The sequence below is a fragment of the Veillonella parvula genome (genome assembly GCF_040094895.1).
GTDB classification, from domain to species: domain Bacteria; phylum Bacillota; class Negativicutes; order Veillonellales; family Veillonellaceae; genus Veillonella; species Veillonella parvula_L.
In genome coordinates, this window is record NZ_JBBNGV010000003.1 from 345,538 (window position 1) to 387,574 (window position 42,037).

The window sequence follows — 42,037 nt, forward strand, 5'->3', positions numbered from 1 at the left end:
TCTAATTCCTACACTTGAGATGACTCTATTGGCCACCTATTTCGGAATGTAATCACTTTACCCTATCGTCATAATTGAATTAAAACTATCATTAATTCCCACTTCAACTAAATTAATTTTAAAAAGTAAAAAGACCTACATCCTCGACCGTATCATGTATAAAATACATATTAAAGGTTGAGAGAATATAGGTCTCTTATAAAAATCTATGTATTATTTATAATGCTAGTTATAGCAAAAATGTAAGTCCCATTGCCACGAAGATGGCTGGCAAGAGGTTTGCAATACGTACTTTACCAGGCCAGATGAGATCGATACCAACGCAGAAAATCAGAATAGATCCAACGTAAGATAGGTTATCGATGGCACTAGGTGTCATCAACGGCGCCGCAATATGTGCCATTGCCGTAATGAGCCATTGCGTAATACCTACTGGAATAAAGGAGAATAGCGCCCCTTTTCCCATAGAGGATACCATAACCATAACGATGATGCCGTCGAGGATGCCTTTTAAAAGTAATGTCTGATAATTTCCAGTAAGGCCATCTTGAATGGAACCAAGTACACCCATAGCACCTACGGTAAACGTCAAAGATGCCGTGATAAAGGCGTGCGTAAACTTTGGATCACCCGCATTGCCAGTGCGAGCTTTCACCCAGTCACCAAACACGGTAATCCAATGATTAAGATCGATAATTTCGCCAATAACGGCGCCTACGACCATGCTAATAATCATCAACAGCGGACCCGTTGTCTGTAGAGATCCATTGACAATGACGAGCATATACTGCATGGCCCCGCTCATACCGAGGAGGAGCACGATAATACCGCTTACAATCATGAGCGTTTGCTTTAAATTTTCTTTCATAAAGCGACCAAACGCGAGGCCACATAGGCTGCCAGCTATAATGAGGCCAACATTAATGGCCGTTCCCAAACCAATCATATATTTCCCTTCTTTAATTGTGAAAGTAACACTATCAATTTACTTCAGTATAACAACTATATCGAAATAAATCAATTTATATGGTATAAAATATATAGTTGAAATTGGATTAATTAAAGTTTTTTAGGACCATACATAGAGCCTGATTCATACTGCTATAGGTCTCCCTAATACAGCATTGCTCCTCTTATAGCATTATATACAGCAAAAAGCCTCTATCCAATAAAGATAGAGGCTCTGTATAGTTTATAGCGTTGAGAGAGAACTAATGATAGACCCGCTTAGGAGAGAGAGAGTATATGTGTTTATATATAAAGCGGGCCGACATGAGATGAGTCGCTATCGCCTCATCGACTTTAGTGTACACCCAATTCCACATAACAACAAATTCAATTATGTAAACACAAGTATGCATAAAAACTATTGTTAACTAATTTATACTTATCGCCCTTACGCTTCATCGTCTACAGGTAACCGTACGATATCTGCTGTTTTATTAATCTCCTCAAAGCAAGGACAGTCTTTACCGTGATCATTGATAAGGCCACTAGCTTGTAGATGCGAATAAATTGTAACAGGACCTACAAACTTAAAGCCCCGCTGCTTTAAGTCTTTGCTTATCCGCGTAGATAAACCATTCTTTGTAGGAAAATGACCTTCTGGATGGTTTTCATAAATAATCGTTTTATGATTGGTAAACCCCCAAATATAGTTACAAAACGAACCAAATTCAGATTGAATACGTTTAAAAGCAGCAGCATTATTGATAATGGCTTCAATTTTAGGACGATGCTTAAGCATCCCCTCCGTCTGCATGATGCGTTCAATGTCGCTTTCACCATAAGCAGCCACCGCATCAATATCAAAATGATCAAAGCATGCTCGAATGATGTTTCGTTTATTCAAAATCGTAAGCCAACTGAGACCACATTGGAGACTTTCAAGACAAAGATGTTCAAATTGATGTTGGTCATCATGAATTGGTCGGCCCCACTCGTAATCGTGGTAATCCTGATATAAAGGCGTCGTCGGCCATTCACAAGTCGTCATCACACACCTCCATGAGCCCATACGAGGACGTCATACATGAGCGCTACTACGAGGCCCATTACGAGATGACCACCCACATAAAATGGCACTAGATAATAAATGAATAAAAGCAAGGAATGCAAGGCTTTACGAAGCCATACAATCGGCGTAGATGTGTCGCCACCTACTTTACTATCAAGCCAATTATGGACGGTGTAAATAGGCGTTCCTAAACGGCGAATCCAGTCTGGAACACGTACCCCAGGATTCAAACCAGGGCAATAGAAGATCACCAAGGGCAACGCCACCACATCAATGACGAGCAATAGGGTTAACATAAAAGCAAACCAATCTAATTCGCCTTCCCACGTGAAGGGTTGTGCCATGAAACGGGTACCCCACAAATAGGCTTTGTATACGATATACGGTTCTAATAGCCATAATAAGGGCTTCACTACACTCATGGGACTACCTACACCAAACAAGAAATAATAAAAACTACGCATTTGCGTAGTCATTTCATATATACAACATTCCGATTATATCGACTGAATACCAAGGATATAGCGATTTTCTAGGCTAGAAAATCACTTCATACACACCATTTTTCCAGTCCTTATATACGTCGATTTTCATACTAATATTATATCAGATTTTGTAGTTCTTGTGGGATTATATTTTATAAAAATTTTATCAATTTACACTATTTATAATACTGATTAACAAAAGAAGTCACTATATAAGCCATCCCTCTTTATTTTATCATTCTAAAATGCCCTTTATCAATTTTAATAGATAAAGGGCTGCATATATGTATTAAGACTTTCACTAATAAAAGCGGTTTAGTTGTCACTAATAATAATTTTCGTCACCTTGCTGCCATTGTGCTCAAAAAATATACCTACAATATTGTCACTGTTATAGCGTAGATATCCATAGAACCATCGATTATTAAAGTCTATAAAATCAGGACGACCATAGATATCCATCACTTTTTTCAAGGAATCGCCAACAGCAATGCCACGAGCAGTCACGGCATCACGATTGCTGACAATCATATACCACACGATAGGACGACTATCTTGCATCAAAGAATGTCCAAATTTGATGCCCCCATAAGTGAGCTCATCACGTTTCTCACTCGTCGGCTGACCTAGACTAGCTTTTACCGCATCAAAGGACGTGCCTAGTGAAACGCCGGCAATTCTCATATCTTCATCAGGCAAAGGGGCTCCAATAGCTTGCCCTGGCCGATAATGACGATATTGCTCCGCTTTGGGCCAAGTTGGTGAAAGCTTAGCATTACTCGTTTCCAACCAATCCATAGCTTTACTTAACCAACTAGCATCGGCAACTGAACTCACATTGCTAGCTAATAATAAAGCCACACCTAAACTAATTGCAATAAATTTTGTTTTCATGTTTCTCTCCTAGCCTCTCAAACTATAAATAACCTATAGACCTAATATTAACATACTCACACTGAAATCAGAACCTAACGCTACAACACCTATAAAAAAGCACTCATGTCTTATAGGAAGTAGTAGCATGTAAGTAAAACACGCTCCATGTCACTTAAAAATATAGTCATTTAGTTATATAATTATACTTAATAAAATAGCCTACGGATTACTACAATACCAATAAATACGAAAATGTAAGCGGGAGATATCACCATGACTAAACTACCACTATTAGCGTGTGCTTTCATCATGAGCACTATATTATCACCAATAGGAGCCATCGATGTTAATATTCCTGGTGCAGATTCTAAGATTTCCAAGGATGCCTACATAAATTACCAAACCGCGAACCCTGATATTGAAAAGGATGTAGCAAACTATGTGAAAACATTAAAGTTAACGGACAAGGCTAACGGTATTAATAAAAACGAAATTGAGTATACTAAAGCAGCCTCTATATATCGCGGTCCAAAATTACCATAATACGGTCATTTCCGTTCATGATCAATACAACCAAATTCGCCTTTCATTCCCCGTAGCGGGCATAAAAAGTGATTATCATACAGGACGTTACCAAAATCCAAGTCGAACCATTGAGGACTATCGAGTTTTAACCAATAATGGAAGTCTCGATTTAGAAATTGACTACGCAGATTTTAAAGATTACGACTGGCGCAACACCAAAATAGCTTATGAAAAGCTAACAGACAAAGACGTCCGTAATTTCTTGCAAGACAATGCGAAACGAAAGTCCTCCAAACAGATTTCTGATATAAAGGGTACTGTATTTTCATATCCTACTATTACCTACAGCACTTGGGATAGCATGAAAATGCCACACCTTAAAAACGGTAAAAAAACAACGCTCACCATCGACACGATTAATTTTAAATTTAAGGGCTATAACATGCATTATCCTTTATATCACGCAGGGTTTGTCTATTATGATAACAACCCCGTTCTGAACAAGGTTCCTACAGATAAATTATTAGCAAATTATGTGCTTCCCTCTGTACAAAACCTAAATGAATTAAATCAATATTCACGCATAGAAAGCTTAAACGGTGTACAATACCGTGTACCAAAAGACGCTATATACATAGGTGAGGAAAAGGGCACCGAGTACCAAGATATTAGATACTACAAAAAGGGGGACATAACATTCTTTATTTCTACTAATAATATTCCTAAAAACCCATATGCGCGTGAACTTGTTGTAAACGGTCATTACAATTTTAAAATTAATTTAGATACGTTCTGGGATATTTACTATTCCCAGCCAACATCAGATTATATTAATTATGCCGCTATATGGAATAATAATATTCCTGGATTATCCACACACATCTATACACCTCATAAGGATGATCACATCCTAACCTTTAACTCCTATGATGGGACCTATAGCTTTACCTATATCATCTTTTATCCAAGTTTTTTACATGCTGAAGAGGTTCAAAAATTACGAAATATGATTGAGTTCTTTGATTCTACCAATAATCCTAGTTTTAAAATGCAAGAACATGTTCTATTTCCAGAAGCATAGACGACCTATATCAACACCATTATAAAATAGCTTTCATAAGCATTATATTATACAAATATATGAATTAACTAACAAAAGTCGAGCAACTAAACGATAGAAGCTCGACTTTTTTAGTACTAGAAAACTAAAATATACTTAGTTAAGATACAGCATTCACGGTATCCCAAAGAATTGTATGTATGTCTTCATTTGTTATGTGGACAGACTAGCCCTCTATGGCATCAACTACTTCACCAATGTACATATAATGTGGTTCCCAACGATCATGCCCAGCTTGTGTATATACAGCAGGATTAGATGCGTAATAATCTTTTATCTTTTCTGCCAAATGAGCTTCATCGAATTGGTGTTCATATAGCTTTTTACACACAAATGTTAACTCTGCTTCTTTGAAAGTCACCCCATCGCCTGCCGCAACTGGTGTTAGGCCAGAATTTGCCACCTTATTTTCGTCGCGGCCAGAATGAGAACCTAAATAACCAAGAGCCTTGCGATAACTTTCAGGGAAAAAGCTAACTGTAAAGGTATCATATTTCGCCATAAACTCTTGAGTATAACGCGCTGGATGAATGTACACTGTCACCGTGGATATATCGCCACCATTAGGGCCCCATATATTGCCCATACTGCCCCAACTAACCGTACACGTATTAAAATCATCAAGCGTTCCAGCCGTAACAAGAGCCCAACGATTCTCAAACATGGTAAAAGCTTTATAATCTTTTGTTTCAAATGGTTTCATAAGGACCTCCAGTTTATCTCAATTTGACGATATAAATCTTTACCCCTATAATATAGGTAGATAGTCAGACGAGTAGTTGCGTCAGGCTCATCTCTAGTAACATATAAACATGTAGAAATGGCCTTTTCGTTTTATCTAATTTCCGAAGAAACGAAGGGCTATTTTGCTATTTCTAAACAAATAAGCGCCACAAGTGCTCCAAAGGATATCATGACTGATAAAATCCCAAGGATAACCATAATGATTTTATACCCACTCATAAGCACCCCTCCCTTCAAAAGCGAAGAGAGGCCCAACCTCGTCTAACTATCCTAAGTCTATTATAGAGCAAACTAATATACGATACAATAAAGACCATATTATATAAATATATGAATAAACCAATAAAAGCCGAGCTAATTCTAATGATTAAAAGCTCGGCTTTTTTTCATAGATATGGTAAGAATATAATCATTTATAAATCAAAATCTTACTGACTTTATCGCCTTTTTGTTCAAATTGTATGCCATGCATCATATCATTTCGATAGCGATATTTCCCATAAAACCATCGATTGTTAGTATCCACTAAATCAGGTCTGCCATATACATTAAGGACCTTTCGCATGGAGTCGCCTACGGCAATACCTCTATGTGTAGTAGCATCACGATTCTCAATCATCATATAAGTAACAATAGGGCCCACACCATCCATTTTAAAGTTCCCAAATGTAACACCACCATAGGTAAGTCCTCTACTAGTTTCTTTAGTAGGCTGTCCTAAACTAGCTTTTACACTATCAAAGGTATTACCTAATGAAACACCAAGGACCATCATATCCTCTTCTGGTAAGTTGGCTCCTACAATTTGTCCGCCCGCATAATGAGTATATTGCTCAGCTTTTGGCCAATCATAAGACTGCTTCGCTGCATTTGTTTCAAGGCGGTCCCAAGTTTTACTCAGCCAACTTGCATCCGATTCATAACTATAACCACTTACCAATTGCAGGCCTATAACAAGCCCTGTAATCAAATATTTTCTTTTCATAATCTCTCTCCTGAACTATTTTATGAACAACTCAAACCACTTATTTTATACATAATCTTATTGAGTTAATATTTTAATCCATTCCATATACCACGGATTAAAGATTGGATCCGCATCAAGCTTCTTTTTATGGCTATCACTTATACGCCATTGAGGTGCCTTTCGTAAACTTTCAACATTATCAAAATCTACATACTCAACCATATCGCGCAATTGTTTATGCTTATACGAAGATTTGCTTTCATCATAGTCAATGCGATAACTATAATAATATTCAGAATCCTTTGTAAAATGGCGTAAATAGGATTCCCCATTAGATTTATAGCGATCAACTAGGAAGCCTGGAAGACCATTATTCCAAACTGTTGCATACTGTGTAGGCGCCTCGAGGTCACCATATTTATTCAAAAATGCAAAAATTTGTTTTTTTGCCAAACTTTTATCGACAACATTAGGGTCTATTTGAAAGCGTAACACACGGATCTTAATGCCTGCATCTTCATAAGTACGAACCTCATATTTGTTATCTTCCAAAGCCTCGCTCACTAACTTAGCCTTTTTAGGAATACGATAACTGAAATTGTCCCAATGTTTAACATGACTATAATTATCCAGCCTAGATAGAGATTCAATAGATGGAATAATATAATTACTCATTACCACTTCAGCTATTTTATCTTGGTATGGTTCCTTCACATCACCACCTCCAAGATATGTAATACCATAGGTAGTGTTCGTGTTCTTAGGCGTAAACTCTGTATACATTACATGTGTCTTGGCTTTAAGGATTTTCCAAGATGCATTTTCTAAGCTCGGATAGCTATAGACACCTTCATTGTGCATACGTTTACTAAATTCTTTACCATGTGGTGGCCCCACCATCAAAATACTTGTAAAACCACGAACCACAAATAAAGGACCGTCACTCGATTTAGATTCAACCGTGTCTCCACGCAAGCTAATATTTGGAACAGCTAAACGGATATTATTCTTTTCATCATGAAGTAAGATGACAGTAGATTGTGAGTACTCCCCCAGCTTAACCGCTTTAGCCAATCCAGATTTCTCTTTGAAAACCTTTTCTACCGCAATACTTGGTTTCTCTACGGTCGTCTGTACTTTGGCACTAAATGCCTCTGCTTCTTGTATCGCCTTTTCATTAATATGACGATAATTTTCATACGCATTAGCAGGAATACTCGCATCCGCCCCAGGCATAGGTGGTTGCCCCTCTGGCACTTTGATTTGCACAGCGTTTACGTTCATGGTGAAAGCAGTTGCTAGCGCCATCATAATCAAACTTTTACGTAACATAGTACCCTCTCTCAATTTTTATAAAATAAATAAGCACAACCTTATTAGCATAAGTATACTATGCAAACAAAACTGTGCCTATTATTAATAATTTTATATTTTAGTATATATCAGAAATCCAATATGAGTGTTTAGGAGCTTTTAAGAGCTAATAAAGAATCAGTCCAGTAATAATCAGAACTGGAGCCAAGTAAGAGACACAAAAATAACAACAGCTAAAACAATAAGAGTGCCATACATTAATAGCCCTAGCTTTATAACAAAATCTATACTATAAAAGATAGATGCTCCCACTAAAGATCGCTCTTTTAGAGAAATGTACCAGGCTTTCACTCTATAATATATATTAGGTTTATCAAATGCGGGATAAATCTTTTCATACCATAAAATAATCCCCGGCAAAATACAAATATTCCCAAAGGTAAATATCAATACTGGAAGATAATCCCTCAATGGATATGCTTCTAATACATATCGATCGTACAGCAGATTACTAAAGCTCCAAAGAGAGAGCCCCCAAATAAGCAAAAGTATAAGTTTTAACAAGAGTCCAAAAACAAGTTTAATTATCCACCTAAGTCTATCCACTGCTTGAACCATTCTCGTATTGTTCATAACCTATCACGGCTCATCATCATAGGCCACTCCATAGGCCTTCTGATAGATTATGTTTGCTATTGTATACCGTTCCATTCCAAATTGAGGTGGTAATATCATCGCTTCTAAATGTTCTTTTTGAAGTCGTTGACGGCGTGTTTCACCTTCATTATTAAAAGCAATGCCACCGTTAACGGTCCCTATAATACCGGAATTTTCCTGTTTTGCACGCCAAATAGAGATATACGGCGTATTAGCGCCTTGTTGTAATCCGCTGTCATGAATAGTGATCAAATGACGTAAGGATCGCTCTAAGTCGTAATCATATTGCAGTTGAATGCCTTGAATGAGATTTGATGCAGGCATTAAGACGTAAATAGACGCCTCCACACGTCGATGACCATCGGGTGCATCCACAGCTTTAATGGAACTGAGGTCCAAGTATTTGCCATCTCCTCGGCCAGAATCAACAGTTGAGTTGATATGCTGATAATGCTGCGGATTTAGTAACTCAGCTTGTGATACGGCTTGACCTTGTATCGGTAATACGAGGCAGACTAGTAACCATAGTGAAAATAAATATATGCGTTTCATCGTCCACCTCACTGTACCACAATATCATCAAAATGCTGCTGATAGGCAGCCATAAACATTGCATCAGCTAAATCATACATAAGAATATTCTTTCGATGAATTGGAAGATTTCTAGTATTTTTTAAAGACGGAGTCCTTTTAAGCGCACCATCTAATGTATAAATCGCACTGTCTGTACTAGACATAAATAACCCAGACTTACTTTCACTAGCCTCAATCAAAGCCAACATAGATGGACTAGGATTCATCATATTAGATGATTTAATCAAAGTCGCCAATGAATAGTTTGCATCATAATTAACAGTAAGCTTATTTTCCATAATCTCAGCCTGATAGTGCGACGTGTGTACCACATAATAAATAGCACTTAATGTATACTGTGGTGGCGCATACTTTTGAACCTCCACAGAATAGGTATTTAAATACACATACATACCACCACCATCATTAACAATAGCACTCGATTTCTCATACTCATGCTGATGAACCAACTTAAACTGTGGTAATGTCTTCAGATCCTGAAATGTAATTGCCTCTGTAGGCATGGTGAAAGCCAGCAACACAAGAGCTAGCATCAAAATACGTTGAATCATAAAAACCTCTCTCAAAAAATGAATCTTGTCTCTCAATAAAATAAGCACAGCCTTATTAGCATAAGTATACTATGCAAATAAGGCTGTGCCTATGATTAATAATTTTATAATTTAGTATATAGGATTTACCTATATTGATATTTATAAGATTTATCTCAATTTGACGATATATATCTTTATTCATATAATATAGGTAGATAGTCAGACGAGTAGTGCCGTCAGGCTCATCTCTAAATCAGGAAAACATTAGGAAATGGCCTTTCAGTTATCTAGTTACACTAGGCAACGGAGGGCTATTTGCTTCTTGTAAGGCAAATAAGAGCTATTAAAGCTCCAAAAATCCCGTTAATAACGGGATTTTTTTATTCCCAATGTATATATATTCTCCAACAAGCAATAAAACTCCTCTTTGTATTTTCCCCAGTTTTTATGGATAATTAAACTATACTTGATATATGCACCGCAAGTAGTAAGGGTGATTTAGTATGAATCTCTAGATAGTGTAAATTTTTGGAGGTGTCATATGGATTCTCTGACTATTATTTGGGTTATTGTTTGCGCCTATTTATTACTGAATTTATTAGTCGGCGTGTATTGTCATATTCGTGTAAAAGATAGTACTGACTATCTACTCGCAGGTCGTCGTATTGGGGTTCTTATGACGGCAGGCACATTAGCAGCTACGGAAATCGGTGGTGGGAGCACCGTAGGTGTAGCAGCAAAAGCGTATGGTTCTTGGGGTTTATCTGCAGGTTGGTATGTAGTATCTGCAGGGATTGGTGTTATCCTCGTTGCTTTCATTGCACCGCTCTTACGGCGTGCCATGGCAACAACAGTACCAGAGATCATCGGCCGTCGTTTCGGCGCGTCTAGCCATCTCATTACGTCTATTCTGTCCATGCTGGCAACGATTACACTAGCAGGCGTACAGATTACGGCAACCGCAACCATTATTAGCGTTCTCACAGGGCTTTCAACAGAGCTCGCCATCCTCATCTGTGGCGCGGTACTCGTAATTTACACCATGTCCGGCGGTATGTGGAGCGTTACGATGACGGACGTTATCCATTTCTTCGTTCTCGTTGGGGGCTTCTCCCTCGCGGTGCCATTCGTATTGCACAATGTGGGCGGTTGGGAATCGGTAGTGGCGAAATTGCCACCTGAACAGCTAGGCTTCACAAAGGTTGGTTGGAAAACCATCATCGGCCTCATCATTATGTACTTCATGACCTTCTCCACCGGCCAAGAATCCGTTCAACGGTACTTTGCGGCGAAGGACGAAAAAACGGCCGTTCTCGGTTCTATCATTTGTGGGATTATCATGGCTCTATTCGCCTTTGTTCCTGCGGTTTTAGGCCTCGTAGCATTGGCTGAGTTTCCGAACATCGAAGCGAACAATGCGGTGGCAACGGTAGCGCTTAACCTCATGCCTCCTGTAATGGCAGGCTTCGTTATGGCTGCGGTCGTTTCGGCTACGCTTTCATCAGGCGCAGGCGACCTCTTAGGTGCCGCAACAGTATTTACCAAGGATATTGTGGAACATCATTTTGGTAAAAGACTCACTGATGCTCAGCTCACAAATTACAGCCGTCTGTGCGTACTATTCCTTGGCATCATCGCCATCATCATCTCCCTCGTAAGCAAAGCCATCATTCCGATGCTCGTATTTGCTTTCACAATGAGATCCGCTGGCCCATTCGCTGCATTCCTACTTGGCCTCACTTGGAAAAATGCAACAGCTGGCGCTGGCATTTGGTCCATCGTGCTCGGCTCCATCGCAGGCGTGTACTGGGAATTCGTTGGCAACCCATATGGCATCATGTCCATCATCTTCGGTTCCATCGTCAGCCTCATCGTCTTTGTGGCTGTCGTGTTCATTGAACGATCCATGGGTAAACCACCGGCTCCACCGGCTATACCTGATGATGTAAAAGAAATATAATCAGTTTGTTATAATCTGTGACTTAATAATAGACCTAAAAGTACTATAAAATTACAATTATAAAACCAAAAACTCCTATCGGTGAAAGCCAATAGGAGTTTTTCTTATTTTACAACGACATTATCAAACTGTATGCCATACACGTGTTCATCATAATTTGACGATATATAATAACCTTATTATAATATAAGAAGATAGTCAGACGAGTCGTACCGTCAGGCTCATCTCTAGTTACATAAAAACATGAAGAAATGGCCTTTCAGTTATCTAGTTACACTAGGCAACGGAGGGCTATTTGTCTTTTGTAAAGCAAATAAGGGCACTAAAGCTCCAAAAACAATAACCACATCCAGTAATGCAGCAAAGGCACGTTCTCATCAGTATATATACTATACTCTTGAGAACGTGCCTATTTATAACTAGGATCTCATAGGAGTAACACCTACTCATACCTTCTTACTATATTATAGTCACAATATCTGGTTACTTTTACAATATTAAGTATTATAAATAGTAAGCGAAACCTCGTTACCACCAAAGAATATAAATTCACCATGACCAATAGAAAATGGTAATTGATATTTATCCTTTGAAAGCTCAGATGGCATTTTATTAAATTGATAGAAGTTGTAATAATCAACCATAGAAGAATCAATCCCCAATCCAGACTTATCCAAATGAGCACCTTTACCAGTAAGTGTAATCTCTGTAACCATATTATACTCGGTCCTAATTTGAAAACCTAAGTCCGTATATTTTAATATCTCACGACCATATATTTTATCAATAAAATTTGGTATACCTAGCAAGTCAATAACCTGTTGTCGAGTCATACCCAAATACACTCCATGAACAGATTCATAATGCTCTTTTGGAAGTTTACTTGTTAGTTGATCTTTTTTATTCATGATCAAAGTCTTATGCTCATCAAACCCTAACCATTCTAAATGAATAGCCTTTCTACCTTGTTCCTCTTGAATAATAAAAACACCTAAACCTGGATACCCCCCTGCGAAATCAGTACCATCCACAATACGACACCCATTAATATAACCATTTGAAATACTTAATACCTTATTACCATTGGCATCATACCAATCACCTGCAATCTTTTGAGAGACATGAATAACACTATCCAATGATGTTTGATAAGCTTCAACACTTAACGTAAAAAATAAGCACATAATACTAAAACATATACTCACAAATAACTTCACTCTACATTTCATATTATTCTCCCACCTACTCTCAACCTCAGATTGACAATTCCTACAGATTATTATAGCTACCAATCATTTTATTGTAACAAAATCATAGAAACCTAGTATGTTTTAACTATAAGTTTATCTAATCTATAGTTTAATAATTTATTCCCATTATTTATTCATACTACACAAAGAACATTAAAATCCATCTACTAAGAAAACAGTTTTTAAATTACCATATATACTTACTTATAAAAAACATAGCAATTAAAACAAATAGATTTTGCGCTCTACCACTTCGTCAAAATCTATACTACACTCATATTTATATCACTAATATACACTACAGAAGTAGATCTAACTTCTATTTAAATTAATATTGCGATTTAAATCTTTCTATATTTAAATATATCTCCCCACCACTCCTCATAAAGGAGTAATATGTCCACTTATATTAATAGATGTTTCAAAAATACCACAGCATTGTTCTTTTACGTTACAACTATTGCAGCTAACAGGATATGCTTTTTTCCAAGCGGAGATACTGTCTCTTGCTAAAAAACGCACACGTTCTGTCAGCAAACATAAAGGTATATTATAAATAGAAGTCATCATACCTCGGCTATACAATGACAATGTTGCAGAATCAAGTATGTCCTTATAGTCAAATGGATCAATCCAAAATTCCTCACTATTTTTAGCTGCATATCCACTATATTCCATCCCCATAATAGCAACATGTCGTACGAATGGTAGGTTCCTAGATATATAATCAGCTAGTAACTTTATATTACCTATAGTTTTACTGAACAAAACAGTTCTAATCTCTACTAACTGCCTCATTCTAAATAAGTTAAAAATCCCTTTAATAGTATCAACAAATGCACCATTACTACCAACTATATAATCATGCTGCTCATAATTTGCTGCGTATAAAGGAATACAAAAAAGTAATTTAGAATGACCAATACTCGTAATTTTTTCAACTAATTTCATATTTTTAAATGCACGTCCATTAGTTAAAAAAGAGACAGGAATATCTGGATATATATCATGAACCCGATTTAATAACTCAACAACTACATCAGGAAAAACAGTAGGTTCTCCACCAGTAATGCCTATATGCTTTACATTCTCAGGTCTTAACTCAAGTATTTGTAAATTCATATCTAAAAAGTGACCAGAATTATCACAGACTTGAGGGCACATAATACAAGCACTATTACATTGATTTGTAATAAAGAGTGTTAAATCTTGCCAGCTAGTACGATATAAAATAGAAACAATCCCATCTGGCATAATAGAGACAATATCGCCTGATTCATAATTAAGGAAGTCATTTGGTGAAAGTGTTAATTTGAGCTGACCATTATTACAAATAATTAAGTCATCTTCTATATACACTTTACCTATATAGGGTTGTTCGATATTAATACCTTCAATTTTTGTACTTAACATTATCAACCTCAATAATTAATCCATGACAAAAAGACTTTATTGATTCTATCATCATTTAAACTTAGTAAATAGAAAATATAGTCTAAAGCACCTTTAGTTTTCTGGCAGAAACTACTACTTGGTCTATGCCCTTCAAGAGTCCCATTTTCAGCATAATATCGTACAGGGTCTGCGCCACAATACAATTGATATGCACAGGTTGCGCATTCAGGTAAGCACTCAACACAGGAAGCTTTAACAACCTCTTTAGCAATATCACCTTTGAAGAGCTCATTCCAAGTATTATCTTTTACATGACCTAAACAGAACCGTTTATCTCCACGTCGTGCTAACATGCGCCCTTCGTCTGAGGCATAAACATAGCCGTTATAATCATAAATAACGCCACTTATAATATTGCCACATGGAGATTGCAAATCGACAAATCCAGTACTAAAAGGTGTCAAAATACGTTCTAATAGCAATGCTGCATAATACTCAATAAAATGGTACCCTTCTATATTTTTTTGAATAATATAGTTTAAAGCATTCTTATAAGCTTTGAGAAACTCTTCCGTTGAATAGCCTAACGTATTTACATTATCTACAGCATTACCATAAGGATTTAGAGCACGAATAAAAATCCCATGAAAATCATGTTTAATATATTCATCAACAACAAGAGGTAAACTATTTAAATTAGTCTTACTAACAGTAAGCAATGGTGACGCACCATCTTGACCTAAAATAGATCTGGTTAAAGCTAATTTTTCTTCAAATACCTTGTATCCATCAATAAGGCCTCGTGGCTTACGATTAAAGTTTTGAATCTCTTGATCTCCATCAAGAGATGTAGAGATTGCAATATTATGACTTTTACAATACTCTAAGATATCTTTAGTAACCAATGTTAAATTAGTACAAATAACAAATTCCAATCGTCTCTTAGCAATCCGATTTACTATTTCTGCATACTCTACAATATCTTTAATTATAGGCCAGTTTAATAATGGTTCGCCGCCTTGAAATTCTATTTTTATAATCGGTGATGGAGATTCAAAAATCTTATTCACAATATACTTTGCAGTAGACCAGTCTAAATCTAAATCGTGCTCTTTTTCATTTGCACTACTGGCATGACAGTATCGACAATTAAAATTGCACCGTGCTGTTACAACAATCATATGTAATGATGTAAAATCATCTAAATATGCTTTTCTACTCTTTAATTGATTAGCTAATACATCAAGTTGAATCTCAAGGTCATGATCATCTGCTAAAAACTGTTTATCCTTTAACGCAAAATAAAAGTCTGATTTTCTATCAATATCGTTATCTAAAATATGATTGAAGTCATCACGATTTATAAATAAATGTTCTCCACCTTGATTAACTAAGAGCATTATCCCATTTGGTAACTCTGTAAACCCAAATGGTAAATAATGTAATTCAGGAAGTGCTGACACTAGTCTATCCCTCCTGCTTTATCAAAAGCTTTATGATAAATAATTTCCCTAAGTTTACCGAATCTATCATCTAAGTCAATTTGAACCTGTTTTTTTAATGCTTTATTACAAAAGTCGCCCAATAACTTTTCCAACTTGTCTTTATCAGCCTCTAATTTTAACTTAAACCAAACACCAACAGTATCAAAGTCTACTTCATCAACTTTAATATGGCACTGATCTATAAACATATTCGCTGCATACATAACAGCTTTAGGCTCATAAAACTCTTTCTTCAATTCAACAAAATAAATGAAATCATTTTCTTTTCTAATAAAATAATTTGCCATACTAAACACCCAAGGCTTGTTTCATTTTTAAATATATCCGACCATTTTGTGGTAATCCATGTCTAGCTTGGAAATCATATATAGCTGCAACAACATCTTGTGTACGACCACTACTAGATGAGAACTTATACCCATGTCGTTGTAGTCCAGCCCGAACAATATTAATATTAGTACTATTTAAATATGCCTCTGTTTGCCAATCCACAATACCAGATACAGGTAACCCATATTCTATTTGGAAATTCTTAATAGCTTGAACAGTATTAGGGCCCTTTTGTCCGTCTACAGTTCCAACAGAATAGCCTAAATCATTAAGTTGTTTTTGTATATCTGCAATCGGAAGAACATCTGTAGGTTGTGCAGGTGCAACATAGCCTTCATCTGAAGAGCTTGAGGAACCACTTGAATATCCGCCAGAATATCCGCCTCCACGCCCATAAGAACTAGAGTAATGAGAATAATGAGATCTATGGGAAGAATGAGATCTATGACTATAATGTGCCATCTCCACTAGATCATTAGAAAAAATACCATCAATACTATTAAATATTTGTTTTTGAGGTAAGCTGTCTTTAGACTTAAACGTAGTGCCTTTAAACTTATTTAGATTAACTGCACCAGTATGATCCAGAGTTTGTAAATCATCAGAATAAGGTGCCCAAGCTTGTGCAGCAGTAGGTAAGCCCAATTGTGCTAATACCCAAGAACTCACTGTAACAAATGTTAACCATGCTTTTTTTGATTTTTTCATAATAACCCTCACTTTTTATAACTATGAATATCAAATCAACTTAGAAGCCAATAAATAATTAGAACTATAAATATCATCATCAGACAGCCACAGCCTGTCTCTATTTTATTAGTATTAATTTCATTTTTCAGATTAGAATAATCCTTTTTCACATCATCCCAACTAAGTTCAACAGGCTGATTTGTTTCCTGCTCAACATACAAAGATAATAAATTAAAACTACACTTAGGACAGTTTACCCAAGCCTTTCTCATATTATGCCCACAATTAGGACAAACACGTGTATAAGGAATGCCTGTAGAAACTGAATTACTATCAAACTTTTGGTATGAGGTATAAGAAAGGCCGCTTCCTGGGAGTCCTATAGTATTCCGAATACCTGATCCATTTATTGTCGTATGAATTCCTCTACGCCCAATGGTGAAGCTAGTACTTTTCTTATTAAAGTTAACTTTAATTCCTGGTGCAATCTTTATGGATTGTCTAAATCTAAAAAAGCCCACATTAAAACCCTCACTACAAACAACTTCACACTTTTTTCATTATCAATTATATTATCTGATTTTTAATGTCAAAATTCAATTAATTCATTATAAATACCTTTAATAATTATTAAATATATACGGATAATCAATGAATATCTATAAGATGACATGATAACTATTAATTTTTAGATTGATAATAACAAAATAGAACCACCCCTATCAGGGGTGGTTCTTCTAAGAATATATTTAATTATTTGAGGCATATTATGTACCTCTAATTACCTTACTTCTTCCGTATTATGTTTTTCTCCCTATTTCCTCCCTCCTTTCTCTCCCCTCGTTTTATTCTACTTTCACCGTCCAACGAGTTATCTCGTTAGGTCTCTCCAGGCGATAAATAGTTCGGCCACGACTTGAGGGTTTTGGCTGAGTTTGATGCGGGCTAGCATTTTTCGCACGTAGTTGCAGTGTTCTAGCATCGCTTCGTTCAGTTTGTGTTTAACATGACGCGGGGATTGGTACACCAAGATTGGTGCAAAGTCCGCCACATGAATATAGCTCGTATCGGGTTCCGGACCTTCCGTAACGATATATTCATAAGGTATAGCCACGTTAAAGAGGCCGTACACCACGTCCTTGCCGATAGGGCGGCGACATTTAATATGAGCAAAGGTTAGATGCGGACCATAGGTCTTAGGCGCGGTATAGCTGCTACGCCGACCGTCGCTAGTCATGATGTAATTGGGCCTCAGCCCTTCCTGCATCGCAAGCTCTCGCGTAATCGTTCGCATCGGCAGATGGACCATTTCTTCGCGTCCATCCACAAAATAGCACTTCGTACTGTCCCCACCACTAGGTTGATAGGTAGGAATAAAACAAACAATATGATTCTTTGGATTCGTGTAAATCAAATCCAAATCTTCTCCCTTAGATAGCCGAGCGGCCATCAAATCTGTTGGTTTATCATCTATTGCCATGGAATCCTCTCCAATCTAATCAGGAACATTCCTTTCAACAATACAATGAACACGTGTTCTGTGAAAGCAGATTAGCATGCTTTAATCTGCTGCTGACCTTATTGTATATCAGCCTGTATAATTTGTAAATATATATACAAAACTATAGAAATTTACGTATAATTAAAGACTTTATGATCTTGTAAAAGTTAACTATACCTTGATGTGTCATTATTTTCTCATTTAAATTGAGAATTGCATATTTTATGTATATTTGTTAATCGAGATTAAAAGAAATATGCAATATATAGAATATAAATAAGAAATTAAATTATAATAACTAATGTACACGCAAGTCTTCAAAGTCCGTACTCAAATATCTACGCAGCTTTCGAATGGCTCGTTCGTGACGCCGTTGGATGGCTTGACGGCTGCAGTTCAACTCTTCACTAACCGATACCAAGCTTTGACACTCACCATAGACACGGCGCAGTAGGTCCTGTTGATTAGGAGATAGTCTGCCTAAAGCCCACACTAGACGAGCTCGTATCCTATGCTCTTCGTCGGCACTCATCACCATATCCGCCACATTCTCGCCAGATGCGAAGATATCCATACCAAAGGCGGCTTCTCCATCATCGGTGGTGCGATCTGGGATGTGAATTTCACGGCGATAACGCAATCGCTCCCGTTTCCAGTACCTCATGTAACCGTACATGATACCAGCTTTCACAAAGCCTGGGAACGGTACGGGCCCTTCCAAATCAAAGCTATAAATCGATTCTATGAGGATGGCCCAAAGATAGCTCTCTACGTCCTCGCGGAATTCGCGGTTTCCCATGCGATTCGTATAGTGCAAGATAAGCGGTCGATACCTGCGACAGAGCTCGATTTGTGCCGCATCATGACGAAGCTCATCAACGGACCACGGTTGATACCCTACCGTCTGAATCCTCATATTCGGCTTTTGACAAATGGACACGAGACTCTTGTCCGACAAGGACGATAAAACTTGATGACCACAGACGAGGGTCTGTAATTTCAATTCCTCTGGAATACTTTCCTTAAACTCATTAGTTTTCGATAGTAAAGAATGAGATGGTAATGTCTGTGTTTCTAACGTTTCTGACTGATAGTTGTCATGTTGTAAGTTTGCAGTTTTAATACATGTTTTTTGTACTAAAGGTTCTTCGTTTGTGTATAACATAAATCCCCTTTCCTGCCATGGCATAGCGCTTACGTACACAATACCGCGGAAAGAGTGTTTTGACAAATCGGCAATTCCTTAGAATTTCCCTATATTCTGTTATATTTGAGCCTTAGTTTCCATCCATAGTACACCATATCTATGCGATTCAAAGGGTAATTGCTGAAAATAGATAAGTACTAAAAATGACACCACATACGCAATGTGGTGTCATTATAAGAGGAAATATATACTATCATTGGGTAATAGTATTCAATCTTTAGGTAGTAGTATTCAATCTGAGATTGTCTGATTAAATCGCAATACACGCGGCTTGGACAAAGTCCTTTAGCTGCGGTTTTACATGATTATAATATACATCAGCGCCATAACCGCGCACGATATCGCCCCAATATTTATATACATAGCGGTACCAGAAATGGAACATACTATTCGTGAAATGGTAATCCGCGTACTTCGCGTTCCCACGGTTACTTGCCTGAATGCGGCCCACGAGTCCCATAGACATGAGATCGTTCAAACGAGATGTGAACGTGCCACTTTTAATTTGGCTTTCTTGTAAAAGCTCCACGTAATACGGTCTTTCCAAGCTAGCAAGACCCGTTAAAATGGCATTGGCGCCGGTTATATTTTTCATATCTCGATGCAAAATATACTGTGTTTCTTCAAAGAGAGCTCCCGTTACTGAGAAGAACAAATTAATAATATTCGTATCGATGCTTTCACCATTATCAAAGTATTGCACATAGGCAGGCAAACCACCTGTTACGGCAAAGACGGTGCGCAAATCATCCTTTGCATAGTGAAGGCCCAAAGATTTCATATCAACCAAGGAAAATGGTTTCACCTCAAGATATTCGGACACGAAAGGCCCAATAAGGCTGCGATCGCCAATGATGCGACCATCGAGCTGTTCCAGACCATTAGCCATCAATATGATGTTCAAACGGCTCGTATCTTTATAGGTATCTAATAAATCGCGCAAGTGAATGGGAAACTGAGGAACTGCTTCCACCAAGGATGGATAATCGTCAATCACCACAGTCTGAGTTGTTTTCACACTGCTTTCAAAAAGTCTCACAAAGGCCTGCTGCAAACTCTCTACAGGCTCGAATGTATCTTGAGCATTAGCAGGAACAAAACGTGCCTCAAGAGCTCTATTTATATCAGCCACATGGACGGATTCATTAGCCATACGCCCCGCCAAATATATCGCCTTATGACGGCGTACAAGTTGCGAAGCCACATAGGATTTACCACTGCGATGAGGACCATATACAACACATAAACTCATTTGGCCCATTGCAATTCGGGACTGGATACGCTCTATAATTTCAGCACGTCCCACAAAATTCATATACTCACCTCCAACTATTTACGGAAATTATTATATCATAATTTTAAATCATTATTAAACTTTTTTTCATATAGTTAACATAGCTTTTTATTATGTTAATTTTTTTACGCATCAAATCAGAGCTTTTATGCGATACGTGTTGCCTTACTATCATAAAAGGTCTTATGATTACTTTATTTTCATATACCTTTGATATCCACATATCCTATAAGGCATGGTTATATAAGTTATACATTATAAGATAAGCTATACATATTAAACTATAGATTTTAATCTATATAGTTTAATCCATATATTTTAAAAATGACGTGCTAACCAAAAAGTATAGCACGTCATTTGCATGTTAAGTATATTAAATTATTACTGAATTTTCTTATACTAAGTCTATTAATGGTAAATTTCTAACTTGTAAATATCTAATTCGTAAATTTCTGATTACAAAATCTAATATTCTTAAATATCTTATGGATCAATTTGCGTTTGCATTTTCATCAATAAGATGCGCTTAACCGATTCATTGAGGCGCTCGGTCGTAATCGTTCCATCCGCCACCGCTTGCGTCAGTGCACGATGGACTTCATCGATATGAATTGTATCCGCATCAACAAGAATGAGATCACTGCCCGCCAAAATAGAGGCCACAGCGTAATCCCCTATCTTTTCGTTGGATTGCAACGCACCCACATCGATACGGTCCGTCATAACGATACCCTTATAACCGAGCTCCTTGCGAAGCCAACCGTCTATAATCGGCTTAGAGGAACTCGCCAAGTGTTTGTTATCGATAGCGGGAATCTGGATGTGACTCATCACAAGCATATAGCTATTCGCCGTCGTCTGCGCAATGAGACGTTTAAAGACGGCTACATCATTATTGCTGAGATACGCTTTCGCCTCATTAGCTGATCCAAAAGATGCATCCCCTAAGGTCACCGCCGGAAAGTAGTTATAAGCGGACCACATATGATTAATTTGGTAACGCTCCACCATGGCAAGGTTTATGTGACCCGCCCACGTGGGGTCGGATGTATAGGACATATTTGGTACGCCAAGGTTAGCATTAGGCCCAATAACCAAGTTAAAGCCCATATCCCGCATTTCAATGGCAGATCGCGTGGCCAAGTTAATGATACGATCCATAGGCAATTGCCCCCACCGATTGGGCTTCGGCAACCGCAAGAAACTTTCATTCCCATGCAATATGCGATCACGATGCACCGCAATATAAGGTGTCACCATGCTAGAGGTTATCGCCGTTTGCATAATATCGCTGGTGAAAGTTTTCACTTGGTTCTTATTAATAAGATTTTCATTCGTTAGCATCACGCCACTGACACGGTATTTTCGGATCACATCCTTTTGGGATTGTCCTATCGTACTACCATGAAGGCTGATCATCATCAGCTGCCCCACCTTATCCTCTTGAGACATGGCCGCAATCCAAGTGTCCACCTTTTCAGACACGGGTTTGTCGGACTCCAGGACGGCACGGTACGATACAGTTCGTACCGTTTCTTGTTCTGCCTGACTCTCATGTTGGCATCCAGTTGTACCAACGACAGCAACTAGTAAGGCAAGGCCACTCAGGACCCGCCGAAAAAACAGGTTCATCTCTCCTAAAAGCTCCTTAATGCTTACGCAATATTATGAATATTATGGGCTTTCTATGTTGCTCTCCCAATGCAACACCCATAAGTCCCCTCTTGATCCGTACAGTATATTTTTATATTATACACTAAATGATTCATCTTTTCCTCATAATAAAATAATTTTTTTTATACTGAATTATTATAATAAAGTTATACAGTAAAAATATGTGAATTTTGAATAATTATATAAAAAAATCCTACGAATCGTTTAAAAAGTGACCGCACTGTAACAAAAGGCTACGTGAGTATCAAGTCACTCATGACCCGTAGGATTTTCTATTTTATATTGTTGTACCCTAAATAGCAAACGCTACTATATGTTTTTTATAAACATTTGATTACTTTATAACAGCCTACTGTTTGAGTAATCGACTATTATTAACCTTTAAATTTTTCTTTCTTTACTGGCACATCGTCAATACCAACTTGCACAATATTTAAGCAATCGGCTATCATTAACCTTTGAATTTAGGGGATGTTGGACATGTTTCAGGTGTCACGTCTTTACGAGTACCAAGAACCGCGCTGCGGTCTGTGTAGTGTGTGTGTAAAAGTTCGTGTGCCTTATGGCCCAATGGTTCGCCTAAGAAATCTTTGTACAATGTTTGGATTTCTTCATTTTCATAGGACGCAACCCATTTGTAGTTTTCATCAGCTTCGTAAAGACCGCCGATACGAGCTTCTTTAGTTTTCACGGCTTGCGGCAATTTAGTGCGCGGTTGGCCACCGCCACCAATACAGCCACCTGGGCACGCCATAACTTCGATGAAGTCGTAGTGTTTGCCACTGTCTTTCAATGCATTCAAGAAGTCACGTGTATTTTTACCACCGTGAACAACGGCAACGGACAATGTTACGTCATCACCCAATTGAACAGTTGCCTCTTTTACGCCTTCCATACCGCGAACGTCCTCGAGGTGAGTCAACGCATATGGAGGTGGCTCTTTATCAGTGATGAGTTTGTAAGCCGTACGCATCGCAGCTTCCATAACACCACCTGTGTTACCGAAGATGATGGATGCGCCAGTTTCCATGCCGATTAAGTCGTCAAATTGAGATTCTTCTACTGTGTTGAAGTCAATATGTTCCTCTTGAATCCAACGGATGAATTCACGAGTTGTGATGGAAACATCTGTGTCCATGCCAAGAGATTCGTCATTGTGGTAACGAGCCGCTGCATTTTCTTCTTCCCGTTTCGTTTCTGCTTTTTTAGCCGTACAAGGGTTTACAGATACGGATACGATCTTACGAGGATCGATGCCTTTTTTCTCTGCAAAGTACGTTTTAATCATAGCCGCTTCCACAGCGATACAAGAACGTGTGGAAGACAAGTTAGGAATCAATTCAGGGAAATAGATTTCCGCAAAGCGTACCCACGCTGGGCAACAGCTTGTAAACTGAGGAATTTGACCACCGTTTTTAAGGCGTTCCACAAGCTCGGATGCTTCCTCCATAATGGTTAAGTCCGCACCAAAGTTAGTATCTACTACATAGTCTGCACCAAGTTTACGCAAGGCACTAACCATTTTGCCTTCCAAGAATGTACCTGGTTCATAGCCAAAACCTTCACCGATGGATACACGAACTGCTGGAGCTGTTTGGATTACGACGATTTTCTCAGGATCAGCAAGGGCTGCTTTTACCTTTTCAAGCTCGGATTTAGCATGCATGGAGTCGAATGGGCATGCTGCCGCACATTGACCGCAATGGATACATACAGGCACATCGCCGTTTGCATCAAGGTCGTAGTAATCAAGTACGCTCATTACATCCGCACAAGCGCGACGGCATAACGTACAGTTTTTACACTTGGAAATGTCGTGATAAATGGATGGATTGTCGAGTGCAATCGGCACGCGTTTATCGATAAATTCGTATTGAGACATGAGGACCTCCTCTAACAAACTATAACTACCAAACCTATTGGGGCGAAATATGCCAAACTACGGAGCACTGCGCCCAAGCCATACTTCTGCATCTTACCTATAGTATACGCTATGGTGAAAGTTTATACTATGTAGAATTGTTACACTTTTGCACAAAACCTCTGAAAAAGTGTACTATAAATCACATTTTATCATGAAAAAATGAATAATTCACCTATCTTAAGGGCATTAACTAACGTGCCTTAATAAGTGCCTTAATAAGTGACTTACTTATTAGCACTATAAAAACTAATGGCTTAATTGTTAATACTATAAGAGCTAAAACAAAATTATATTATACATAAAAAACGCACGTTCTTCTAAAGAACGTGCGCCAGTGAAGCTTTCACAAAATCATTCAATCTAGACAATCCTAAACTAATCAACAGTGTACTCGTCTGTAGGATTCAATTATTTACCGCCCCAAATAAGTTGGAATACAGCGTACGCAGGCGTACCTGGCTCAACTTTACGGCTATTTTTATTAACTTGTTCCTCTTTCACAACATAACCTTGTGGATTATAAAGAGTCACCTTAAGATCCTTAACTTCCCGTTTTTTATGATTAAACTCTTCAGTCACAATGTAATGGTAACCTTCATAGTCCATAGCTTTAATATCCATTACCGCTTTTTTATCATCTTTTTTAACGGAATCATTGTCGATAGACCAAGTAACACCATTGCTATCAGTGCCTACTGTATACCAATTAGCCGCATCAACACTACCAATACCGCCGATTAATAATGCACCTGCTGCCAAAACAGCTGCCAATGTTTTTTTCATATTAATACCTCTCAAAGAAAATACAAAAATATACAAACTAGTATATAAGGAAAAACTAAATATTTTATGAAAGACAAACTTATGGACTCGAATCTTAAAGCTTCACATAATAGGTCGAACGGCCACCACCCTTACGCTGGATACTGCCTTTTTTTACAAGTGTACGCACTGCACCTTCAATAGCACTATCGCTGATATTTGGACACCATTCTCTAATATCTTGCTTTGTGAAAGCCCCTAAATGCCTATCGATGGCAGCTTGCACCTGATTCATCGCAGAACCGCTATTTACTAGCAAAGCACTGCGGTCCTCAAAATCATGATAAGCGGCCAATAACATTTGTAACCAATACCGAATGAAAGCCGTAGGACAGGAGCTTTCACCATACCACGCACCACTAGACTCGCGTAAAGCCGCATAATACATGTCCTTATTTGCTGCAATTTTAGCCTCTAAGGGCACATATTTACCAACCATAAAGCCACTGCGATACAACAATAACGTCGTCAACAATCGACTCATGCGACCGTTCCCATCATTAAAAGGGTGAATACATAAAAAGTCACGAATAAAAATGGGAATCGCTAGAAGTGGTTCCACCTCACCATTACCTACAACCCGATTGTATTCCGCACAAATCTGATCGAGAGCCTCAGCTGTTTCATAAGGGGCCAACGGAGTAAACAAGACCTCAGTATGCCCATCCGGATATGTAGCACTAATATAATTCTGTACGCTCTTTAACTGCCCACCACGAGCATTAAACTGGTAATTGTACAAAATCTTGTGCAACTGCAAAATATGGTTCCGCGACAACGATATGGAATCATAACTCTCATGGATAACATTTAATGCATCACGATATCCCATGATTTCCTGCTCATCCCGATTTCGCGGTATCGTCTTGTCAGCCACTAACTGCCGGAGACGTGTACTTGTCGTCACAATCCCTTCAATCGCATTTGAAGCCTCTGTACTCTGTACCTTTGCCAACTCCACAAGCGAGTCTAATATGGCAGGACTCTGTGAAAGCAAAACCTCCTCCTTGCCATTTGCCCGATAAATCCCCGCAATAAGACTCAAAATATCCATATCCCACGACAAAGATTGAATCCGACCATACTCAAAACGACGCATACACACACCTCCATTCCGCTCTAATCCCTTATAAATAAAACTATTCCCTTAAATTATACCATAAAATAAGGGAATAAATAACTCTCTACTTCTCTACCATGTATGATCCAACGAATTTGAAAACTGATATTCACCCTGTAAGAGTACTAATAATATAGAAAGCCCCGAACTATTCTGAAAACGACTTAGATCACTTTTTCTCCCTAGGAAGTCTAGCAAGGCCCCTAATGGGATTAAATAATCCAACGGATTTGAAAGCTGATATTCGCCCTGTAAGAACACTAATAATATAGAAAGCCCCGAACTATTCTGAAAACGACTTAGGTCACTATGGAGGCTTTCAGGATAGTTCGGGGCTACTTATACGTTCTGAGTATCTAAATAGACAGAGCGAATATCAGCTTCTATTAAATTGTTGGATTATTTCCCCCATAGGGCCTGCATAACTTCCGCCCCCATGGTATCCGGTTCAATTTTCGTAGGTTTTTGTGCTTGTTTACTGGATAGCAATGCTATACCAGCATTGCTATATACTGTTGTATCAAGTTCTGTCCATGTTTTTTCTTTGCGATCGATCCGTACTGTGTAGATATATGTAAAGCCTTCAACATTGTTAATTTTAACAAGTACTGTGGCCGCATCATCTGTTTTATATACAGAAGAGTTGTCAATAAACCATGCCGCATCGTCAGCATCAGCATCGATATAGTACCAGTCAGCAGCACTAGCTTGACCAAAGCCACCTACAAAGAAAACCCCTGCTGCAAACATAGCAGCTAGCCATTTTTTCATTTTTAAACTCCCCCAACACTAGAGGCGACCATCTTAGATGGTCGCCCATGGTTACTCAATAGTTAATATAGTGTTTTATATTATTCTACTTCTTCTTCGATTTCAGCGCCTGGAATAACAGCAATACTAGCTACCTTATCACCTTCGTCGAGATTTTGTGTTTTCACACCAGAGATAGCTTTGCCCTTCTTCACAGCGATGTCATTCATATTGAAGCGGATGATTTTACCTTGCTCAGAAATAAGCATGACTTCGTCATCGTTATGAACAACTTCTACGGCTACTACATCGCCAGTTTTGTTCGTAATCTTGAAATTCTTAGAGCCTTTACCACCGCGTTTTTGCAATGTGTAAGCTTCCGCATCATTGCGTTTACCAAAACCTTCTTCAGAGATAGTAAACACTTGTGCTTCACTTTCATCAGTATTAAGAACACCAGCGCCTACAACCACGTCGCCTGCATTGAGTTTAATACCGCGCACGCCGTGAGCCGCCCGTTTCATGAGGCGCACATCGTGCTCGCTGAAGCGAATAGCAATGCCCAACTTAGTGCCAATCAAGATATCTTGGTTGCCAGTCGTCACGTTAACGGAAATCAAACGATCGCCTTCGTCGAGATTAATTGCATTGAGGCCAGAACGACGGATATTACGGTATTCTTCAATAGCCGTACGTTTTACAACGCCGAACTCAGTGACCATGAATAAATTTACATCTTCATGGACCCGTTCAAGGTCAATCATAGTCGTAACGGATTCGCCTACCGCAAGCGGCAATACATTAACCATAGCGGTACCGCGAGAGTTGCGGGAGCCTGCTTCCGGCACTTCGTACGCCTTGAGGCGATATGCACGGCCTGCAGATGTGAAGAATAGCAATGTATTATGGGTCCGCACATGCATAATTTGCGTTACATAATCATCTTCCTTCGTCTTCATGCCGATAACGCCAGCGCCGCCTTTATGTTGGTTGCGATATACGTTCGCGTTCATCCGTTTGATGTAACCTTGTTTAGTCAAGGTAATAACCATTTCTTCGTCAGCAATGAGGTCTTCTACATCAAGATCAGACGTATCGATGGTGATTTCAGAACGACGAGGGTCGCCGTATTTTTTCTTCATATCATCGAGTTCGTCTTTGATGATTTGACGTTGACGCGCTTCGCTAGCCAAGATAGCTTTCAAATCTTCGATCAATGCCAACAATTCTTTGTATTCCTCTTCGATTTTCTCGCGTTCCAAACCTGTTAAACGGCGTAAACGCATGTCGAGGATGGCTACCGCTTGTTTTTCTGAAAGCCCGAATTTTTGCATTAATGCATTACGTGCAATTTCGTCAGTTTGGGAACTGCGGATTGTAGCGATTACTTCATCGATGTGGTCGAGGGCAATCAACAAGCCTTCCAAGATATGAGCACGCGCTTCTGCTTTGTTAAGCTCGAATTGAGTGCGGCGTACGATTACATCTAGACGGTGATCTAAGTAATAACCCAATACTTCTTTCAAATTCAATACGCGAGGATGTCCATCTACGAGAGCTAGCATAATCACGCCGAATGTTTCTTGAAGTTGAGTGTGTTTATATAATTTGTTAAGTATGATATCTGGTTGCACATCAGCCCGCAATTCGATAACGATGCGCATACCTTGGCGGTCAGATTCATCACGAAGTGCTGTGATGCCATCAATAACCTTATCACGGCTCAAGTTCGCAATGGTTTCAATGACGCGAGCCTTATTCACTTGATACGGAATCTCAGTCACTACGATTTTATGCTTGCCCTTAGACATCTCTTCGATGGTTGCACGAGCACGCATTTTAACGCTACCACGACCTGTGGAATACGCTTTTTTGATGCCTTCTCGGCCCAGAATGAGTGCACCAGTCGGAAAGTCTGGACCCTTAATAGCAGTCATCAATTCATCTACAGTCACATCCGGATTGTCGATGAGCATCGCTAGGCCATTACATACCTCGTTGAGGTTATGTGGTGGAATATTTGTCGCCATCCCTACGGCGATACCGCTGGAACCATTGATGAGAAGATTAGGAATCTTCGCTGGCAATACAGTTGGTTCTTGCAAGCTTTCATCATAGTTCGGCATGAAATCAACAGTTTCCTTGTCGATATCGGCAAGCATTTCCGTTGTAATCTTCGCCATACGTACTTCGGTATAACGCATCGCAGCGGCACTATCGCCGTCGATGGAGCCAAAGTTACCGTGACCGTCTACCAAGAGGTAGCGCGTATTGAAATCTTGCGCCAAACGAACCGTCGCATCGTAAACGGAGCTATCACCATGTGGATGATACTTACCGAGTACGTCACCGACGATACGAGCGGATTTCTTGTACGGTTTATTTGGCGTCATGCCTGTTTCGTGCATCGCATACAAAATACGACGATGTACTGGTTTCAAGCCATCGCGCACATCTGGAAGCGCACGCATAACGATTACGGACATTGCATAATCGATGTACGCATTCTTCATTTCTTTATCAATCTGAACGGGATGAATATTCCCGTGGGACCATTGTTGGTCTGCCACAATCTCACCTCATTTTACTAACACTGATACTAATTCATCATATAATTATAGCATTTTTGCGTATATAACGCTATATTTTGTAAAAGTTCCTTCCCATTACATGGCCCAATTGTACAACTGTTGCCCAACTGTAATTAATTCTATAAAATATAGTAACCTCTATCTCTTATTTAATGAGCCGCATGTTGTATCATATGATCTAAAATGCTAACAAAATCTCGTTCTACAGCCGAAGTGTCGTTACCAGTACTGCCAATGCCTGTTAGCATGGTTTCTTTCCAGTCATTTTTTGCCATAAATCGAAAGGCGATCAAATACTTAGCTTTTGTTTTGTCCGCTTCTCCTTTTGGTAGATAATAAAAGCCTACGCTTCTATCAGAAGGAGGGTGCAATAACGCTGGGTTGTCTTGCGGTTTATACAGACTATATATAGATTTCATAAAGGTTAGAATATCTTTACCTTTTACAGATTCGTCTACAAAGATAATCTCATCATATGTGAATAAAGATATCTTATTAGTACCTGCCACACGTGTCGCTTTAGACTTAGCTAACTCCAAGGCTTCCTCGTGCGTCGCCATCCGCATGCCATACTGCTTAGCACGCTCCACTAACGAACCATTCAAATGAACTAAATACGCTTGTGAATACGCAAAGTCCGCATCATTTTTTCGCTCGCCACCAGGGGCCGGCAAGGTTGGTCGCTTTACTACAGAATTTGTGGTAAAGGAAAAACCATTACTTTCATCATAAAACACATACACATTTCGCTGGAATGGCTTCTCCTTCTCTACCACAGACGACTGGAGAACAAGATTCGGATGCACAACCGAAAACTCCTTCTCCACACTAGACTTGATATCCTCTGGTGTAGCAGGATCACCATTCTCCGTCGTCCAAATGAAAGAACAACCACTCAACACAACACTACAAACACCAACGATACCTAACAACACAAACTTAACAAACAACCTCATACACAAAACCTCCCCTCTCTCTATGTAGAAACTATAGAATGAATATGCTGGGATAACTATGGATAGGACTATATTATTATTGATGGGACACCTCTATAGCTAGTGTTTTAAAAAGTGCTATTACCTATTGATGAGCGACTTAGGTCACTATGGAGCGAAGAGATAGGTAATAGCACTTTTTAATTAATTACGTATATAGTTCTCGGGCCCCATCAATAATAATTACCTATTAACTAGTTCATCTAGCATATTCATCCTGTAATTTTCTATTACGTTCATAAATTTTTTATTGTGTATCGGATTTTCACTCATTCCGAATAGATGGCTATTGCATTCACAGTCGCTGCACCCAAAGTTCGGTACATTCCATTCCGCAATAGCTCGCACCGCATCAGCGAGAGCGCATTCTACGTCAATTTTAGTTAAATCTACATCTGCGCTTTCACGAGCAGCCGAGTCATCGTCAGAGAATTTACCTTTACGCCGTTCCTGAGCAGAAATTGTCATAGCCTGCGGCCGCCCACTAGTACGAATCGGCAAGCCCGCTATCATTTCACAGTGACCGCGGAAGTAATCTAAATGCCAGTGCATTTTCTTCCGTTTTCGTTTATGACGTTCAATGCGTTTCGTTAAATTTACCTTCGCGGAACCAACATACATATAGTAACCAGGTTTGAAATGCATCATCCCTTTAGAACCGATTTCGAGATCTAAATCGTGATCGAGGTACATGACCATCACATACACGCCACTATCATGAGCCTCTGTGTCAAGGATATAACTAGGATAGGAACATTCATGTGTCACCGTAGGCATGGTGAAAGTCTCATCCCACGCTACAGCAACGGCTTTCCAATCTAATGAAGGTGCCACCTCTTTAAAAGTTTTGGCAAATTCCAAATCCGTATGATAATCTGGCAAGAACCACTGCGCTTGGTCCCATTGTACGAGGAATAGAACACCCGTGTGATAGCCTTCGTTTTGTAATTCTTTCAGATGCAATAAATGCTTGCGGCCTCGCTCTGTAATAGCATCAGGGAACATGGCTCCCGTCTTGGAGAACAAGGTACAAGACTTAACCTCCAATAAAAACTCATCCCCCTTATCATTGGTGAGGAGCAAATCAAAGCGAGATGATGTGCCGTGTAGTTTAACCGTATACTCCCGTCTCACTACGCGCCACTCCTCCCAACCAGGGATACGTTTATTTTCAATCAAATGTTGCGCCACATCGTTGCTGTAGTTTGTATCGAGCATGATAACAACGCCATCGCGCTCGATGCCTACCACGCGATATTTCGTCTTTGCATCCGGCTTGTCGTGAGGCACGATGTACATCGTTACCCCCGTAAACAAAAGCTCCCACATGCGACCAGGATTTGGCAAATGAGCGAGCACATTTTCACCATTCAAATCTAAAGTCACCACAAAACGGTTCGGGCGACCTATGTATGTTGCTTTTAAAATAGTATCGTAAAGGACTTTCATCGTTTCTCCTACATCAAGAACATTCTATATGTCTATTATACGATATGTAACCTTGGGTTTCATCTGTAAACAGTATCGTATATAATGATAGTTAGTAAACAATCAATAATTAATATTAAAAAAGTTCTATTTTTGTAGCTTGAGTTACATTATTGTTTGTTAAAATGGTTTATACTAAGAGCGTCGGGTCAGTATTCTAAATACCCATACTGATCATTACGCCGGGTTTTGATGAGGCATCGCCTAGTTGATCTCATCCCACTTGTCCGTATATATGTGCGAAGCTTTCACAAAACCCTAGGGCGTAAATAATTAATATATAAAGAGTTTTATAGATTAACTAAGTAGTTTTAGCCACTATTCTCCGCAGAGAGGGCTCGAGAAAGGATTTATCATGGCACAAATTGCAGCAAATTTACAACGCATTAAAAACGGCCAACGCCGTTATGCAATTACACCTCGCGTTCCAGCAGGTTTCATTCAACCAGATCAATTACAAAAATATATCGACGTAGCGAATGAGTTCGGCGCTGTTCTTAAATTAACTGGCAGCCAACGCATTATGATTACAAATTTGAAAGCAGAAGACGTAGATAAAGCATGGGAGATGCTTGGCATGGAGCCAGCGTACACTGTATCTAACCGCGTGCGCAGCGTAAAAATCTGCCCAGGTACTACCTTCTGTAAACGCGCTAAACAAGACAGCGTACATCTTGGCATGCAAATCGAACGCAAGTACTTGTCCCTTGAAATGCCAAGCAAAATGAAAATCGGCGTGTCCGGTTGTCCAAATTCTTGTACTGAAAGCCGCATGAAAGATGTGGGCGTTATCGGTACTGTAGACGGTTGGAATGTATACGCTGGCGGTAGCGGCGGGGCGCATCCTCGCATCGGTGACCTCATCGCAGAAGTTAAAACAGAAAAAGAAGCTCTTGCATTAGTTGATCGAATCATCGCATACTATAAAGAAAACGCACAAATCGAACGCATGGGCGAATTCATCGACCGCATTGGTTTAGAGGCTTTCAAAGCAGCTGTATTGGGCGACCTTGAAGGGGCTCCAGCTGAAAGCAAGTCCGAAGAACCAGCTGTGTTCTTACCAGGTCAAGGTAACGATCCTGAAGTGGAAGCACCACGCCTCGAAGCAGGTGCCCCTATCACTCCAGACACAATTATTCGCGACATCGTTGAAACCTATCCAAATGTTGTACCTGTATTACAAGGTATTGGTATGGGTTGCCTAGGTTGCCCTTCTGCAACAGCTGAGCCATTATGGCAAGCCGCAGAAATCCACGGTTTTAATGTATACGATTTAGTAGAAAAATTAGAAACAGCACGAAAAGGAGCTTAATATGTCCGCATTCTTAGGTCACATCCATTACTGGTTATATCGCAAAATTCAATTGCTCGTTGAGCGTGAAAATTTGATTTTAGAAAAAACTTCTAAAGTTGTTGATGATTTGGCGGAGGAACTACACTCCATCTCCGTAGATACATACGGCGAACCAATTAATCCAAGCATTCCTTTGGAAAACATCATCGACCACGGCAATATTCACGGCTGGTTAGCTAACCAAATCAACATTGCTTCCGTTCGCGAAGCGGCTTTCATCAAAGACATGCTCGACACAAATTCTGGCGATGAAGCAGTACACGTAGTAACCGCTATCCTCGATGCCTTTGCAGTACAAGGCCAAGCATGTGGCGTTGTGGCTCAAGACAGCCTTGAAGAACACACTGCACCAGCGATTTACAATGCATTACAAAACTTCTACGTAAATGGCATGCCTTGCGATGGTGGTGACCAAGTGGTTTCTGAAAGTCCAGACGAGTTTACATGGGTTGGTGACCACAGATTACAAGCAGGCTACTGGCGTACAGCGGGCGTTGACCCTAAGTTCATGGCATTAGCTTACCAAACATGGTTCGAAGCTTTTGTGAAAGCTATCGATCCAGCCTTTGAACTTGTAACGACAGAAGAAAACGGTACACGTTTGTACTCCATTCGTAAAAAATAATATAAACTATCTACTCTCAGATATATGTACTGAAAAAGGAGCGTAACTTACGCTCCTTTTTTCATACCTATTTTTATATAAATTATACAATAGCTTAACTATTTTCGAAACTGTAGCCATAAGCACAGCATTGATAAACAATATCATTTATAATACAATTATAAGATAGATATACAACATAGTATATATTACATTAAACTTTCAATATAAAAATTAGAACTAGGAGGTCCATTATGGCAGGCACAGTTAATCAAGAATTAGGTTTATTATTCCAAGGCCCTAACTATGTAATCGTAAAAAAAGGCGGCAAAGCTGGTGAAAAGGTGGAAAAACATAACCACCCTGAAGCTAATGTCATTTTTACAGTTGTAAAAGGTAAAGTACAAGTGTTCCTTAATGAAACGGAAGAACATGTACTCGTACCAGGCCAAGTATTGGAATTCAACGGCGACAACTACATCCAAGCTACACTCGTAGAAGACAGCGAATTCGTTGTAAACCTCATTCATAAATCATAACCACCCGTAGAACGGGTGGTTTGCCCTGACCCTATAAGGGTCTTTCTCTAGTGGTGGCCCTCTAAAGAGGGCATTGAATGATCTGACAACCACTCTATTACCACTGGCTGCCCCCTACTCGGGGGCTTTTATTTTGCCTATTTTACCGGCTCACCCGTAAACGGGTCGGTATATTCTTTAAAGTTTAATGTATCTTGTGCTATATCTTCTTGTAACTGATTGCGAATATACTCTTTTATCGCTCCTTCATATCTTCCCACCGTATCCACATAATATCCTCTACACCAAAAATGTCTATTTCCATACTTATATTTTAAATTTGCGTGTTTATCGAATATCATGAGGCTACTTTTGCTTTTTAAATATCCCATAAAACTTGATACGCTTAAATGTGGTGGAATTGTTACTAGCATATGTATATGATCCGGACAGCATTCTGCCTCGATAATTTCTACATTTTTTCTCTTACATAAATCTCTTAGAATTTTACCTACATCAGCTTTTATCCGACCATAAATTATTTGCCTTCTATACTTTGGAGCAAAAACAATATGATATTTACATCTCCATTTACTATGTGATAAGCTTTTTACGTCATTCATTGACATTGAACCTCCTATGTTGAAATGTTGTGGTTGCCAGACCAACTCCATTTTAGCACTAGGAGGTTCTTTCCTTTTCTCTAAGAAATTTTACTGACCCCCAGTTTAACTGGGGGTTTAGTCATGCCTATTCGGCGTACAATAAATAACCCCCTAGCTGATACCTCAGTTAGGGGGTTTTGTACTTATTATTTTTTAAGACGGCTAATTACTTCGTTAGTAATGTTTTCGATTTTGCTGTTAGCGTCAGCAGCACGAATTGTGTATGGATCATCCAATACTACGTCCATTTGTTTTTCAACGCGAATAGCTTCAACAGTGTTGTGAATTGCTTGCATCATAGGTTGAGCAATTTTATTGATTTCTTCGTTTTCTTTTTGAAGCAATGGAGCTACAGTTTTGTTGAATTCTGCTTCTGCTTGTGCAGAGTCTTTAATTTTTTCAATTTCTTGTACTTTTTTTTCAATTTGTGGACGGTATTGAGCGTCTACTTGTTGCATTTTCATATCTAATGCACCGTAGCCAGGGTAGCTATTTACTACTTGGCTCATATTTACTAAGCCAATGTTAGCAGCACTTGCTACTGCAGCAGTAGCAGACATAGCACCAACGATAGCTAAGGTAGTCAATTTTTTAGATAATTTCATCTGAAATCCTCCTCGATTAAAAGTGTCACTATACAATCCAATAGTGTACTATTTTTACTATAACAAATCTTGCTAACTTTCACAAGACTATGATAAATAGCATAATAAAGCCCTATGAACTACTTATGAAAGTTATTAGAACTTAAAATAATACCCACAAGCATACTCTGAGACCCTTAAAGCAATCGATACAGACATATTCAGAACACACATGTGGGCATTTCGACTTTCACCAATTATTTATAATTTGTCATCAAATAATGGTTTATTATTCACCGAATTATTGTTCATCATTTAAATAGATGTATTTATCGGATTTCAATTTAGATACGAGATCAGGCACCAAACCGATAAGGCGATCAAAGCTGCTGCTGTAAGGGTTGCCCTTAATGTTGAACAATTCGATGCGGTCACCTTTAATAACAAGGATTGCACTTGGTTCCATTTTGGCACCGCCGCCACCGCCACCAGATTCTTGGCCTTTATTGGCTGTGCAGTGGTTTGTACCAGTACCGAAGCCAAAGGTTACGTCAACGAATGGAACAAGTGTAGTATCGCCAATTTGCACAGCTTCACCAACTACCGTTTCCACTTTAATCATATTTTTAAACTTCTCGAATAGGACTTCCAAATTCTCTTTTACATTACTGTTCTCCATCACAGTACCTCCGCTTTTTGTGAAAGTATTATAGCTATAATAATACAGCTCATATACTCAATTGACATTATATATCCTTACGCTGTTTGACCCTGTTCGGCTTTTAGCTTTTCTAGTTGCTTGGCTTCCTTCCGTTTAACCCAGAAGACACGAGCACTTTCACCCAATAGGGAACGCATAGGTTTAGATACCAAGAATCTAGTACCATACCACGCCAATACGGCAAGAATCATACGACCTTTAATATGGCCGCTGCCTTCAGCTACCCAGTTCACATAATCTATCTCAATAGACTCTGCTTGCTCAGGCCAAATGCTATACAACATAGATGCAATAAGCCCCATCCGATACGGATCACCAATACCAAATCGGCCCTCTATAGCCATATCACGTGGTTTAGAGTGGTTATAGCATCGTTTCGACACAAGGAATATCTGACGCCACAACTCTGTATTTCTCAAGTGTTTCATGAACCAGAATGTAGGAATTTCAGACTTGAATGATGCTACCGGATCATTGGGATCAGGCTTTCCAAAACGTTGTTTCACAGTCGTTTTAATATCATTTACCTTTGTAAATACCTTTTCCTTGATAGAGCCGTCACTATTGAAAGTAACATGACTTATTACTTCATCATCATCTTGAATATGAGCCGTTGGATCTTGTTGTATCGAATCATACCGCTCAGCACGAGCTTGTGCATCCATATCCTTAGAAGCCGCATCAGGTCGCTCAATGCGCTCCTTTGCCCTAGGTGCGCTCCCCGCCCCTGGTGATTCGTCATCATCAAAGATTGTATTGGAACCTTGAGCGCTCTTCAAGTCATCAAAGCTTGTGCCGCTAGAGCTTGCAGTTGGACCTTGTCCACCTCCTTGCATAGCCTTTGCAAAAGCTTCTGCTTGTGATATGTCGCCATCATCATCCATTACCTTTTGATATTCTTCATCTACACGATTTTCAAGCCATTGTTCATAGTCTTTCACAGGACCGATCTTAAGTACACCTAAAACGTATAATTCCTTAAAAAATGGTTTATTTTGAATGTACGCTAAGTGGAGTGAAAATACGCGCCACAGCCATTTGATGCGCAGCTCACCACGATATGGCGTCCGCCCATCAATTTCGATGCTATATGTGATTGGTGCCAGTAGGATAGTCAAGATGAGTGCTACAATGATGGCCACAATAACGAGGGCCACAATAGCCACTGTACTCAACCACATCACCTCCTTAGGTGTTCCTATGATTAGTTTTCAATGCCCTTTCGAGCCATTACGCCTTGTAAGTAGTAATGTTTAATCTCTTTCATCTCCGTTACGAGATCGGCCTCATCAATTAATTCTTGAGGAGCTCCACGGCCCGTAAATACGAGTTCTGTTTCTGGATGACGAGCATCGAGTAAAGCTTTAGTTTTATCCCATGTAATGAGTTCAAAGAAGAGAGCCATATTGTACTCATCAAGTACAACGAGGTCGTACTCACCACTGCTGATCGCAGCGAGTGCACGTTCATAGCCTTTTTCGATGAGAGCTACATAATCCTTCGGAGGATTACCAGACTCAAAGACAACGACTTCATCGCCCCATTTAGCAAGTTCATCCTTACTCTTCATGCCTTCTTTGATGATAAAGAATGGCTTGCCCACAGTTTCTAACGTTAAATTTGTTAAGGTAGGTAAAATAGTATGCTCACTATATACTTTAGATTTCATAAATTGTAAGAAGAGGACTTTCTTGCCTGCGCCGATGGCACGAATAGCTAGGCCGATTGCGGCAGTTGTTTTGCCCTTGCCTTCGCCGGTATAAACTTGTACATAGGCCTTCATAGATATACCTCCGTTCATATACTTTTATTTTACAATATATATATACAAAAGGAAAGAAAAAGAACTTGCTATGAGCGCATATGCACGCATAACAAGTTCTTTTTAGGTCTTATATAAGCTTTTATATTTCTAATTGCTAATTGGTAAGAAGATCATAGGGTCTACAGGCGTATTGTTAAGGCGTACCTCGTAGTGAACGTGGGCACCCGTACTTTTACCAGTACTACCCATCAAAGCAATGGTTTGACCTTGTTTCACGCTCATCCCTACCGTTACTAATACGGCACTATTATGGCCATAACGGGTAACAAAGCCATTGCCATGATCGATTTCAACGAGGTTACCATAACCGCCGCTTGTATACCCCGCAAAGGTTACCACCCCGGCCGCAGTAGCCACGATTTGGGAACCATAGTCATCGGCAATATCGATACCTTCATGGAATGCACCAATAGCACCCGTAACAGGGTCAACACGGCTACCAAATGGAGATGTAATAACGCCCTTACTTGGCCAAATACTAGGTGTCGTACTATTCACAGCACCACCAGAACCAGCGGAGAAGTTGATGGATTGTAAGGCCATCAAATCTTGTGCGCCACCATCGCGAAGGATATTGCGCATTGTATAGAAACTAACAAGCAATTTTTGTGCTTCCTTATCCATTTTGGATAATCGAGCCGATAATTGTGCCGCTGTTAACGTCTGTGCTTCACTATTATCAGCGGCTTCCTGCTTTGGGTCGCTACCATCCCCGCCACCTTGAGCTGGTGTGCCAGATTCAGCGCCCTTCAACATTTGCTTATTTTCTTCACTAATTTGATTTAAATTTTGAATTTTCTTATCCAGAACCTCTGTTTTTTGTTGTAACAATTTCAACTGTTCCGATTGCAATTGCGTTTGTTGACGTAATTGCACAACCTCAGCCTGGCGCACGATGCCCCAAATACCGAGTACCAATGCCAAGACCAATACTACAGAACCAATAATGGCAACGAGTTTCGCTTGCTTGGTAGTTAATGTCAATATGCAGTTGTCACCATTTCTTTCAACTTTGTTTGAAATGAATGCCGGTATTTTCAACATAAAACTTCCTTATTTCGAAACGATAGCGCGCGTCAACGCTTCCTCATTGGTACGCTCACCCAACGCTTCGTTCAAACTTTCTAATTCTTCTTGTGAAAGACTTACTAAACTTTTACCTTTCACAATAGGTTTACTAAAAATACGAGATTCGCTACGACCGTAAATACTGGAGATACAGATGCCATTATTGTTGCCATCTAGCAAGGTAAGGGCAAAGGACAAATCATTTCCGATATTTTCAAAGGCATTATACTTAATAAAGCCAATTTTTTGTATCGTATTACTCTGAATATTGCGAATTGCCACTTGCTCGGATAACAAGGACTCAAGGCCCTTCGCAGCATCGCGAATTTCACTGACCTCTACAGATAATTTACGCTCTAGGCTCGCACCATGCTCCCCTTGCATAAAGAAATCGTATTTCTTTTTCAAGCTACCTAAACGAATGTGTAAGATTACACAATATACGAATAACACTATAACAAGAACGATGGTAACCATGCCTATCCACGGTTGAATCGATTCGAACATGTATTTTCCTTCCTATACAATCATCAAAACTCCAACAGTTAATTATACCACTCCTATTGTGAAAGTTAAATGACTGCATGCAATTTAATTTAATATATCTAATATAAATAAACGATACCTATGTAATAATTTATATAACAAGTATGTATGTATCAGATACATATTACAATCCTATGTTTTAGCCCTCTAGTTCGTCAACAAATGGGCTTATTGCTCGTTCTAGTATACCATGTAGGGATGCTATGAGTACACCGTAATTCACGATGGGCGTACCTTGTACAACAGCACATTCAATACGTCGCAACACCTCACGGCGTGTGAGCATACAAGCTCCACAGTGGATAATCAAATCATACTGAGATACATCCTTTGGGAATGCTCCCCCACTAGTGAATTCTAACTGTAAATCTGTATGACCTTGCTTCTTTAAAAGATTAGGTATTTTTACAGTCCCAATATCATCGCATTGACGACGATGTGTACAACCTTCACTGATAAGCACCTTGGAGCCAGCTTTCAAATTTTTAATAGCCTTAACACCAGTTACCAAATCCTGTAATTTCCCCTTGAACCGTGCCATCAAAATAGAAAAGGACGTCAATGGAATCGAATCGGGGGTCAACTCATCAACCCGATCAAATGCTTGAGAGTCACAGATTACCATTTTAGGTGGATTCTTAAGAGAGTGAATCATAGCCGGTAATTCTTCTGTTTGACAGACTAATGCTAAGCCTTTGTGATCGAGAATTTCTCGGATAGTCTGCACCTGTGGCAAAATAAGTCGCCCCTTTGGTGCAGCACTATCGATAGGACATACAAGAATAATTGTATCCCCCTCTTCAACTAAACCTTGTAAAAGAGTTTGCTCCCCTTCTACATCAAGAGGTGTTAACCCACCGAGTAGATCAAGCAACTCTAATCGCTTAGCATCAGATGTGAAGTCAGCAGAACCAATAACAGTAGCTAAGTCTGATAAGCCTGTATGGGCAGCTATATAGCCCTCCCCCACTATAACTTTTCCGACAATATCTTTAGAATCATCTAAATTGTTTGTAACTTTACTTATATTGTCTACGGATTCTTTTATAGTTCCTTTAGACTTTACTATATTCTCTTTAAGCTCATCCATATCGTTTTTATATAAATGCTTATCGAATTTAGTCGAATTAATTTCATTTATAAAAAGTGCGATAGGTACATTATTTTGTTTTAAAAGACCTAACCAATGCATATCATCCGAAGTTGGTTCTTCATCAGTGCGAAGCACATAAACAGCAAGATTAATTTTTTTCAGAACCTCTTCTGTTTTCTCCATGCGCAATGTACCTAATTCAGTTGTATCATCTATACCAGCTGTATCAGTAATCACCACAGGGCCGAGTGGCAAGATTTCCATAGCTTTACTCACAGGATCAGTTGTAGTCCCTGCCACATCAGACACTAACGATACAGGCTGATCAGTTAGCATATTAATCAATGTAGACTTTCCCGCATTACAACGGCCAAAAAAGCCAATATGTATCCGGTTTGCCTTAGGTGTTTGTTCCATACTCTATCCTTGTTACTCAACTTTTATATATCTTACAAAGTATAATATAAAGTTTCGCATAACTTATTTTATTATTTATTCTTATTATCTATTCTATTATTTAATCCTATTATTTTATCGTATTTTTAAACGTATTATTTAACAAGATTTCTTAAATATAGTAAAAGCGCAGCCCGTAGACTACACTTTTACCGCAGATTGTAAATGTTATTGTTGTTATTATTCCGGCTATTGCTATTGCTTTTGCTTTTGCTTTTGCTTTTGCTTTTGCTTTTGCTTTTGCTTTTGCTTTTGCTTTTGCTTTTGCTTTTGCT

Annotated in this window: 39 protein-coding genes and 1 pseudogene; 5 read left to right on the top strand and 35 right to left on the bottom strand. The window is 39.1% G+C overall.

Going from position 1 to position 42,037, the window contains the following annotated elements; all coding sequences use genetic code 11:
- Positions 1-229 precede the first annotated feature (229 nt).
- From AAAT26_RS07610 to AAAT26_RS07625, 4 genes are all read right to left on the bottom strand, one after another.
- A complete protein-coding gene (locus tag AAAT26_RS07610; protein WP_008602003.1) occupies positions 230-946 on the bottom strand; it encodes a DUF554 domain-containing protein in 717 nt (238 codons plus the stop codon).
- A 450-nt stretch (positions 947-1,396) separates the two neighbouring features.
- On the bottom strand, positions 1,397-1,996 hold the full coding sequence (locus tag AAAT26_RS07615) for a DNA-3-methyladenine glycosylase I (RefSeq protein WP_288581439.1): 600 nt from the start codon (positions 1,994-1,996) through the stop codon (positions 1,397-1,399).
- A complete protein-coding gene (locus AAAT26_RS07620) occupies positions 1,996-2,439 on the bottom strand; it encodes a hypothetical protein (protein WP_302010178.1) in 444 nt (147 codons plus the stop codon). Before AAAT26_RS07620 ends, AAAT26_RS07615 begins: the two co-directional genes overlap by 1 nt.
- A 378-nt stretch (positions 2,440-2,817) precedes the next feature.
- On the bottom strand, positions 2,818-3,396 hold the full coding sequence (locus AAAT26_RS07625; protein WP_349209057.1) for a TonB-dependent receptor: 579 nt from the start codon (positions 3,394-3,396) through the stop codon (positions 2,818-2,820).
- A gap of 255 nt (positions 3,397-3,651) precedes the next feature.
- On the opposite strand from AAAT26_RS07625, the pseudogene AAAT26_RS07630 reads away from it, so the two are divergent.
- A pseudogene (locus tag AAAT26_RS07630) lies at positions 3,652-4,984 on the top strand (hypothetical protein).
- Between the two features lie 205 nt (positions 4,985-5,189).
- On the opposite strand, the gene AAAT26_RS07635 reads toward AAAT26_RS07630, so the two are convergent.
- The 6 genes from AAAT26_RS07635 to AAAT26_RS07660 all read right to left on the bottom strand — a co-directional run bounded on the left by AAAT26_RS07635 (position 5,190) and on the right by AAAT26_RS07660 (position 9,850).
- Positions 5,190-5,726 (bottom strand): flavin reductase, encoded by a 537-nt coding sequence (locus tag AAAT26_RS07635; protein WP_349209058.1) that lies wholly within the window; start codon positions 5,724-5,726, stop codon positions 5,190-5,192.
- 450 nt (positions 5,727-6,176) lie between these two features.
- Complete coding sequence (locus AAAT26_RS07640; RefSeq protein ID WP_349209059.1) at positions 6,177-6,752, bottom strand: TonB-dependent receptor; 576 nt, start codon at positions 6,750-6,752, stop codon at positions 6,177-6,179.
- A 57-nt stretch (positions 6,753-6,809) separates the two neighbouring features.
- A complete protein-coding gene (locus AAAT26_RS07645) occupies positions 6,810-8,066 on the bottom strand; it encodes a hypothetical protein (RefSeq protein WP_349209060.1) in 1,257 nt (418 codons plus the stop codon).
- Positions 8,067-8,240: 174 nt separating this feature from the next.
- Positions 8,241-8,681, bottom strand: coding sequence for a hypothetical protein (locus AAAT26_RS07650; protein ID WP_349209061.1), 441 nt, complete (start codon positions 8,679-8,681; stop codon positions 8,241-8,243).
- Positions 8,682-8,687: 6 nt separating this feature from the next.
- Positions 8,688-9,257: a hypothetical protein gene (locus AAAT26_RS07655; protein ID WP_349209062.1), complete on the bottom strand. Its 570-nt coding sequence runs from the start codon at positions 9,255-9,257 to the stop codon at positions 8,688-8,690.
- 8 nt (positions 9,258-9,265) lie between these two features.
- Complete coding sequence (locus AAAT26_RS07660; protein WP_101928884.1) at positions 9,266-9,850, bottom strand: hypothetical protein; 585 nt, start codon at positions 9,848-9,850, stop codon at positions 9,266-9,268.
- Between the two features lie 523 nt (positions 9,851-10,373).
- On the opposite strand from AAAT26_RS07660, the gene AAAT26_RS07665 reads away from it, so the two are divergent.
- Positions 10,374-11,792: a sodium:solute symporter family protein gene (locus AAAT26_RS07665; protein WP_311574086.1), complete on the top strand. Its 1,419-nt coding sequence runs from the start codon at positions 10,374-10,376 to the stop codon at positions 11,790-11,792.
- A gap of 497 nt (positions 11,793-12,289) precedes the next feature.
- Here the strand turns inward: AAAT26_RS07665 and AAAT26_RS07670 are convergent, their stop codons facing one another.
- The 17 genes from AAAT26_RS07670 to sfsA form a co-directional block, all read right to left on the bottom strand.
- Positions 12,290-13,021: a hypothetical protein gene (locus tag AAAT26_RS07670; protein WP_311574088.1), complete on the bottom strand. Its 732-nt coding sequence runs from the start codon at positions 13,019-13,021 to the stop codon at positions 12,290-12,292.
- A 402-nt stretch (positions 13,022-13,423) separates the two neighbouring features.
- Entirely contained in the window at positions 13,424-14,455 is a 1,032-nt protein-coding gene (hxsC, locus tag AAAT26_RS07675; protein WP_311574090.1) for a His-Xaa-Ser system radical SAM maturase HxsC, read from the bottom strand.
- Positions 14,456-14,463: 8 nt separating this feature from the next.
- Positions 14,464-15,900, bottom strand: coding sequence for a His-Xaa-Ser system radical SAM maturase HxsB (gene hxsB, locus AAAT26_RS07680; protein ID WP_311574092.1), 1,437 nt, complete (start codon positions 15,898-15,900; stop codon positions 14,464-14,466).
- On the bottom strand, positions 15,900-16,229 hold the full coding sequence (locus AAAT26_RS07685; protein ID WP_349209063.1) for a His-Xaa-Ser system protein HsxD: 330 nt from the start codon (positions 16,227-16,229) through the stop codon (positions 15,900-15,902). The genes hxsB and AAAT26_RS07685 overlap by 1 nt, the downstream gene beginning before the upstream one ends.
- Position 16,230: 1 nt before the next feature.
- The gene (locus AAAT26_RS07690; protein ID WP_311574095.1) at positions 16,231-16,980 is read right to left on the bottom strand and encodes a peptidoglycan-binding domain-containing protein; all 750 of its coding nucleotides are present in this window, start codon (positions 16,978-16,980) and stop codon (positions 16,231-16,233) included.
- A 35-nt stretch (positions 16,981-17,015) separates the two neighbouring features.
- Complete coding sequence (locus tag AAAT26_RS07695) at positions 17,016-17,483, bottom strand: DUF4236 domain-containing protein (RefSeq protein WP_311574097.1); 468 nt, start codon at positions 17,481-17,483, stop codon at positions 17,016-17,018.
- A gap of 350 nt (positions 17,484-17,833) precedes the next feature.
- Positions 17,834-18,442 (bottom strand): hypothetical protein, encoded by a 609-nt coding sequence (locus AAAT26_RS07700; protein WP_077707853.1) that lies wholly within the window; start codon positions 18,440-18,442, stop codon positions 17,834-17,836.
- Between the two features lie 319 nt (positions 18,443-18,761).
- Entirely contained in the window at positions 18,762-19,628 is an 867-nt protein-coding gene (locus tag AAAT26_RS07705; protein WP_311574099.1) for a sigma-70 family RNA polymerase sigma factor, read from the bottom strand.
- Between the two features lie 292 nt (positions 19,629-19,920).
- On the bottom strand, positions 19,921-20,985 hold the full coding sequence (locus AAAT26_RS07710) for an AAA family ATPase (protein WP_311574101.1): 1,065 nt from the start codon (positions 20,983-20,985) through the stop codon (positions 19,921-19,923).
- Between the two features lie 462 nt (positions 20,986-21,447).
- A complete protein-coding gene (locus AAAT26_RS07715; RefSeq protein ID WP_349209064.1) occupies positions 21,448-22,596 on the bottom strand; it encodes a glycoside hydrolase family 3 N-terminal domain-containing protein in 1,149 nt (382 codons plus the stop codon).
- A 493-nt stretch (positions 22,597-23,089) separates the two neighbouring features.
- Positions 23,090-24,520 (bottom strand): [FeFe] hydrogenase, group A, encoded by a 1,431-nt coding sequence (locus AAAT26_RS07720; protein WP_349209065.1) that lies wholly within the window; start codon positions 24,518-24,520, stop codon positions 23,090-23,092.
- Positions 24,521-24,970: 450 nt separating this feature from the next.
- Positions 24,971-25,345 carry a surface-adhesin E family protein gene (locus AAAT26_RS07725; protein WP_004694437.1) on the bottom strand — a complete coding sequence of 125 codons (375 nt, stop codon included), beginning with the start codon at positions 25,343-25,345 and terminating at the stop codon, positions 24,971-24,973.
- Positions 25,346-25,439: 94 nt separating this feature from the next.
- Entirely contained in the window at positions 25,440-26,483 is a 1,044-nt protein-coding gene (locus AAAT26_RS07730) for a Fic family protein (RefSeq protein WP_349209066.1), read from the bottom strand.
- A 420-nt stretch (positions 26,484-26,903) separates the two neighbouring features.
- Positions 26,904-27,275: a hypothetical protein gene (locus AAAT26_RS07735; protein WP_004698032.1), complete on the bottom strand. Its 372-nt coding sequence runs from the start codon at positions 27,273-27,275 to the stop codon at positions 26,904-26,906.
- Between the two features lie 80 nt (positions 27,276-27,355).
- On the bottom strand, positions 27,356-29,824 hold the full coding sequence (gene gyrA, locus AAAT26_RS07740) for a DNA gyrase subunit A (RefSeq protein ID WP_349209067.1): 2,469 nt from the start codon (positions 29,822-29,824) through the stop codon (positions 27,356-27,358).
- Between the two features lie 170 nt (positions 29,825-29,994).
- Positions 29,995-30,801 (bottom strand): hypothetical protein, encoded by an 807-nt coding sequence (locus AAAT26_RS07745; RefSeq protein ID WP_349209068.1) that lies wholly within the window; start codon positions 30,799-30,801, stop codon positions 29,995-29,997.
- A gap of 222 nt (positions 30,802-31,023) precedes the next feature.
- Positions 31,024-32,289, bottom strand: coding sequence for a DNA/RNA nuclease SfsA (gene sfsA, locus AAAT26_RS07750; protein ID WP_349209069.1), 1,266 nt, complete (start codon positions 32,287-32,289; stop codon positions 31,024-31,026).
- 394 nt (positions 32,290-32,683) lie between these two features.
- On the opposite strand from sfsA, the gene AAAT26_RS07755 reads away from it, so the two are divergent.
- The 3 genes from AAAT26_RS07755 (at position 32,684) to AAAT26_RS07765 (ending at position 34,825) form a co-directional block, all read left to right on the top strand.
- Positions 32,684-33,640 carry a DUF1858 domain-containing protein gene (locus AAAT26_RS07755; RefSeq protein WP_195213400.1) on the top strand — a complete coding sequence of 319 codons (957 nt, stop codon included), beginning with the start codon at positions 32,684-32,686 and terminating at the stop codon, positions 33,638-33,640.
- Position 33,641: 1 nt separating this feature from the next.
- Entirely contained in the window at positions 33,642-34,307 is a 666-nt protein-coding gene (locus AAAT26_RS07760) for a hypothetical protein (protein ID WP_004694416.1), read from the top strand.
- A gap of 233 nt (positions 34,308-34,540) precedes the next feature.
- Entirely contained in the window at positions 34,541-34,825 is a 285-nt protein-coding gene (locus AAAT26_RS07765; RefSeq protein WP_349209070.1) for a cupin domain-containing protein, read from the top strand.
- A gap of 137 nt (positions 34,826-34,962) precedes the next feature.
- On the opposite strand, the gene tnpA is transcribed toward AAAT26_RS07765, so the two are convergent.
- The 8 genes from tnpA to hydF all read right to left on the bottom strand — a co-directional run bounded on the left by tnpA (position 34,963) and on the right by hydF (position 41,723).
- The gene (tnpA, locus tag AAAT26_RS07770; protein ID WP_038125930.1) at positions 34,963-35,427 is read right to left on the bottom strand and encodes an IS200/IS605 family transposase; all 465 of its coding nucleotides are present in this window, start codon (positions 35,425-35,427) and stop codon (positions 34,963-34,965) included.
- 188 nt (positions 35,428-35,615) lie between these two features.
- Entirely contained in the window at positions 35,616-36,074 is a 459-nt protein-coding gene (locus AAAT26_RS07775; protein ID WP_004698051.1) for an OmpH family outer membrane protein, read from the bottom strand.
- Between the two features lie 280 nt (positions 36,075-36,354).
- Positions 36,355-36,732 carry a GerW family sporulation protein gene (locus AAAT26_RS07780; protein WP_288565743.1) on the bottom strand — a complete coding sequence of 126 codons (378 nt, stop codon included), beginning with the start codon at positions 36,730-36,732 and terminating at the stop codon, positions 36,355-36,357.
- Between the two features lie 77 nt (positions 36,733-36,809).
- Positions 36,810-37,949: a hypothetical protein gene (locus tag AAAT26_RS07785; protein WP_120055274.1), complete on the bottom strand. Its 1,140-nt coding sequence runs from the start codon at positions 37,947-37,949 to the stop codon at positions 36,810-36,812.
- A 29-nt stretch (positions 37,950-37,978) separates the two neighbouring features.
- Positions 37,979-38,557, bottom strand: coding sequence for a cob(I)yrinic acid a,c-diamide adenosyltransferase (locus AAAT26_RS07790; protein WP_004694402.1), 579 nt, complete (start codon positions 38,555-38,557; stop codon positions 37,979-37,981).
- 129 nt (positions 38,558-38,686) lie between these two features.
- A complete protein-coding gene (locus AAAT26_RS07795) occupies positions 38,687-39,643 on the bottom strand; it encodes a M23 family metallopeptidase (RefSeq protein ID WP_008714564.1) in 957 nt (318 codons plus the stop codon).
- 9 nt (positions 39,644-39,652) lie between these two features.
- Entirely contained in the window at positions 39,653-40,174 is a 522-nt protein-coding gene (locus AAAT26_RS07800) for a DUF4446 family protein (RefSeq protein WP_316708830.1), read from the bottom strand.
- A 178-nt stretch (positions 40,175-40,352) separates the two neighbouring features.
- Positions 40,353-41,723 (bottom strand): [FeFe] hydrogenase H-cluster maturation GTPase HydF, encoded by a 1,371-nt coding sequence (gene hydF, locus AAAT26_RS07805; RefSeq protein WP_287525932.1) that lies wholly within the window; start codon positions 41,721-41,723, stop codon positions 40,353-40,355.
- Between the last annotated feature and the right edge of the window lie 314 nt (positions 41,724-42,037).

Coding starts and splice junctions, on each gene's coding strand:
- AAAT26_RS07610 (WP_008602003.1), bottom strand. CDS start 946: ATGATTGGTTTGGGAACGGCCATTAATGTTGGCCTCATTATAGCTGGC.
- AAAT26_RS07615 (WP_288581439.1), bottom strand. CDS start 1,996: ATGACGACTTGTGAATGGCCGACGACGCCTTTATATCAGGATTACCAC.
- AAAT26_RS07620 (WP_302010178.1), bottom strand. CDS start 2,439: ATGAGTGTAGTGAAGCCCTTATTATGGCTATTAGAACCGTATATCGTA.
- AAAT26_RS07625 (WP_349209057.1), bottom strand. CDS start 3,396: ATGAAAACAAAATTTATTGCAATTAGTTTAGGTGTGGCTTTATTATTA.
- AAAT26_RS07635 (WP_349209058.1), bottom strand. CDS start 5,726: ATGAAACCATTTGAAACAAAAGATTATAAAGCTTTTACCATGTTTGAG.
- AAAT26_RS07640 (WP_349209059.1), bottom strand. CDS start 6,752: ATGAAAAGAAAATATTTGATTACAGGGCTTGTTATAGGCCTGCAATTG.
- AAAT26_RS07645 (WP_349209060.1), bottom strand. CDS start 8,066: ATGTTACGTAAAAGTTTGATTATGATGGCGCTAGCAACTGCTTTCACC.
- AAAT26_RS07650 (WP_349209061.1), bottom strand. CDS start 8,681: ATGAACAATACGAGAATGGTTCAAGCAGTGGATAGACTTAGGTGGATA.
- AAAT26_RS07655 (WP_349209062.1), bottom strand. CDS start 9,257: ATGAAACGCATATATTTATTTTCACTATGGTTACTAGTCTGCCTCGTA.
- AAAT26_RS07660 (WP_101928884.1), bottom strand. CDS start 9,850: ATGATTCAACGTATTTTGATGCTAGCTCTTGTGTTGCTGGCTTTCACC.
- AAAT26_RS07665 (WP_311574086.1), top strand. CDS start 10,374: ATGGATTCTCTGACTATTATTTGGGTTATTGTTTGCGCCTATTTATTA.
- AAAT26_RS07670 (WP_311574088.1), bottom strand. CDS start 13,021: ATGAAATGTAGAGTGAAGTTATTTGTGAGTATATGTTTTAGTATTATG.
- hxsC (WP_311574090.1), bottom strand. CDS start 14,455: ATGTTAAGTACAAAAATTGAAGGTATTAATATCGAACAACCCTATATA.
- AAAT26_RS07685 (WP_349209063.1), bottom strand. CDS start 16,229: ATGGCAAATTATTTTATTAGAAAAGAAAATGATTTCATTTATTTTGTT.
- AAAT26_RS07690 (WP_311574095.1), bottom strand. CDS start 16,980: ATGAAAAAATCAAAAAAAGCATGGTTAACATTTGTTACAGTGAGTTCT.
- AAAT26_RS07700 (WP_077707853.1), bottom strand. CDS start 18,442: ATGGCAATAGATGATAAACCAACAGATTTGATGGCCGCTCGGCTATCT.
- AAAT26_RS07705 (WP_311574099.1), bottom strand. CDS start 19,628: ATGTTATACACAAACGAAGAACCTTTAGTACAAAAAACATGTATTAAA.
- AAAT26_RS07710 (WP_311574101.1), bottom strand. CDS start 20,985: ATGAATTTTGTGGGACGTGCTGAAATTATAGAGCGTATCCAGTCCCGA.
- AAAT26_RS07715 (WP_349209064.1), bottom strand. CDS start 22,596: ATGAACCTGTTTTTTCGGCGGGTCCTGAGTGGCCTTGCCTTACTAGTT.
- AAAT26_RS07720 (WP_349209065.1), bottom strand. CDS start 24,520: ATGTCTCAATACGAATTTATCGATAAACGCGTGCCGATTGCACTCGAC.
- AAAT26_RS07725 (WP_004694437.1), bottom strand. CDS start 25,345: ATGAAAAAAACATTGGCAGCTGTTTTGGCAGCAGGTGCATTATTAATC.
- AAAT26_RS07730 (WP_349209066.1), bottom strand. CDS start 26,483: ATGCGTCGTTTTGAGTATGGTCGGATTCAATCTTTGTCGTGGGATATG.
- AAAT26_RS07735 (WP_004698032.1), bottom strand. CDS start 27,275: ATGAAAAAATGGCTAGCTGCTATGTTTGCAGCAGGGGTTTTCTTTGTA.
- AAAT26_RS07745 (WP_349209068.1), bottom strand. CDS start 30,801: ATGAGGTTGTTTGTTAAGTTTGTGTTGTTAGGTATCGTTGGTGTTTGT.
- sfsA (WP_349209069.1), bottom strand. CDS start 32,289: ATGAAAGTCCTTTACGATACTATTTTAAAAGCAACATACATAGGTCGC.
- AAAT26_RS07755 (WP_195213400.1), top strand. CDS start 32,684: ATGGCACAAATTGCAGCAAATTTACAACGCATTAAAAACGGCCAACGC.
- AAAT26_RS07760 (WP_004694416.1), top strand. CDS start 33,642: ATGTCCGCATTCTTAGGTCACATCCATTACTGGTTATATCGCAAAATT.
- AAAT26_RS07765 (WP_349209070.1), top strand. CDS start 34,541: ATGGCAGGCACAGTTAATCAAGAATTAGGTTTATTATTCCAAGGCCCT.
- tnpA (WP_038125930.1), bottom strand. CDS start 35,427: ATGAATGACGTAAAAAGCTTATCACATAGTAAATGGAGATGTAAATAT.
- AAAT26_RS07775 (WP_004698051.1), bottom strand. CDS start 36,074: ATGAAATTATCTAAAAAATTGACTACCTTAGCTATCGTTGGTGCTATG.
- AAAT26_RS07780 (WP_288565743.1), bottom strand. CDS start 36,732: ATGGAGAACAGTAATGTAAAAGAGAATTTGGAAGTCCTATTCGAGAAG.
- AAAT26_RS07790 (WP_004694402.1), bottom strand. CDS start 38,557: ATGAAGGCCTATGTACAAGTTTATACCGGCGAAGGCAAGGGCAAAACA.
- AAAT26_RS07795 (WP_008714564.1), bottom strand. CDS start 39,643: ATGTTGAAAATACCGGCATTCATTTCAAACAAAGTTGAAAGAAATGGT.
- AAAT26_RS07800 (WP_316708830.1), bottom strand. CDS start 40,174: ATGTTCGAATCGATTCAACCGTGGATAGGCATGGTTACCATCGTTCTT.
- hydF (WP_287525932.1), bottom strand. CDS start 41,723: ATGGAACAAACACCTAAGGCAAACCGGATACATATTGGCTTTTTTGGC.